64 protein-coding genes (1 of these 64 only partly in view) are annotated in these 53438 nt (G+C 69.9%); 41 read left to right on the top strand and 23 right to left on the bottom strand.

Going from position 1 to position 53438, the window contains the following annotated elements:
• Window positions 1–618 precede the first annotated feature (618 nt).
• A complete protein-coding gene (locus tag DEJ14_RS18525; protein ID WP_146249656.1) occupies window positions 619–1143 on the top strand; it encodes a hypothetical protein in 525 nt (174 codons plus the stop codon).
• 474 nt (window positions 1144–1617) lie between these two features.
• Here DEJ14_RS18525 and DEJ14_RS18520 read toward each other — a convergent pair whose 3' ends face one another.
• The gene (locus tag DEJ14_RS18520; protein ID WP_146249655.1) at window positions 1618–2202 is read right to left on the bottom strand and encodes a hypothetical protein; all 585 of its coding nucleotides are present in this window, start codon (window positions 2200–2202) and stop codon (window positions 1618–1620) included.
• Window positions 2203–2533: 331 nt separating this feature from the next.
• Between DEJ14_RS18520 and DEJ14_RS18515 the strand changes: the two genes are divergently transcribed.
• From DEJ14_RS18515 to DEJ14_RS18500, 4 genes are all read left to right on the top strand, one after another.
• Window positions 2534–2875, top strand: a complete 342-nt coding sequence (locus DEJ14_RS18515) for a lactococcin 972 family bacteriocin (protein WP_214584749.1) — start codon at window positions 2534–2536, stop codon at window positions 2873–2875.
• A 92-nt stretch (window positions 2876–2967) separates the two neighbouring features.
• A complete protein-coding gene (locus tag DEJ14_RS18510; protein ID WP_111083657.1) occupies window positions 2968–4941 on the top strand; it encodes a bacteriocin-associated integral membrane family protein in 1974 nt (657 codons plus the stop codon).
• Between the two features lie 10 nt (window positions 4942–4951).
• Entirely contained in the window at window positions 4952–5638 is a 687-nt protein-coding gene (locus DEJ14_RS18505) for an ATP-binding cassette domain-containing protein (RefSeq protein ID WP_111083656.1), read from the top strand.
• Window positions 5635–6000 (top strand): hypothetical protein, encoded by a 366-nt coding sequence (locus tag DEJ14_RS18500; protein WP_111083655.1) that lies wholly within the window; start codon window positions 5635–5637, stop codon window positions 5998–6000. Before DEJ14_RS18505 ends, DEJ14_RS18500 begins: the two co-directional genes overlap by 4 nt.
• 239 nt (window positions 6001–6239) lie before the next feature.
• Here DEJ14_RS18500 and DEJ14_RS19540 read toward each other — a convergent pair whose 3' ends face one another.
• Window positions 6240–7115 carry an NAD-dependent epimerase/dehydratase family protein gene (locus DEJ14_RS19540; RefSeq protein ID WP_111083654.1) on the bottom strand — a complete coding sequence of 292 codons (876 nt, stop codon included), beginning with the start codon at window positions 7113–7115 and terminating at the stop codon, window positions 6240–6242.
• Between the two features lie 47 nt (window positions 7116–7162).
• On the opposite strand from DEJ14_RS19540, the gene DEJ14_RS18495 reads away from it, so the two are divergent.
• The gene (locus DEJ14_RS18495) at window positions 7163–7876 is read left to right on the top strand and encodes a ScbR family autoregulator-binding transcription factor (protein WP_146249654.1); all 714 of its coding nucleotides are present in this window, start codon (window positions 7163–7165) and stop codon (window positions 7874–7876) included.
• Here the strand turns inward: DEJ14_RS18495 and DEJ14_RS18490 are convergent.
• Window positions 7843–8751: an AvrD family protein gene (locus tag DEJ14_RS18490; RefSeq protein ID WP_111083652.1), complete on the bottom strand. Its 909-nt coding sequence runs from the start codon at window positions 8749–8751 to the stop codon at window positions 7843–7845. The two genes, DEJ14_RS18495 and DEJ14_RS18490, sit on opposite strands and share 34 nt — an antisense overlap.
• Window positions 8752–8919: 168 nt before the next feature.
• Between DEJ14_RS18490 and DEJ14_RS18485 the strand changes: the two genes are divergently transcribed.
• Window positions 8920–9480 carry an MOSC domain-containing protein gene (locus tag DEJ14_RS18485; RefSeq protein WP_111083651.1) on the top strand — a complete coding sequence of 187 codons (561 nt, stop codon included), beginning with the start codon at window positions 8920–8922 and terminating at the stop codon, window positions 9478–9480.
• Window positions 9481–9509: 29 nt separating this feature from the next.
• On the opposite strand, the gene DEJ14_RS18480 is transcribed toward DEJ14_RS18485, so the two are convergent.
• The gene (locus DEJ14_RS18480; RefSeq protein ID WP_111083650.1) at window positions 9510–9968 is read right to left on the bottom strand and encodes a MarR family winged helix-turn-helix transcriptional regulator; all 459 of its coding nucleotides are present in this window, start codon (window positions 9966–9968) and stop codon (window positions 9510–9512) included.
• A gap of 161 nt (window positions 9969–10129) precedes the next feature.
• Between DEJ14_RS18480 and DEJ14_RS18475 the strand changes: the two genes are divergently transcribed.
• The 3 genes from DEJ14_RS18475 (at window position 10130) to DEJ14_RS18465 (ending at window position 12683) form a co-directional block, all read left to right on the top strand.
• A complete protein-coding gene (locus DEJ14_RS18475; RefSeq protein ID WP_284179895.1) occupies window positions 10130–10795 on the top strand; it encodes a COG1361 family protein in 666 nt (221 codons plus the stop codon).
• A gap of 152 nt (window positions 10796–10947) precedes the next feature.
• Window positions 10948–11832 (top strand): S26 family signal peptidase, encoded by an 885-nt coding sequence (locus DEJ14_RS18470; RefSeq protein ID WP_111083649.1) that lies wholly within the window; start codon window positions 10948–10950, stop codon window positions 11830–11832.
• A complete protein-coding gene (locus DEJ14_RS18465) occupies window positions 11829–12683 on the top strand; it encodes a LamG domain-containing protein (protein WP_111083648.1) in 855 nt (284 codons plus the stop codon). The genes DEJ14_RS18470 and DEJ14_RS18465 overlap by 4 nt, the downstream gene beginning before the upstream one ends.
• 100 nt (window positions 12684–12783) lie before the next feature.
• Here DEJ14_RS18465 and DEJ14_RS18460 read toward each other — a convergent pair whose 3' ends face one another.
• On the bottom strand, window positions 12784–13695 hold the full coding sequence (locus DEJ14_RS18460; RefSeq protein ID WP_111083647.1) for a LysR family transcriptional regulator: 912 nt from the start codon (window positions 13693–13695) through the stop codon (window positions 12784–12786).
• A gap of 105 nt (window positions 13696–13800) precedes the next feature.
• On the opposite strand from DEJ14_RS18460, the gene DEJ14_RS18455 reads away from it, so the two are divergent.
• The 3 genes from DEJ14_RS18455 to DEJ14_RS18445 all read left to right on the top strand — a co-directional run bounded on the left by DEJ14_RS18455 (window position 13801) and on the right by DEJ14_RS18445 (window position 16044).
• The gene (locus DEJ14_RS18455) at window positions 13801–14586 is read left to right on the top strand and encodes an inositol monophosphatase family protein (RefSeq protein ID WP_111083646.1); all 786 of its coding nucleotides are present in this window, start codon (window positions 13801–13803) and stop codon (window positions 14584–14586) included.
• Window positions 14587–14642: 56 nt separating this feature from the next.
• Complete coding sequence (locus DEJ14_RS18450) at window positions 14643–15299, top strand: NADPH-dependent F420 reductase (RefSeq protein WP_111083645.1); 657 nt, start codon at window positions 14643–14645, stop codon at window positions 15297–15299.
• Between the two features lie 175 nt (window positions 15300–15474).
• On the top strand, window positions 15475–16044 hold the full coding sequence (locus DEJ14_RS18445; protein ID WP_111083644.1) for a manganese efflux pump MntP: 570 nt from the start codon (window positions 15475–15477) through the stop codon (window positions 16042–16044).
• A gap of 23 nt (window positions 16045–16067) precedes the next feature.
• Here DEJ14_RS18445 and DEJ14_RS18440 read toward each other — a convergent pair whose 3' ends face one another.
• On the bottom strand, window positions 16068–16469 hold the full coding sequence (locus DEJ14_RS18440) for a hypothetical protein (protein ID WP_181437368.1): 402 nt from the start codon (window positions 16467–16469) through the stop codon (window positions 16068–16070).
• Window positions 16470–16487: 18 nt separating this feature from the next.
• Here DEJ14_RS18440 and DEJ14_RS18435 point away from each other — a divergent pair, with 18 nt between their 5' ends.
• The 3 genes from DEJ14_RS18435 to DEJ14_RS18425 all read left to right on the top strand — a co-directional run bounded on the left by DEJ14_RS18435 (window position 16488) and on the right by DEJ14_RS18425 (window position 18257).
• On the top strand, window positions 16488–17210 hold the full coding sequence (locus tag DEJ14_RS18435) for an SDR family NAD(P)-dependent oxidoreductase (RefSeq protein WP_111083642.1): 723 nt from the start codon (window positions 16488–16490) through the stop codon (window positions 17208–17210).
• A gap of 17 nt (window positions 17211–17227) precedes the next feature.
• Complete coding sequence (locus DEJ14_RS18430; RefSeq protein WP_111083641.1) at window positions 17228–17878, top strand: dihydrofolate reductase family protein; 651 nt, start codon at window positions 17228–17230, stop codon at window positions 17876–17878.
• Between the two features lie 103 nt (window positions 17879–17981).
• Window positions 17982–18257 carry a hypothetical protein gene (locus tag DEJ14_RS18425; RefSeq protein WP_111083640.1) on the top strand — a complete coding sequence of 92 codons (276 nt, stop codon included), beginning with the start codon at window positions 17982–17984 and terminating at the stop codon, window positions 18255–18257.
• Here the strand turns inward: DEJ14_RS18425 and DEJ14_RS18420 are convergent, their stop codons facing one another.
• On the bottom strand, window positions 18258–18797 hold the full coding sequence (locus DEJ14_RS18420) for a MarR family winged helix-turn-helix transcriptional regulator (RefSeq protein ID WP_220036371.1): 540 nt from the start codon (window positions 18795–18797) through the stop codon (window positions 18258–18260). It abuts the gene before it with no gap.
• A 59-nt stretch (window positions 18798–18856) separates the two neighbouring features.
• Here DEJ14_RS18420 and DEJ14_RS18415 point away from each other — a divergent pair, with 59 nt between their 5' ends.
• Entirely contained in the window at window positions 18857–20071 is a 1215-nt protein-coding gene (locus tag DEJ14_RS18415; protein WP_111083639.1) for an FAD-dependent monooxygenase, read from the top strand.
• 8 nt (window positions 20072–20079) lie between these two features.
• On the opposite strand, the gene DEJ14_RS18410 is transcribed toward DEJ14_RS18415, so the two are convergent.
• Window positions 20080–20871, bottom strand: a complete 792-nt coding sequence (locus DEJ14_RS18410) for an SDR family NAD(P)-dependent oxidoreductase (RefSeq protein WP_111083638.1) — start codon at window positions 20869–20871, stop codon at window positions 20080–20082.
• Window positions 20872–20978: 107 nt separating this feature from the next.
• Between DEJ14_RS18410 and DEJ14_RS18405 the strand changes: the two genes are divergently transcribed.
• From DEJ14_RS18405 to DEJ14_RS18375, 7 genes are all read left to right on the top strand, one after another.
• Entirely contained in the window at window positions 20979–21479 is a 501-nt protein-coding gene (locus DEJ14_RS18405; protein ID WP_111083637.1) for a MarR family winged helix-turn-helix transcriptional regulator, read from the top strand.
• Between the two features lie 113 nt (window positions 21480–21592).
• A complete protein-coding gene (locus DEJ14_RS18400) occupies window positions 21593–22612 on the top strand; it encodes a LacI family DNA-binding transcriptional regulator (protein ID WP_181437367.1) in 1020 nt (339 codons plus the stop codon).
• 110 nt (window positions 22613–22722) lie between these two features.
• On the top strand, window positions 22723–23985 hold the full coding sequence (locus DEJ14_RS18395) for an ABC transporter substrate-binding protein (protein WP_111083635.1): 1263 nt from the start codon (window positions 22723–22725) through the stop codon (window positions 23983–23985).
• Window positions 23986–23994: 9 nt separating this feature from the next.
• Window positions 23995–24948: a carbohydrate ABC transporter permease gene (locus tag DEJ14_RS18390; protein WP_111083634.1), complete on the top strand. Its 954-nt coding sequence runs from the start codon at window positions 23995–23997 to the stop codon at window positions 24946–24948.
• Complete coding sequence (locus DEJ14_RS18385) at window positions 24945–25817, top strand: carbohydrate ABC transporter permease (protein WP_111083633.1); 873 nt, start codon at window positions 24945–24947, stop codon at window positions 25815–25817. The genes DEJ14_RS18390 and DEJ14_RS18385 overlap by 4 nt, the downstream gene beginning before the upstream one ends.
• 53 nt (window positions 25818–25870) lie before the next feature.
• The gene (locus DEJ14_RS18380; RefSeq protein ID WP_111083632.1) at window positions 25871–27148 is read left to right on the top strand and encodes a family 1 glycosylhydrolase; all 1278 of its coding nucleotides are present in this window, start codon (window positions 25871–25873) and stop codon (window positions 27146–27148) included.
• An 86-nt stretch (window positions 27149–27234) separates the two neighbouring features.
• On the top strand, window positions 27235–28917 hold the full coding sequence (locus tag DEJ14_RS18375) for a CBM35 domain-containing protein (protein WP_111083631.1): 1683 nt from the start codon (window positions 27235–27237) through the stop codon (window positions 28915–28917).
• A gap of 151 nt (window positions 28918–29068) precedes the next feature.
• Here DEJ14_RS18375 and DEJ14_RS18370 read toward each other — a convergent pair whose 3' ends face one another.
• Complete coding sequence (locus DEJ14_RS18370; RefSeq protein WP_111083630.1) at window positions 29069–29464, bottom strand: MerR family transcriptional regulator; 396 nt, start codon at window positions 29462–29464, stop codon at window positions 29069–29071.
• Window positions 29465–29560: 96 nt separating this feature from the next.
• Between DEJ14_RS18370 and DEJ14_RS18365 the strand changes: the two genes are divergently transcribed.
• The 7 genes from DEJ14_RS18365 (at window position 29561) to DEJ14_RS18335 (ending at window position 34741) form a co-directional block, all read left to right on the top strand.
• Window positions 29561–30262 carry an SDR family oxidoreductase gene (locus DEJ14_RS18365; protein WP_111083629.1) on the top strand — a complete coding sequence of 234 codons (702 nt, stop codon included), beginning with the start codon at window positions 29561–29563 and terminating at the stop codon, window positions 30260–30262.
• Window positions 30263–30412: 150 nt separating this feature from the next.
• Window positions 30413–30676: a hypothetical protein gene (locus DEJ14_RS18360; protein ID WP_111083628.1), complete on the top strand. Its 264-nt coding sequence runs from the start codon at window positions 30413–30415 to the stop codon at window positions 30674–30676.
• Between the two features lie 24 nt (window positions 30677–30700).
• Window positions 30701–30871, top strand: coding sequence for a hypothetical protein (locus DEJ14_RS18355; RefSeq protein WP_181437366.1), 171 nt, complete (start codon window positions 30701–30703; stop codon window positions 30869–30871).
• 118 nt (window positions 30872–30989) lie between these two features.
• Complete coding sequence (locus tag DEJ14_RS18350; RefSeq protein ID WP_111083627.1) at window positions 30990–31688, top strand: GAF and ANTAR domain-containing protein; 699 nt, start codon at window positions 30990–30992, stop codon at window positions 31686–31688.
• A gap of 12 nt (window positions 31689–31700) precedes the next feature.
• A complete protein-coding gene (locus tag DEJ14_RS18345; RefSeq protein WP_111083626.1) occupies window positions 31701–32417 on the top strand; it encodes a GAF and ANTAR domain-containing protein in 717 nt (238 codons plus the stop codon).
• Between the two features lie 96 nt (window positions 32418–32513).
• Window positions 32514–33605 (top strand): fatty acid desaturase family protein, encoded by a 1092-nt coding sequence (locus tag DEJ14_RS18340; RefSeq protein WP_111083625.1) that lies wholly within the window; start codon window positions 32514–32516, stop codon window positions 33603–33605.
• 125 nt (window positions 33606–33730) lie between these two features.
• The gene (locus DEJ14_RS18335) at window positions 33731–34741 is read left to right on the top strand and encodes a matrixin family metalloprotease (RefSeq protein ID WP_111083624.1); all 1011 of its coding nucleotides are present in this window, start codon (window positions 33731–33733) and stop codon (window positions 34739–34741) included.
• Window positions 34742–34787: 46 nt separating this feature from the next.
• On the opposite strand, the gene DEJ14_RS18330 is transcribed toward DEJ14_RS18335, so the two are convergent.
• Entirely contained in the window at window positions 34788–35438 is a 651-nt protein-coding gene (locus DEJ14_RS18330) for an SDR family oxidoreductase (protein ID WP_111083623.1), read from the bottom strand.
• A 107-nt stretch (window positions 35439–35545) separates the two neighbouring features.
• On the opposite strand from DEJ14_RS18330, the gene DEJ14_RS18325 reads away from it, so the two are divergent.
• A complete protein-coding gene (locus DEJ14_RS18325; RefSeq protein ID WP_111083622.1) occupies window positions 35546–36034 on the top strand; it encodes a DUF4126 family protein in 489 nt (162 codons plus the stop codon).
• Window positions 36035–36061: 27 nt separating this feature from the next.
• On the opposite strand, the gene DEJ14_RS18320 is transcribed toward DEJ14_RS18325, so the two are convergent.
• Window positions 36062–36607: a TetR/AcrR family transcriptional regulator gene (locus tag DEJ14_RS18320; protein ID WP_111083621.1), complete on the bottom strand. Its 546-nt coding sequence runs from the start codon at window positions 36605–36607 to the stop codon at window positions 36062–36064.
• 90 nt (window positions 36608–36697) lie between these two features.
• On the opposite strand from DEJ14_RS18320, the gene DEJ14_RS18315 reads away from it, so the two are divergent.
• The 4 genes from DEJ14_RS18315 (at window position 36698) to DEJ14_RS18300 (ending at window position 39321) form a co-directional block, all read left to right on the top strand.
• A complete protein-coding gene (locus tag DEJ14_RS18315) occupies window positions 36698–37441 on the top strand; it encodes an SDR family oxidoreductase (protein ID WP_111083620.1) in 744 nt (247 codons plus the stop codon).
• A 113-nt stretch (window positions 37442–37554) separates the two neighbouring features.
• Complete coding sequence (locus DEJ14_RS18310) at window positions 37555–38526, top strand: NAD-dependent epimerase/dehydratase family protein (RefSeq protein ID WP_111083619.1); 972 nt, start codon at window positions 37555–37557, stop codon at window positions 38524–38526.
• A gap of 79 nt (window positions 38527–38605) precedes the next feature.
• Complete coding sequence (locus tag DEJ14_RS18305) at window positions 38606–38989, top strand: hypothetical protein (RefSeq protein WP_111083618.1); 384 nt, start codon at window positions 38606–38608, stop codon at window positions 38987–38989.
• Window positions 38986–39321 (top strand): sigma factor-like helix-turn-helix DNA-binding protein, encoded by a 336-nt coding sequence (locus DEJ14_RS18300; protein WP_260232967.1) that lies wholly within the window; start codon window positions 38986–38988, stop codon window positions 39319–39321. Before DEJ14_RS18305 ends, DEJ14_RS18300 begins: the two co-directional genes overlap by 4 nt.
• 3 nt (window positions 39322–39324) lie before the next feature.
• On the opposite strand, the gene DEJ14_RS18295 is transcribed toward DEJ14_RS18300, so the two are convergent.
• On the bottom strand, window positions 39325–40023 hold the full coding sequence (locus DEJ14_RS18295; protein ID WP_111083617.1) for a carboxymuconolactone decarboxylase family protein: 699 nt from the start codon (window positions 40021–40023) through the stop codon (window positions 39325–39327).
• Between the two features lie 123 nt (window positions 40024–40146).
• Here DEJ14_RS18295 and DEJ14_RS18290 point away from each other — a divergent pair, with 123 nt between their 5' ends.
• On the top strand, window positions 40147–41163 hold the full coding sequence (locus DEJ14_RS18290) for an aldo/keto reductase (RefSeq protein ID WP_111083616.1): 1017 nt from the start codon (window positions 40147–40149) through the stop codon (window positions 41161–41163).
• 131 nt (window positions 41164–41294) lie between these two features.
• On the opposite strand, the gene DEJ14_RS18285 is transcribed toward DEJ14_RS18290, so the two are convergent.
• From DEJ14_RS18285 to DEJ14_RS18270, 4 genes are all read right to left on the bottom strand, one after another.
• Window positions 41295–41498, bottom strand: coding sequence for a hypothetical protein (locus tag DEJ14_RS18285; protein WP_111083615.1), 204 nt, complete (start codon window positions 41496–41498; stop codon window positions 41295–41297).
• On the bottom strand, window positions 41495–42367 hold the full coding sequence (locus tag DEJ14_RS18280; RefSeq protein ID WP_111083614.1) for a helix-turn-helix domain-containing protein: 873 nt from the start codon (window positions 42365–42367) through the stop codon (window positions 41495–41497). The genes DEJ14_RS18285 and DEJ14_RS18280 overlap by 4 nt, the downstream gene beginning before the upstream one ends.
• A gap of 52 nt (window positions 42368–42419) precedes the next feature.
• Window positions 42420–43298 carry a helix-turn-helix transcriptional regulator gene (locus tag DEJ14_RS18275; RefSeq protein ID WP_111083613.1) on the bottom strand — a complete coding sequence of 293 codons (879 nt, stop codon included), beginning with the start codon at window positions 43296–43298 and terminating at the stop codon, window positions 42420–42422.
• A 73-nt stretch (window positions 43299–43371) separates the two neighbouring features.
• Window positions 43372–44541 (bottom strand): PQQ-dependent sugar dehydrogenase, encoded by a 1170-nt coding sequence (locus DEJ14_RS18270; RefSeq protein WP_258373138.1) that lies wholly within the window; start codon window positions 44539–44541, stop codon window positions 43372–43374.
• 109 nt (window positions 44542–44650) lie between these two features.
• On the opposite strand from DEJ14_RS18270, the gene DEJ14_RS18265 reads away from it, so the two are divergent.
• Complete coding sequence (locus DEJ14_RS18265; protein ID WP_111083611.1) at window positions 44651–45049, top strand: (R)-mandelonitrile lyase; 399 nt, start codon at window positions 44651–44653, stop codon at window positions 45047–45049.
• Entirely contained in the window at window positions 45046–45717 is a 672-nt protein-coding gene (locus DEJ14_RS18260) for an SDR family NAD(P)-dependent oxidoreductase (RefSeq protein WP_111083610.1), read from the top strand. Before DEJ14_RS18265 ends, DEJ14_RS18260 begins: the two co-directional genes overlap by 4 nt.
• Window positions 45718–45789: 72 nt before the next feature.
• Here DEJ14_RS18260 and DEJ14_RS18255 read toward each other — a convergent pair whose 3' ends face one another.
• Window positions 45790–46332, bottom strand: a complete 543-nt coding sequence (locus DEJ14_RS18255) for a TetR/AcrR family transcriptional regulator (RefSeq protein WP_111083609.1) — start codon at window positions 46330–46332, stop codon at window positions 45790–45792.
• A 53-nt stretch (window positions 46333–46385) separates the two neighbouring features.
• On the opposite strand from DEJ14_RS18255, the gene DEJ14_RS18250 reads away from it, so the two are divergent.
• Both DEJ14_RS18250 and DEJ14_RS18245 read left to right on the top strand, forming a co-directional pair.
• Complete coding sequence (locus DEJ14_RS18250) at window positions 46386–46709, top strand: DUF952 domain-containing protein (RefSeq protein ID WP_146249653.1); 324 nt, start codon at window positions 46386–46388, stop codon at window positions 46707–46709.
• A gap of 41 nt (window positions 46710–46750) precedes the next feature.
• On the top strand, window positions 46751–47188 hold the full coding sequence (locus DEJ14_RS18245) for a hypothetical protein (RefSeq protein ID WP_111083607.1): 438 nt from the start codon (window positions 46751–46753) through the stop codon (window positions 47186–47188).
• A 46-nt stretch (window positions 47189–47234) separates the two neighbouring features.
• On the opposite strand, the gene DEJ14_RS18240 is transcribed toward DEJ14_RS18245, so the two are convergent.
• The 6 genes from DEJ14_RS18240 to DEJ14_RS18215 form a co-directional block, all read right to left on the bottom strand.
• Window positions 47235–50054 (bottom strand): ABC transporter permease, encoded by a 2820-nt coding sequence (locus DEJ14_RS18240; RefSeq protein WP_111083606.1) that lies wholly within the window; start codon window positions 50052–50054, stop codon window positions 47235–47237.
• Window positions 50051–50779 carry an ABC transporter ATP-binding protein gene (locus tag DEJ14_RS18235; RefSeq protein WP_111083605.1) on the bottom strand — a complete coding sequence of 243 codons (729 nt, stop codon included), beginning with the start codon at window positions 50777–50779 and terminating at the stop codon, window positions 50051–50053. Before DEJ14_RS18235 ends, DEJ14_RS18240 begins: the two co-directional genes overlap by 4 nt.
• Entirely contained in the window at window positions 50776–51360 is a 585-nt protein-coding gene (locus DEJ14_RS18230; RefSeq protein ID WP_258373137.1) for a PadR family transcriptional regulator, read from the bottom strand. Before DEJ14_RS18230 ends, DEJ14_RS18235 begins: the two co-directional genes overlap by 4 nt.
• 147 nt (window positions 51361–51507) lie before the next feature.
• Window positions 51508–52389 (bottom strand): aldo/keto reductase, encoded by an 882-nt coding sequence (locus DEJ14_RS18225; protein WP_111083603.1) that lies wholly within the window; start codon window positions 52387–52389, stop codon window positions 51508–51510.
• A 9-nt stretch (window positions 52390–52398) separates the two neighbouring features.
• Window positions 52399–53031 (bottom strand): YdeI/OmpD-associated family protein, encoded by a 633-nt coding sequence (locus tag DEJ14_RS18220; RefSeq protein ID WP_111083602.1) that lies wholly within the window; start codon window positions 53029–53031, stop codon window positions 52399–52401.
• Between the two features lie 135 nt (window positions 53032–53166).
• A protein-coding gene (locus DEJ14_RS18215; RefSeq protein WP_146249652.1) for an FAD-binding oxidoreductase crosses the window boundary here: on the bottom strand, window positions 53167–53438 show its end. It continues 1267 nt past the right edge of the window; 272 of the gene's 1539 nt are visible here — the last part of the coding sequence; its start codon lies beyond the right edge, outside the window; its stop codon occupies window positions 53167–53169.

Below are 53438 nucleotides of genomic sequence, written 5' to 3'. Positions count from 1 at the left end.
GAGCCGCGCTGATCCTGGCCTCCGCTCTTGACATCAGCGCCTCCACCGGACGCTTCATGAACCCAAGCGGCCAGGCTGCCCGGCAAGCAGCCTGTTGTGACCTCAGCGCGTCCGATGAACGATCGGCTATCGGATGCTGTCATGGCGGGGTAGAGCGGCCGCATGCCTGCCTCGTGGCGCGGGTCATTCAGCGGTACCGGGAGGTCGCGTTCGGCAGCAAGCTGCCCAGAGTGCCGCCGCACCGCGGGGCGCTCCATCCTGCCATGGGCCTCGGCGGCCGCTCGTTGGAACTCTCGCTCGCTGCACACGTGCTGCCCGACCCCGGCGCAGACCCGCGGTCGAGCAGCTCCACGCTCACCGGATGTAGCTTGACTACAGCCGTGATGACCTCCTTCAAGCTGTACAGCGGCTCCTGACCTCCTGCCCTCGGCATCTGCGTCAGGTATCACCCGACTCGCTCGGAGCACCTTGCCGCCGTTGAGCGAGCAAACGCCGGCAGCCGACCAAGCGAAGGGCTGCGGTCGCGTTCGCTGCAAAGCCATCGTCCCGAATGTGGACTCCTGTGAGCGTGCGATGTCCTCCCGCGCTGACCCGCTTCGCCGCGTTTAGTATCAAAGCGTGCAAACCTCACCTGTAGAGTCCATAGTTCAAGATCTCCACACAATTGCGACCAACAGCGACGCTCCGGATTGGGTCACGATAGTCGCAAGTCTCGTTGCGACCATCGTCGGTGCAGCCGCGGCGATCGTGGCGCAGTACCGGATCACTCATCGTTCTGAGCTTCGCGAATACCGTCTGCGACTCGACTTCGAGATCATCAAGTACATCGAGTCTGTCAACTCGGAGCTGGCGCGCTTGAAGGACGACGGCGATCGGACACCTGGTGCGGCCATCGAGATTCCGCAGGTAGACACCCGAGCGCAGGCCCTCTGGCTCATTGCACGCGACGGGGACATCATCGTCTTCCGTGAGCTTGTCAAAACCTTGGATCGGGCCAAGAAGTCCGAGGATCCCGAGCAGCGCCTCATTGACATCCGCACTACGGCAAACATTCTGAGGGCCTGGCGGAACGAAAGCCACGACCGCTCCAAAGCCATCGAACGGCTGCAGGGCGTGAGCCTCCCAAAAAACGTATCGGACTGACGAAGGAGAGATCGACTGGCTCCTGCCGGCCGTGCTCAGCAGCTGATCGCGAGCCGCGCGACTGACGTGCGCTGAGCGATCCGCTAGCGGATCCTCTTCAGAGGTAAGAAGATGGCCACGGTGGTGGCGTGTCGGCGAGGTTCAACGCTCGGCGCAGCGGCAGAACGAGGCAGAAGGCGTTAGCGACAAGTTACGTTGCAATGAGTCGCGACGAGAAGCGTTGCCAAGCGGAACTTGTCGGGGGTTGGTGCGACAACTTAGCTCTCCAACCACACGCTCGTCATTCATCTGGTCCGCTCGTCACTCGATCGGTCCGAAGCCTGTTTGCGGCTTCGTCGAGTCGCCGGGTTCCCTCGCCGGGTCGGAGGAACAAGCGCTCGACGGATGACGGCGCAACGGTGATCGCGCTTCGGCGAGGGGATCACTTCGAGCGCGGTTGGCCCGGCCGGATGGAGAACTGTACCGCTGCGAAAGTTAGGTTTGTGGACCTCCTGCTGACGGCGTTCGCGCCTTCGAGTTGCGGAGGCCAGCGCGGCTGAGCGCCCCCTGCGCATCGATCGACCAGCTCGTACCGGAGGAGTCCGTGAAGGTGACTCCGTTCACTCGGTAGCGTCCGGTGCGAGTGTAGGGGCGCACGTACCGGTCAAACTCTTCCAGCACTGCCGGGTAGTCCCACTTGTTCTCCCCGAGGTGTTTGACGAAGTAGCGTCCTGCCGGCAGTACGACGATGTCCACCTTCGCCGGAGTACTGCCGTGAAGGGTCGCCTCCACCGAAACGTCCCGGATCGGCAAGCCCGAGTCATTCGCAATGACGAAGCCGTACTCCTGCGCCTGATCCGACGTGGCCCGCAACGAACCGGCCCAAGCCGACACTGCGCCTGCTTGCGATCGCGCTTCCAACTCGGCCTGTCGCCGACGGGCCTGCCGATCTTGATACAGCTGCACGGCGCCGAAGCCGACAGCAATCGTCGTGATCCACGTCGGGACGTCTCCCCAGTTATCCAATTGCGCACCTCCGGGACGCGGCCCGTCATCACCTCCTGTGACGACGCAAACCATGGACGTACCCTAACCTGGTTGGGCGACCAACTACGGGACGGCGGGGCTCCCTGAGGTTCTCCCATGCGGATTCATGGACCCACTGATCGGGACAAAGGGATCTTCGTGATGGCGCCGAAGCAGCGGTGAGGCCCGTCTCGACGGCGGCTTGTGGGCCAGCTGTAGTTCCCCGCGAGTCCGGACGGTGGCGCTCCTCGAGTATCACCGCTAAGTTGGGCGAACATCCAAGTTCGAGGGGGCGAGCGATGGAGCACAGCGGTGCCGCTGCTTCCTTCAACTCGGGTCCTACTGGCCCACCGTTCGGGGTGGAACGAGAAGAGAAGGAGCAATCATGAAGCGCACTATTTCGAGCGTTGCGATCGGCGCCGCGTTGTCACTGGCGTTCGTCGTGGCCGGACCGGCCATGACTTCGCAGGCATGGGAGAGCGTCGGCTGGAAGACGCAGTACCCGTCGAGCGGCGGCACGTGGAAGTACGGCTTCGTCGACGTCGCGCTGCGGTCGAACTACACGGTGAGCAAGTGCCACGGCTCGACGGTCGAGAAGACCGTTGACGGCAAGGTCACCAACTCGTCGCGCAGCGTCGACACCGCGTCCGGGAAGACGTCCGTCGCCGCGGTGACCACGACCAACGGTGCCGCTCTCGGTGGGAACTACTACTACCGAGTCTGCTGAGTCGGTCAGGCAGAAGAGTCGCGGTTCCCTCGTACTGGGAGGGAACCGCGACTCGCTCGAAGGATAGTCAGCACCGTCAACAAGGAGTCCCCGTGTACCTGAGGGTCGTGACAGTCGTCGCGGTCACGTTGTTCGTCCTCCAGACGCTGCTTGCCGCCGTCATCGTCGACTTCTTCGATCGCGAGTTCCCGCAGTCGCTCGGCACCCAAGCCCGCTGGAGCTTGGACTACTCGCGGTCGCCCGACTCCAGGAACGGCGCGCTCGAGGAGTTGCAGCGTCTGGATGCGGAGTACCGGCTCGGCCTGGTGAAGGTGGTCCCTGACCTCGGGAAGACCAGCGACCAGGTGTACGTCCCGCTGTCCCGATCGACGACGACGACGTCAGAAGTGACATGGTTCGGCAGCCAGCCAGCATCTTCGCTTGCGCCGACAACTCGCCTGCGGAACTCCCAACCCGACGGCACCTATCTCATCACCTCCCCCGACGCCAACACTCGCGCCGCCGAAGCAGCGCTCGAGCGCTCGAAGATCGAGGTCCGAGCCACTGCCGCCTCCGCGCTCGGAGAGCTGCGCTTCTTCTCCAGCGATCAACGCTTCTTCGCGCCGCTTCTCGCAGGATTGGCGCTCATCACCGCGTTGACCTTGTTCTGGCTGTCCGCGAAGGCGCGGAACCGAGCCTTGCGCGTACTCGGTGGCACACCGGCTCTTCGGATCCAAGCCCGGGACTTGGGACGCTTCTTCGGCGCCCTTCTGGGCGCCGCGATCTTCGTGGATCTTGCAGCTGCTGTCGTGGTGTGGGCCTGGCGTGGTGCTGCCTATGTGACGCCGTTAGTGACGATCCTCGTGGCCGTCGAGGCAGTGACGCTGCTTACAGCGGTGATCGTTGCCGCGGTCATGTCCGGCGCCTCGTGGCCTCGCGTTGAGCTGATCGCTCGACGTCAACCCGCGGTCAAGAGCCTCCGATGGACCGCCGTCGTCGTGCAGGTATGCACCTTCGCGCTACTGATCGGGATGGCTGGCCCGACATGGGCTGCGTACCAGGGCTCTGAGCAGACGGCAAAGCAACTCGCGACTTGGAAGGACCTTGCGGATGAGGTGTCACTGTCCTTCTCGATGAACGACGAGGAACTCGTCAGGGCAACCCAGCAAGTCGGTGAAGTGGTTGCGGATGCTGAGAGGCGGAAGGACCTCGCACTCTCGTACACGCTCGACGCGAAAGCCTTCCAGGCGGATTTCGGCAACTACAGTGCCGTCTCGTTCGTCAACGAGCGTTGGATCAGTCTTGTAAGTCGTCACCTCTCGCGGGCCGCGCTACGAAGCGCCGACTCCGCAGAGCACAGGAAGATGCTGGTGACTGAAGTCGGGCCGACCTTGGATCTTTGGGCTGCTCCGGGTGGGAGCGGAAAGACCATCCTCCGGACGGCGACGCTGCTTCAGCCCGCGGATGGCACGAAGTTCCCGGTCGCAAGTGGCGGGTCAGGCAGCAGTCTCGTCTTCAGTGACCGCGTCCTGCTCGTCGTTGTGCCGTCCGCCACGGAAGCGTTCAACGCCGCGAATCTGACCAGCATGGCGACGACTGCAAACTTGACGTTCGGCGGTGCCGGACCGACGCAGCGCCTGCTGGATAGGGCGGGTCTTGCTGTTTCAAACCTTGAACGTGAGGGTTACAGCGGCAGCATCCGGCCGGTCTACGTTGCTGAAGCGGGCATTCTGCAGGCCCAGTACGCCACCTATGTCGTCTGGCTGCTGGTGCTTTCCATGTTGGGTTTGATCGTTGCCTTCGTGGTGGCGGCTGCGGTTGATGCCCTCATCCTCGCGCTGTTGCACGCCAAGCGGGACTATCCACTGCGACTCAGCGGTAACACCTGGCTCACCATCACTCGGCGACGCGTCCTCGCCGAGGCCGGCGCAGCGGCAGCAGTCAGCGTGATCATCTTGCTTCTCCAGCCTTGGGCCCAGGGCTTCGTCGTCATCCCAACCGCTGTAGCTGGGGTAGGGGCCATCGTGCTGTTGCAGGTCGCAGCAGCACGCTCCGTGTTCAAGCGCGTCACCGCGCGTCAGCTCTAAAGGAGACGCCGTGCTCATCCAGGCGAACGCCGTTGCCATCGACATCAACGGCAAGCCCGTCCTCACCGGAGAAGACGTTACTTGTGCCCCCGGCACCATGACAGCCCTCGTCGGGCCGAGCGGTTCCGGCAAGACAACCCTTCTGCACTGTCTCGGGCTGCTGCTGACCCCAGACTCTGGATCGGTGATGGTCGATGGCACCGAGATGACACACGCCACCTCACGACGGCGCCGGGCGTTCTGGCGCGATCACGCCGCCTTCATCCTGCAGGACTACGGGATCATGGAAGACGAGACCGTCGCTTTCAACGTGACGATGCGAATGACGAAAGTGCCGGCAGGGCGTCGCGCCGCCAGCACCCTCGATGCGGCCCTCGCCATGACCGGTCTTTCTGGAAGGCACACCGAAATAGCGAGCCACTTGTCGGGCGGCGAGAAGCAGCGCCTCGCGATGGCTCGGGCCATCCACAAACGCGCCGACGTGCTGTTCGTCGACGAGCCCACCGCGTCCTTGGACGCCGCGAACCGAGCGCTGATCATCCAGCTGCTCGCCGACTTCGCGGCTGCGGGATCGACCGTCATCGTCTCCACGCACGACGACGACATGATCTCCGCCTGCACGCACCACCACCGAGTGGGCGGCATACCGGCAGGCGCCCTCCGACCGCACACCCTGAAGGAAGCAGAAATACGATGAACCGAGCCGCGAAGTACACCATAGCCGGAGCTGGAACCCTTGCGCTGGCCGCTGCTGCCTTCGGCGCGGCGACCGTGCTTGGCGTGCTGCCCTTCGGAAACAGCGACGAGCACCCGCCATGCGACCAGCTTCCGCAGAAGTCGGAGGTGCAGAGCGCGATCGAGTCGCACGCTGACCTCGTCGACACGCTGCAGCGTCAGGGTGATGACGTCAGTGTTTCGATCGGCACGCCGTGCTCGTCCCCGGCAGCGGCGGCCCTAGTGCAGGTGTCTTACGGAAACTCAGACGAACGCTCGAAGATCGAGACGGTGCTGACCAAGGCGGACGGCTTCGGAGTTCCCGTTTCCGTCGTGCACCGGTAGAGCGGGCTCGTCGGCGCTTGTAGGTATCAGTGCTGCGGCGGTGGCCGCTGCGGCGTCGGTCGTGGGCTCGACCGCAGCGCAGACATGGGCAGCGGTGACGCGATCCTCCGCTGGCGTTGCTGCTGATTCGAGCTGGCTGCTCTTGCCTGTCGCTTGCCCGACATGTCCCAAAGTTGGTCGAAAGACCTAGTATAGACTTGCGGGGTGGCCAGGATCAGGGGTCACGCCCGGGCCGCGAGCTATTCCAACAGCGGTGCAGTGTCTTGCGAAGCACGTGTCGGGAGTCCTGGCTGCGAACCTCTTCCCCAGAAGTCCGACGAGTCCATACAGCTCGCACGCCCCAGCATGCACAAGGCGTTGCGGCTCACCCCCGTGTTTCGAAGGCGGTGGAACGCCTCGTCGATCGACAGGACGCGCTGCGGAAGCGGTTGCCCGCTCGCGTAAAACGCAGAACGCACCAGGTTTGCTACTGACACAGGGTCAGGTTCGGCTGCATGCAGCACACGCGGGAGCGTCGCGCGGTCGAGGAGCGAAGCGGTTCCTGCGGCGAGCCGTCGCGAGGAGATCGCGGCAACCTTCACGTTCGGGCCGCCAAGCCAGGCCGACTCGCGCAGCATGAACTGCGCGAGCGGTGGCACGACCCAGCGGTCGCCGGGCCCGTACACGACGTGCGGGCGTATCACTGTCCCCCCTGCCTCCAGCACTGCATCCTCAGCGGCGGCACGAGCGATGGACAGGGCTGACGTGGGGCGCCGTGACATCTGGCTTGGGTCACCGAAGTGTCCGAAGCTTCGCCCGTACACCCCGGTGGTGCTGATGTAGACGACTCGGAGATCCCGGCGTGCGGACGCTGCAACCAGTCGACGCGTCGCATCCACATTGCCCTGCCAAAGCATGTTCGTGGTGCCCTGAGTAGCCGATGCGGCATGAACGACGAAGTCCTGCTCTGCCAACAGGCCGCTCAGGTCGTCTTGTCGAAGATCCGCTACTACGTGCGAGGGTCTTGCTCCGAGCGCAGTCCGCCCAACGGACGTGACCAGGTGGCCCGCGGCCTCAAGAGCTGACCGGAGTTCCCCGCCCACGAACCCGCTCGCGCCGGTCAGCAGGACTCTCATGCCGCATCACCAGTACCGGAGAATGCGCGGCCGTTACCCTGGTGTCGATGGAGCAGCCGAAGGAAGCACAGATGCCCGACGAGCGGAAACCGCAGCAGGGACGCTCGTTGGCGCGCCGAGCTGCGATCTTGGATGCCTCGGCGGCAATCTTCGACCGCGTCGGTTTCGGCACCGCCAGTCTTTCCCAGATCGCCGCTGAAGCGGGCGTCGGTCAAGGGCTGATCTACTTCTACTTCCGCACAAAGGAAGCGATCGCTCTTGCCATCATCGAAGAGCAGAACGCTCGAACCTTCGCGGTGATGCAGGCGCTGAACGACCCCGAGTCCCCGTTCTCCACTCTGATCCGAGCATCGAAGGGGATCGGGCAGCTGCTTCTCGACGACGGCATCGTCCGAGCGGGCATTCGTCTTTCTCTGGAGCAAGGGGTCTTCGCGGATCCAACCTCCGACTTCTACGATCAGTGGATCCAAGGCGTGATCGACGCGTTCGCGGCTGCCGGCGCTTCTGGTGAGCTGGCGACGACCGTGCCGCCCGAGCGGCTTGGCGCCAGTGTCGTGGCGACCTTCACTGGTGTGCAGCTCGTGTCGAACGTGCGGACTGGCCGGCAGGATCTGATGGCGTCCCTGGACACAATGTGGACGCTTCTCGTCGACGGTGTCGCTTCCAACGAGCACCATGGTCGACTGTTGGCGCTGGTGTCCGATACCTTTGCCGACGCCGGTGCTCCTCACGACCCCGAAGCCAAAGAGGCGGTCACCTGAATGCCGAACACGTCGTCAGCGCGTACCTCAGCGGTACCGATCTGACGTCCACCGACTGACAGTTCGCGTCGGTTCTCCAGCCGGGCGATGACGTGCTGGGTCTGGTCCAAAGCCCATCGGCGACGAACGAAGTGCGCCCGCCGCATCCACATGTTGCCGCTTGCTTCGCGGCGTGCAGTATCGCCGGCGTACAGCGCCACCTGGGCCATCTGCGCAGTGAGCATCATCGCCTCAAGGAACGACATCGGCGATGGAACCGCCGCTGTTCGATCGTACGTGCACTCGACGCAATCGTTTGCGCTGAGCCGCACGGCGATGGCCTGACCCGCTTCCCAATCATCCCTGATCGATTGAGTGTGGTTCGGCAACTCCCAGTCGGACACCACCTTGAGCGACCCGATCGTGTGCTGCAGCCGCAGGTAGTCACTGCCGGCCGGCCGGGATACCTCCGACAGCACTGGTACGTCATCGAGAGCTTCCCACGGGCGCGCACCCGCGCGGACTGTGAGGGAGCGCTCGGCCGAGTACCGGGATACGACAGGAATCTCCAGAGCGAGCGTGTCTCGAAGTCGTCCTGCGATGCGCATCGCGTCGACGGTGCTGAGGTGTGCCGTCCGCGACGACCCTGCTTTCGTCGACCAATCGACCGGGTAGACGAGCCGAGCAGCCGACGAGAAGCTGCTATCTGAGGTCTGCGTCAAGCCGCTCAGCGTGAGCCCCACTCTGCGATGGCCTTCCCCGAGGTATCGGTCGTGAGCTGAACCGAGGAGGGCGTCGAAGCCGTGGTCGGCGTGTGGAGTTGGAGCTGCGGTGTGCGTGAGAAGCGACAACGATCTCTGCCTTTCGAAGAGGCGACCAATTAGTTGGTCGACCACCTGAAAGTAGGCGAGGCTGAAACTGAGTCAAACACCCAGCAATGGGACTTGTGACGCGATGCATCCGCGGCGGCGAACCTGTCCCTGTCCGATGGCGACATCGTCTGGACGTTCTCGCAGCGCGTCACCGAACCTGCGCCTGACCCGGACCTGCGCCAGAATCGCACCATGACCTACAACCGTGACGACCAGCCGCGCGTGATCGCCGTGAGCCGCGACAGCGTCCATCGGTTCAGCAAGCCCGTCGTCGACGAGGTGACCCTGGTCGAGGGCTGGGGCATCGAGGGTGACGCCCACGCCGGGACGACCGTCCAGCACCGCTCCCGCGTGGCACGCGATCCCTCGCAGCCGAACCTGCGGCAGGTCCACCTGCTCCACGCCGAGGTGTTCGACGAGGTCGCCGAGGCCGGGTTCCGCGTCGAGCCCGGCCAGATGGGCGAGAACGTCACGACCCGCGGTGTCGACCTGCTCGGTCTGCCCACCGGCACGCTGCTGCACCTCGGCGACGAGGCGTGCGTCCGGGTGACGGGCCTGCGGAACCCGTGCCAGCAGATCAACGGGTTCGAACCGGGGCTGTTGCGCGAGGTGCTCGGGCGGGACGAGGACGGATCGGTGGTGCGGAAGGGCGGCGTGATGAGCGTCGTCGTGACCGGCGGTGTCGTCCGGACGGGTGACCGCATCCGGGTCGAGCTCCCCGCCGGCGAGCGGCAGGCGCTCCAGCCGGTCTGACGGGCACCCGAGCACGCGAGCTCGGCGCCCTACTCCCCCGCCGCCGCGGCCTGCTGGTACAGACTCGTCGCCAGGTCGTTGAGCACTTCGTGCAGCTCGCCGCCGTGCGCGCCGTCGACCGCCCGGAGCATGGCGGCGTAGCGCTGCCGGTAGTCCGCGACGACGTCGTCGCCGGTCGGCAGCAGCCGCAGCAACGACCCACGCCGGTCGTTCGGGTTCGGTGCGCGCTCGAGGAGTCCGGCGGTGCTCATCCGGTCGATCATGTTCGTCACCGCGCCCGAGGTCAGGCCGAGGTAGCCGGCGACCTCCGTCGGCGTGGAGTAGCCGGTGTCGCTGATGAGCACGAGTGCTCGCAGGGCGTTCTCGTGCACCCCGGCTCGGGCGCTGAGCTGGTTCACCAGGCTCGCGTTCGCGCGCACGACAGCGGTGAACGCGGCCATCAGGTCGGCGGCGTCGTCATCGGGTGCGGCGGGGGTCACGGGGGTCACGGGGGAATCCTTCCATGTCGGGAACCAGGGGGACAGGAGCGTCCCCCGCACTGGGGTAGGTACGCGAGTGGCTAACTTGGTCAAGCAATGACTATCTTAATGATTGAAGCAAATCAGCCCGAATGACTTGCTTCCCCCAACCACTGCGAACCACCGAACCGATGAGGTACACCGTGTCCACCAAGCTCCGCACCTCCGCGCTGAAGCGGATCCGTTTCGCCCCCGTGGCGCTCCTCGCCGGCATCTTCGCCGCCGTGCTCCTCTCCCTCTCGCTCACCGGCACCCTGTCCGGGTTCGCGGCGAGCATCACGAACAGCAGCAACACCGCCGCCAGCGGCACGCTGATCATGCAGGAGCAGAACGCCGGCGCGACCGTCACCTGCCTCAGCACCGACGGCGGTTCGGTCTCGACGAACTCCGCGACCTGCTCGACGATCAACAAGTTCGGCGGCAGCACGACGATGACGCCGGGCAACACGGTGAACACCGCGATCTCGATCAAGAACACCGGCACCGCGGCCGCCAGCACCTTCACGCTGACCCCGGGCACCACCTGCACCCAGTCGGCGAACGGCTCGGCCAACGGCACCGCGACCGACCTCTGCGCCAAGATGAACCTCGTCATCACCTCGGGGTCGACCACGGTCTTCAGCGGCACGCTCGCCAGCTTCAAGGGCGCAGCAGCGTCGGCCTTCACGATGCCCGCAGCTCCGGCCGCCGGCGCCTCGACGCCGTTCAACTTCGCGGTGACCCTCGACTCCTCGGCGGGCAACACCTACCAGGGCCTCGCGGCCTCGGTCCCCATGACCTGGACGTTCACGGCCTGATCCCGCTCCGGGCCGGCTCCCCCCCCAGCCGTCCCGGGACGTCCCGTGACCCCAGACCGGCGACGCTCGACCGACCCCCCTCCGGCCGAGCGTCGCCACCCCCGTTCCACCAAGCGCAGTAGCCGCACACCACCGAGCCGGAGGAGCACGACATGAGCCAGACCGCAGCGATCCCGCTCAGCGGCACGCTCGACCGTCCGGTCCTCCGCGGTCGTGCGGTCACCCGCTCCGAGACCGTCCTCGCCTGGTTGCTCGCCCTGGTCGCCGCGCTGCTGCTCACCGCCGCCGTCCTGTTCCTGTCCGCCGGCGGCCGCTGGTTCGTCGTCGAGACGCCCTCGATGGGTGAAGCAGCCCCGGTCGGCACCCTCGTGCTCGACCTGCCGGTCGACGTCACCACCTTGGCCGTCGGCGACGTCGTCTCGTTCGAGACGTCCGCCAACCCGGACGTCGTCTACACGCACCGCATCGTCGCGATCGACGCCGACGGCGGCCTGCACACCCGCGGCGACGTGAACGGCGCGGTCGACCCGTGGACGCTGTCGCAGGCCGACGTGATCGGTACCCCGGCGCTCCTGGTCCCGCACCTCGGCTGGTTGTTCCGCGCCGCCCCGATCCTGCTCATCGGCACGCTCCTGATCCTGACCCTGACCAGTGCCTTCACGGACCGGGTGACACGCACCTGCCTCCGGATCGCCGGCTCCGCCCTGACGGTCTCGTACGCCGCGTTCGTGCTCAAGCCGTTCGTCAACGTGACGACCATCACGAACACCTCGAGCCCGACGGGCGTCGAGGCCACCGTCATCTCGTCCGGCATCTTCCCGGTGCGCATCGACGCCCACGGCGGCAACACCGTGCACCTGGTCGATGGCGAGGTCGGTCGGGTCGTCATCCACGAGCTCACGAAGAACGGGCACTACCAGCTGACCTCGAACATCGACCTCGACCCGCTCGGGTGGGTGGCGCTGATCGCCGTGTGCCTGGTGCCGCTCGTGGCCTGCCTGGCCGTCGGTCGCGTCGAGGCGGTGCGTCCCTCGTGATCCTCCGTCACCTGCGTGACGGCCGTGTCGTCGCCCTCCTGCTCGTGGTCGCCCTGGCCGTCGTCGTCCTGCTGAACCAGTTCGCCCCGACGCGCTCGGCGTACAGCGCCACCGTCCGGAACGACACGAACACCGCTGCGACCGCGCCGTACTTCACCTGCACGGGAGCCGTCGGAGCGGACACCGCGAACGCCCTGTTCGCGTACCGGCTCACCGAGTCGACGAACGCGAAGACCGCGACTGACTGGTCGGGCCGCGGAGTGAACGGCACCTACCAGGGCGCGATGACGGCGGTCATGCCGGACCCGAACGCCTGCCCGCGCGACACCGGCAGCGCCTACGTGCTGAACGGCTCCACGAGCTACGTCTCCACCTCGCGCTCGTACGCCAACCCGACCACCTTCAGCGAGGAGGTCTGGTTCAAGACGACGGTCGCCGGCGGACAGCTCATCGGCTTCGGCAGCAGCCAGACCGGTGGCTCCGGGCAGCACGACCGCAAGCTCTACCTCAACACGAGCGGACAGCTCGTGTTCGGTACCTACAACGGCACGACCCAGGTCGTCACGTCGCCCAAGGTGTACACCGACGGCACGTGGCACCACGTCGTGACCACGATGTCGCCGACGAACGGCATGCGCCTGTACGTCGACGGCACGCTGGTCGCGTCGAACGCGACGTACAAGACGCCGGAGAGCTACACCGGCTGGTTCCGGATCGGGTACGACACGATCGGCGGTTGGCCGGGTTCACCCGCCAACGCCTACTTCACCGGGTCCATGCGGTACGCGGCCGTCTACGGGACGGAACTGTCCGCCACCCAGGTCGCCGCGCACGCAGCAGCCGGTCGCTGACGCGCCGCGGAGCGGACGGGAGGCCCGTGGCGGGCCCGCCACGGGCCTCCCGTCCGTCTGCTGCTGACGTCCACGACGTGAGCCGGGTCACGGGAGCCGGTCAGGGTTCCAGCGTGCCGACGAGCGCCTGCTCGACGAGGCCGCGCAGCCACCGGTGTCCCTGGTCCGACGTGGAGCGCTGGTGCCAGGTCAGGACGACCGACACCGCCGGCAGGTCGACGGGCGGCGTGAACACCACGGTGTCGTCCGCTCGGACGGCACGTGACGCCACCGACGCCGGGATGTCGACGACCGCGTCCGTCGCGCGCACGATCTCCACGGCAGCGCTCGTGGACGCGACCGACGCGACCACCGATCGCGACCGTCCGGTCGCAGCGAGCAGCTCGTCGATCCGGTCGCCGAACCGGCCACGGCGGGAGACGACGACGTGCGGCACCGCTGCCCACGCGGCCAGGTCGACGTCGTCGGTGCCCGAGGCCAGGAGCGGGTGCCCGCGGCGTGCCAGCCCGACCAGGGGGTCCGTCGCGACGTGGCGGTGGTCGATCTCGGCGGTCGCGGGCTCGGCGGAACCGATCTCCAGGTCCACGACGCCCCGCCGCAGGTCCGTGGTGTCGTCGTCCGGTTCGCCGAGGAACCGCAGGCCGACGCCCGGTGCGGCCCGGTGCGTGTGCTCGACGAGCCACGGCGCGAGCACGGAGACCAGGGCGTCGTGCGCGCGGATCGTGAAGGTCCGGTGCAGGGCGCCGGCATCGAAGGTCGTCTCGGGTGTCAGGACCTGACGGCTCCGCAGCACGAGCGACCGGACCTCCTCGCGGATCGCGAGGGCGCGTGGCGTCGGACGCATCACTCGGCCGCTGCGCACCAGGACCTCGTCTCCGACGGCGATCCGGATGCGTCCGAGCGCGCGGCTCATGGCGGGTGCGGACAGGTGCAGCCGATCGGCGGCTCCGGTCACGCTCTCCTCTTCGAGCAGGGCGTCGAGCGCGGTGAGCAGGTTCAGGTCCAGTTGCACGAGACGCAATCTACCGGTGCGCGGAATGTACTGGTGTGCAATGGTCGGTGTTCGTAGCGTTGCTCCCGGATCGACGGACCGCGTCGGCTGAGACAGGAGACGACCATGGACGACCACCAGCTGCTCACCGGCGTGACGGAGGCGGTGACTGCGGCCGCGCAGGTGCTCCTCGAGCGGTTCTCGACCGCGAACCGGGTCGACGATGCGCGGTCGCTGCTCGCCGCGATCGACGCGAACGACGCGGCCTCGACGGCGGTGCTCCGACCGGCGCTCGAACGGCTCCGGCCCGACGCGCAGTGGGACGACGACGAAGAGGGCACCGGCACGCTCGGCCCGGGCGAGTGGTGGGTGACCGACGCCGCCGAGGGCAACGTCAACCTGGTCCACGGATCCGCGAACTGGGGCGTGACGGCGACGCTCGTGCGCGACGACGTCCCGGTCCTGACCGCCGTCGTCCTGCCGGCACTCGGCCAGGTGTTCACGGCCGTCCGGGGGGCCGGTGCGCGGCTGAACGGGACCCCGATCAGCGCCTCACGGAAGACGGAGCTCGGAGCCGCCCTGGTCGGTACCGGTCAGGCGAAGCCGGGCGAGGCACCGGCGGTCCGTCGCCGGATGAGCGACTCGATCGACCGGATGCTCGACGCAGCACTGCTCGTGTCGGCCTCGGTCCCCGCGACGGTGCAGCTCGTGCAGGTCGCCACCGGGCACGTCGACGGCTTCTGGCAGTTCGGGCAGGTGCGGTCCGGCCTGGCTGCCGGGGCGCTCCTGGTGCACGAAGCGGGCGGCGCCGTCATCGACACGACCGGTGCTCCCTGGACGCTGGCGAGCGAGGACTGCATCGCGGCGGCGGCGGACCTCGCCCGCCCGATCGCAGCAGTGCTCGCCCGCTGAGCCGCTGACCCCAACTCCTTGACCCTCCCGTCGCACCTGACCACGAAGGACACCCCATGACCACGACCACCACGACCACCACCATCGCCGTCCTCGGATCCGGACGTGTCGGGAGCACGCTCGCGCGCGGCCTCGTCGCCGCCGGCCACCCCGTCACCATCGGCGTCCGCGACCCCGATTCCGTCCGGCCGCACTGGGCCGACACCGGGGTCGAGGTCGCCGACGTCGCGACCGCCATCCGGACCGCCGCGGTCGTGGTCAACGCCACACCGGGCGACACGACCCTGGAGCGGATGACCGCACTGCGGGCCGGACTCGCCGGACGGATCCTGCTCGACGTCTCGAACGCGACCACGCGGACCGCCGACGGGTTGCCGGGTGGACTCGCCTACCTCGACGGCAGCCTCGGCGAGCGGCTGCAGGCCGCCCTGCCGGAGACCCGGGTGGTGAAGAGCCTCAACACGATGCTGTTCTCGGTCATGACCGCGCCGGCGGCACTCGCCACCCCGCCGACCGCCTTCGTGTCCGGGGACGACGCCGCGGCGAAGGCCACGGTGGGCGGACTGCTCCGCAGCCTGGGCTGGAAGGACGGGTGGGTCGTGGACCTCGGCCCGATCGCCACCGCGTCCGGCCCGGAGTCGATGGCCCTGATGGTGCCGAGCCTGCTCGGCGCGATCGGTTTCGCGCCCTTCGCCCTGTCCGTCGCTCGCTGAGGACCGGACGCGCGACCGGCGGCGACCACGGGGGTCCGGGGCGGGCACACCAACCCCCGGATTCGGCACGACGAATACCGCTGATCAGGCCTTTTCGTCCTCGGAACCATGCCAGGATCGTCAGGTCCTGAGACGTCGGCGTCTCCGTCCGACCGTCTCGAAAGGCGCCGCCCCCATGTCGTTCTGGGCCCTCTTCCTCATCGCGCTCGGTGTCTCCGCAGACGCCTTCGCCGTCGCCCTCGGCAAGGGCCTGCACATGAAGCGCTTCGACGTGCGGCACGCCCTCGTCATCGCGCTGACGTTCGGTGCGTTCCAGGCGCTCATGCCCCTGCTGGGCTGGCTGCTCGGGTCGGCGTTCGCCCGCTCCATCGCGGACTTCGACCACTGGATCGCGTTCGGGCTGCTCGCGCTGATCGGCGGCAAGATGCTGTGGGAGGCGTTCTCGAAGCACGAGGACACCGAGCAGGACACCGACCGCCTGCCGATCCGTGAGCTCCTGGTCCTGGCGATCGCGACGAGCATCGACGCCCTGGCCGTCGGCGTCACGTTGGCGTTCCTGCCGGTGTCGATCGGCGGCGCGGTGCTGCTCATCGGTGTGACGACGGCGGTGCTGTCCTTCGTCGGCGTGGTGGTGGGCCGCCGCGTCGGAGCCCGGTTCGGCAAGCCCGCCGAGATCGCCGGCGGTGTGGTGCTCATCCTGATCGGCGTGAACATCGTGCTGGAACACACGGGCGTCATCGGCTGAGGTCGCGGAACGGGCGCCGTCCGTCAGATGTCGAGGACGCCGTCCACCGCTTCGTCGCGCAGCGCGATGTGTCCGCTGCCGATGTCCTCGTCGAGGTACACCGTCACGTACGTCCAGTCCTCGACGTGGCCGGCCTCGTCGAACACCCGGTAGCGCCGACGGAGCCGCAGGTACGGCACGTCGCTGTGCTCGAACGACACGACCACCTCGGTCGCGGGCCACTCCCCCTCGACGACGACCTCGACGTTCCGGTAGGCGCTCGCCGCACGGCGGGGCTCCGGGTGCTCGCGGGTCCACAGGATCCCCGGCTCGGCCAGCGACTCCGTGTGGCGGGGCCGAGAACGGACGGGAGGCGCGGGGCGGGCCTGCCCCGCGCCTCCCGTCCGCCCTGCTGCTGGTCCACGGGCCGCACACGCCTCCGCCACCCGGCGCATGATGGCCACATGTCCCGCATCCTCGTCACCGGCTCGACCGACGGCCTCGGGCGGGCGACCGCCGACACCCTGCTCCGCGACGGGCACGACGTCGTCGTGCACGCCCGGAGCACGGCACGTGCGGACGCGGTCGCCGACCTGCTCGACCGCGGTGCCACCCTCGTCGTCGCCGACCTGTCCGACCGCGACGCCGTGATCGCCGCCGCGCGCGACCTCGACGCCGGCGACCCGATCGACGCGGTCGTGCACAACGCCGGCGTGATCTCCGGCCGTGCGCTGATCCCGGTCAACGTCGTCGCGCCGTACCTGTTCACCGCGCTGCTCCACGCGCCGACCCGGCACGTCTACCTGAGCAGTGGGATGCACCGCGGCGGCCGCCCCCGACTGGACGGCGTCGACTGGGACGGCACCGCGGAGACGAACACCTACTCGGACACCAAGCTCTTCGTGACCGCGCTCGCCGCCGAGGTCGCCGAGCGCCGGCCCGGCGTTCTGAGCAACGCCGTCGATCCGGGCCGGGTGCCGACCAAGATGGGCGGCGCGGGGGCGTCGGACGACCTCGAGCTCGGGCACCGCACGCAGGAGGCCCTCGTGACGGACCCAGATGCAACCCTCAGCGGCGGTTACTGGTTCCACGGAGAGCGGCAGGAGCCGCACCAGGCGGTCGCTGACCCGCAGTTCCGCCGCCAGCTCGTCGACGCCCTGGCGGCGGCGACCGGCATCACCCTCTGAAGCAGGACAGGAGCACCATGTCGACGGTCAGGGTCCACAACTTCGCGATCTCGCTCGACGGGTACGGTGCCGGAGCGGACCAGTCGGTCGACCGTCCGTTCGGGCACGCCGAGGGTCGCCTGATGGACTGGTTCGCGGCCACCGCGACCTTCCGCGCGATGCAGGGCGCGTCCGGCGGGACCACCGATGTCGACGACGAGTTCGCTCGCGCCTGGGGACCGGAGATCGGTGTCGAGATCATGGGGCGGAACAAGTTCGGACCCCAGCGCGGGCCGTGGCCCGACGACGGCTGGACCGGCTGGTGGGGCGACGAACCGCCGTTCCACACGCCCGTGTTCGTGCTCACGCACCACCCGCGCGAGCCCCTCGAGATGGCGGGCGGGACGACCTTCCACTTCGTCGACGCCACCCCGGCGGAAGCGCTCGAGCTCGCCCGCCAGGTCGCACCGGGCCGGGACGTCCGCATCGGCGGTGGGGTCGAGACCGTCCGCGAGTTCCTGCTGGCCGACCTGGTCGACCACCTGCACGTGGTCGAGGTGCCGATCGTGCTCGGCCGGGGCGAGCGGCTCTGGGACGGACTCGAGGGGATCGAGGAGCGCTTCGCCGTCGAGACGGTCGCGTCGCCGTCGGGGGTCGTGCACCGCACGTTCACGCGGGCGGCGCGCTGATCGCACGGGCCGGCGGACGAACCTGAGCCGTCGTGTCGGCCGGAGACTACCGTCGACCGCAGGTGACCCGAGCCCCCGGCTGCCGGCACGATCTCTTCGTCCGATGCCGACCGGGAACGCCATGTCCTCCTCGCAGACCGATCTCCCACACCAGTACGACCCGACGAGCTGGACCGCGCTCGAAGTCGGCCGGTGGGAAGCCCGCTCCGGCCGGTCCCACATCGGGACCGTCGTCTTCACGAACCGGTACGAGGTCCGTGGATGGTCGGGCGAGGTCTTCGGCGACCACACGAGCCTGGAGAGCGCGAAGGCACAGGTCGAGGCGATGGCACGGTGGAGCCTCGGTGAGCGACCGTGGTCACCCGACGGAGTCGACTGATCAGTCCATCGCGTCGTCGTAGATCCCGATCAGGCGGTCGAGGAACGTCTGCACCGTGGCGCGTTCGCTGTCGTCCATGCCGGCGACGACGTCCTCGATGCCCTCGATCAACGGGAGCACCAGGTCGTACGCACGGTCGGAGGACCGCTCGGCTGCGGTGACCACGAGCTTCCGGCCGTCGCTGGGGTGCCGCTCGCGCGTGACGTGGCCGGCGGACTCGAGTCGGTTGAGCACGAGGGTCATCGCTGCGGTGGAGATCTCCAGTCGCCGCGCGAGCTCGGTCGGGGTGGACTGGCCGTGGCTGATGAGGTGGTCCATCGCCTCGAGCCCGGCCGCGTCGACGTCGAGCGCTCTGGCGAGGTGTCGCTCGAACCGCTGCTGCCGCACGCCGACCTGCTGCACCCGTGCGCGGATGTCGTCGTCGGGCAGCGGCCGTCCGTCCCGACGGGCTGCTTCGCGGTCGCGTCGGTCGTCGCGGTCGCTCCGGACGTCGCGGTCTCGTCGTCCGTCGGTGGGCGCTGTCGGTTCGTCGTGCGGCACGAGGTCGATGGTAGCCGTGTAGATTGCCAATACCGTTGGTAATCAAGATTCGAGGCAACATGTCGACCGACCGCAAGCGCGTCCTCATCTCCGGTGCGAGCATCGCCGGGCCCGCCCTGGCCTACTGGCTGCACCGCTACGGCTACCAGACGACGATCATCGAGCGCGCCCCGGAACTCCGGACCGGCGGCCAGAACGTCGACGTGCGGGGCGCCGGGCGCGAGGTCTCGCGGCGGATGGGCATCGAGGACGACATCCGTGCCGCCACGACGGGTGAGGTCGGCACGCGGTTCATCGGCCGCTCCGGTTCGGTCATCGCGGAGTTCCCGGCGGGCACCACGGATTCGGGCGGCGCCACCGCGGAGCTCGAGATCCTGCGCGGTGACCTGGCGCAACTGCTCGTCAGCCAGACCACCGACACCACCGAGTACCGCTTCGGCGACCGCATCACCGGCATCGCGGACGACGACGACGGCGTGACCGTGCAGTTCGAGCACGCCCCTGACGAGCGGTTCGACCTGGTGGTCGCGGCGGACGGCATCGGGTCGAGCACCCGGCGGCTGGTCTTCGGCGACGAGCCCGAGATCCGGTCCCTCGGCCTCGAGACGTCCTACGCGACGATCCCCCGCACCGACGCCGACGACGACTGGTGGCGCTGGTACAACGCGCCAGGTGGGCGGTCGGTGACGCTCCGGCCGGACCCGCACGGCACGATCCGCGCGACGCTGTCGTTCGTGACCGACCGGACGCGGGAGCGCGCCGGCTCCGAACGACGGACGATCGAGGAACAGCGCCGACGCCTGCGCACCGTGTTCGCGGACGCCGGGTGGGAGGCGGGTCGTGTGCTCGAGGGCATCGACACCGCCGACGACCTGTACTCCGAGTCGATCGGGCAGGTCCGTGCGCCGCGGTGGTCCGAGGGTCGGGTCGCGCTCGTGGGCGACGCCGCCTACTGCGCCTCGCCGGTCAGCGGCATGGGCACGAGTCTGTCGCTCACCGGGGCGTACGTGTTGGCCGGTGAACTCGCCGCCCACGTCGACCACCGCGACGCCTTCCGTGGCTACGAGCGCATCATGCGGCCGTACGTCGCGCAGGCGCAGCAGCTGCCGCCAGGGGTCCCGCGGGTCGCGAACCCGAAGAGCCGGCTCGGGATCGCTGCGTTCGGTGCCGCGGCCCGGGTCGCCTCGACGCCGTTCATCGGTCGGCTCGGCGATCGGTTCTTCACGCCGCCGGCGGACGCGATCGACCTGCCCGACTACGCGCACCTGGGCTGACGTGCCACCTACAGGAGCCCGGTCAGGACGCCGCCGTCCGCCCGGATCGCGGCGCCGTTCGTCGCGGAGGACAGCGGGCTCGCGAGGTAGGTGACGAGCGCCGCGATCTCGGCCGGGTCGATGAAGCGCTCGAGCAGGCTGGTCCGGTTCTGACCGATGATCGCGGCCCGCATCGCCTCGACCGGAAGAGCCTGCGCCTCGGCGATCGCCTCGACCGTCGTCGCGACACCGTCGGAGTACGTGGGACCGCCGAGGACGGTGTTGATCGTGACCGAGGTCCCACGTGTCTGCTTCGCGAGTCCGTTCGCGAGCGCGATCACCGCGGCCTTGGTCACGCCGTAGTGCACCATGTCCGCGGGGACGTTCACGCCGGACTCGCTGCCGATGAACACGATGCGACCCCACCCGCGTTCGAGCATCCCGCCGAGCAGGTGCCGCGACAGGCGGACCCCGCTCATCACGTTGACCTCGAAGTACCGGGACCAGTCCTCGTCGGCGATCGACTCGAAGGCGGCCAGGCCGAAGAGTCCGACGTTGTTGACGAGGACGTCGACGTCGTCGAGGGACTCGAGCAGTCGGGTGACGTCGCCCGGGTCTCCGAAGTCGGCCGCGATCCCGGACACCGTGGCTCCCGGCTGGTCGCGCCGCAGGCGATCGACGGCTGCCTCGACCCTGGCGTCCTCCCGGCCGTTGACGATCACGCGCATGCCCTCGGCCGCGAGTGCAGAGGCGATCGCGTACCCGATGCCCTGCGTCGATCCGCTGATGAACGCCGTCCTGGCTCGGAGCTGCAGGTCCATGGGTCCTCCTTCGTCGTCCCGCGTCGCTCGACCCGGTGACTTGCCTGAGCAAGTCACCATACGGCCGTTTACTTGCTCAGGCAAGTCACCGGTCGTACGATGCCGTGATGGCACCGCCCGACGAACCACACGGCCTGCGCGGCGAACGACTCGAGATCTGGGCAGCCGTGGCGACGATGCTCGAACGGCTCCCGGCCGCCCTGGACGCCCAACTCCAACGAGACAGTGGCCTCACGCACTTCGAACTCGGCGTCCTCACCGCCCTCGACGCCGCGCCGGACAGGACCCTGCGGATGAGCACGCTCGCCGGGTACGCGAGCTCGACGCTCTCGCGACTGTCCCGCGCGGTGACTCGGCTCGAGGCGAAGGGGTGGGTGCGCCGTGTGGTCGACCCGACGGACGGTCGCTTCACCCTCGCGGTCTTGACGGATGACGGGCACGGCAAGGTCCTCGAGTCGACGCCCGCGCACCACGCCCTGGTCGAGCGCCTGGTGTTCGACACGCTCACCGAGACGCAGACGCTGCAGCTCGGGGTCATCGCGCGGAGCGTCGGCGACGCAGTGGACGCAGCTCCGGCGTGGACGCCGCCCAGGGCCCGCCAGCCGTGACCGGACTGACAGGTCCGGGCCGCACCACGCTGGTGCGGTAGGTTCCTGCCCAACGCATTCCGGACGCGAGAGAGGGGGCGCGGATGGCGCAGGGACACCGCTCTCCCCCCACGATGAGCGACGTCGCAGCCGTCGCCGGCGTCTCGAAGAAGACCGTCTCGAACGTCCTGTCGGGCTACGAACACGTCTCCGCCCGCACCCACGACCGGGTGATGGCGGCGGTGGACGAACTCGGGTACGAGCTCAACGTCTCGGCCCGGAACTTCCGCGCCGGCCGGTCGAAGGTCATCGGCCTGGCGGTGCCGGAACTGCGGCAGGCGTACTTCGCCGAGCTCGCCGACGCCGTGATCCGCGCCGCCGGTGCCGTCGGGTACACGGTGCTCATCGAGCAGACCGCGAGCGGCGTGCGCGAGGCGGACGCGATCACCCGGATGCGCGAACACTCGATCGACGGCATCATCTACAGCCCGCTGACGGTGCGGTCGAGCGATGCTCCTGCGCTCGAGGTGAAGTTCCCCCTCGTGGTGCTCGGCGAGCCGATCCCGGACAGCCCGGTCACGTTCATCACGATGTCCAACGCAGACGCCCTGCACGACGCGACGGCGCACCTGCTCGACGCGGGCCGTCGATCGATCGCGTTCATCGGGTCAGAACCGTCGGGGCCGGTACGGACGGCGCAGGAACGCCTGCGCGGATACCGCGAGGCGCTCGCCGAACACGGCGTCGCGTTCCGGCAGGAGCGGGTCGTGCCGACGGCGCTCTGGCACCGCGCCGAGGGTGCGGCGGCGGCGCGGGCACTGCTCGACTCCGGCGTCGAGGTCGACGGGATCGTCTGCTGCAACGACGCCCTGGCGCTCGGGGCGATGAGTGCGTTGCAGCTCGCCGGTCGGACCGTGCCGGACGACGTCGCGGTCGTCGGCTTCGACGACATCGAGGAGTCGGCGTACGCGACGCCCGCGCTGACCACGGTGTCGGCCGACCTGGACCGGGTCGCGGCGACGGCGGTCGGGGTGCTCGTCGAGCAGCTCGAGCAGGACGCGGCCGTCGGCCCGGGTGTGCTGCGCTCGCCGCATGCACTGGTCGTGCGGGCGTCGTCGGCGCCCGTCGCCGTGGAACGCACGGTCTCCGTCTGAGGTCTTGACCTGCCCGACGAGCACGGACTACTGTCCAGATTTACACCGGTGTAAATCCGGCATGGACGAGGTCCCGCACACCGATGTGCGGGACGGATGGCAGGTTTTCGATGAAGAAGCACATCGCGGTCGTCGCGCTCGCAACAGCGGCGGCGATCTCCCTGGCCGGGTGCGCCGGCTCCCCCGGATCGTCCGCGAACGCCCACGTCGACCTGACGTTCTGGCACGGGTACACCGAGGCCGACGGCAAGGTCCTGGACGGCATCGTCAAGGACTTCAACGAGTCGCAGGACAAGGTCACGATCACGACCCAGACGAAGACGTGGGCGGTCATCGACGACACGATGCTCCCCGCGCTGACGGCGAAGAAGGGCCCGGACATCGTCGCGATGACCTCGGACCGACTGCCCGTCTACGCCGAGAAGAAGGCGCTCGTCGACCTGAGCGACTTCTACGACGACGACACCAGCAACACCGGGGAGCTCAAGGAGCAGGCCGTCGCGATGGAGCAGGTCGACGGCAAGGAGTACGGCGTCCCGAGCGGCTTCGTGCCCCTGTCCGTGATCTACAACAAGAAGCTCTTCGCCGAGGCCGGCATCGACGCGTTCCCGACGACGTGGGACGAGTGGGTCGCCGACGCGAAGAAGCTGACGAAGGACGAGAACGGCGACGGCACCCCGGAGCAGTACGGGCTCGTGCTGCCGGACCACCAGACGGTCGGCAACGGCATCTGGCCGAGCCTGTTCGCCGGCAACGGCGGCTCGATCACGAACGACGCCGGGACCAAGTCGACCATCGACTCCGCTGCGAACGTCGAGACGCTCGAGTACTGGGCGAAGGCGATCCGGCAGGACAAGATCTCGCCGACCGGTGTCGACGGCATCGCGGCCGACAAGCTCTTCACCGCCGGCAAGACCGCCATGGAGATCGGCGGCCCCTGGATGGCCGGCGTCGCGAAGGCGTCCGACATCGACTACGGGATCGCCGCGATCCCGGCCGGGCCGAAGGCGCAGGTGGCCTCCGCCATCGGCATCTCGCTCGGCGTGACCGCACAGACCGACGACCCGAAGCAGGCCGCTGCCGAGGACTTCCTGCGGTACTTCAACGAGAAGAACGTCGCGACCAAGTGGGCGCTCGGGTCGGGTTGGCCGTCCCTGCGCACCGACGTGACCGCCGCCGACGTCGACGCGAACCCCACCGTCGCGGCGCTGACCGGTCTGCCCGGCACGACGATCCCGCTCCTGCCGGGGGTCGTGAACAGCGGTGACGTGCTCACCGCCCTCGACACCGCGACGCAGAAGTCGATCGCGGGCGGCGACCCGGAGTCGCTCCTCGGCACCGCCGACACCGACGTGCAGTCAGCCCTGGAGTAGAGGACCACGATGACCACGCAGCAACTCGGCCGACGCCGTCGGTACCGTCCCCCGGGACAGCTCGGCGGCCGGACGCCCCTGAACGGGACCTTCCGCCGCCGTGCGACCGTCGTCGGCTTCCTCGCACCCGCGATCGTCATCCTCGGGGCGTTCGTCCTCTGGCCGATGCTCTCGGCGCTGCGGCTGTCCTTCACGGATGCCAGCGGGTTCGGTGACCCGAGCTGGGTCGGCTTCGCGAACTACGTCCGGGTCTTCACCGACCCGGACGTGGTCCGGTCGATCGGCAACACCGCGCTGTACTCGGTGCTGTTCACGCCGGTCGCGATCGCCGTGGCGCTGGTGCTGGCCCTGGCGCTCAACCACCCGGCGCTGCCGTTCCGCGGGTTCTTCCGCTCGGCGCTGTTCCTGCCGTTCATCGTGTCCCTGGCGGTCGCCGCGTTCGCGTGGTCGTACCTGCTCGACCCGCAGATCGGCCTGCTGAACCACTGGCTCCAGGTGGGCGGCATCCGGCTCGGCAACGTCCTGCAGGACCCGACGCTCGCCATGCCGACCGTGGTGCTCGTCGCGGTCTGGAAGAACTTCGGCTTCTACATGGTCATCTTCCTGGCCGGGCTGCAGGAGATCCCGACCAGCCTGTACGAGGCGGCGCAGCTGGACGGCGCGAACGGCCGCCAGCGGTTCGCGAACGTGACGTTCCCGATGCTCAGCAACACCATGGCGTTCGTCGTCATCGTCGCGCTCATCGCCGCACTGCAGGCGTTCGACCAGATCTACGTCCTGACCGGCGGCGGGCCGTACCGGTCCACCGAGACGATCGTCATGCAGATCTACCAGTCCGGGTTCAAGGACCTCGACCTCGGCTTCGCGTCCGCACTGGCCTACGTGCTGCTCATCGCGACCCTGCTGCTGAGCCTCGTGCAGTTCCTGTTCTTCGGCAAGCGCGGAGAGGACACCGCATCATGACCGCACTCCCCCGTCCGGCCACCGCGGTCCGGCGCAGGACCGTGGCCCGGCGCCCACCGTCGATGCGCTGGCTCGGCTTCGCCGCGGTGCTCATCGTCACCCTCGCGGTGCTGCTCCCCGTGCTCGTGATCGTGTTCACGGCGTTCAAGCCGGCGAGCGAGGTGAACGCCTACCCGCCGACGCTGTTCCCGCACACGTGGACGCTCGACAACTTCCGGGCGATCTTCACACAGCTGCCGTTCGGCCGGCTCATCCTGAACAGCTTCGCCTTCGCCGGCGGGGTGACGGTGTTCGCGTTGGCGTTCGACGCGCTCGCCGCCTACGCGCTGGCCCGGCTCGACTTCCGGGGAAGCAAGGTCCTGCTCATCGTGATCATCGCCAGCCTGATGATCCCGTTCCAGGCCACCCTGATCCCGATCTACCAGCTCGTGTCCGACCTCGGGTGGGTGAACACCTTCGCCGGCCTCATCGCACCACGGGCGGCGGACGCCTTCGGGATCTTCTTCCTCCGGCAGTTCTTCGTGTCGCTCCCCCGCGACCTCGACAACGCGGCGCGGATCGACGGGGCGTCCGAGTGGCGGATCTTCCGGAGCATCATCCTGCCGAACGCCGTACCGGCACTGCTCACCCTCGGCATCTTCACCTTCGTCAACAACTGGAACGACCTGCTCTGGCCGCTGGTGTTCACCACCGACCAGGACATGGGGACCATCACCTCGGGGCTGACCCTGCTGACCGGACCCGGCGGCATCATCCCGCAGGGCGTGATGATGGCCGGCGCCCTGATCGCCGTGCTGCCCCTCGCCGTCATGTTCCTGCTCGTGCAACGCCGCTTCATCGAGAGCGTCGCCAGGACCGGGCTCAAGTGACGACGACCCCGCGCGGTCCCCTCGGGGGCGCGCCCACCACGAAACGAGACACCATGCACTGGTCCGACGACGGGCGGCTGCACTTCGCCCTGGGCATCGAGGACACGTTCGTCCCGCAGGCCCGCCCGGGCGAGCGCCCCATCGACGAGTACGAACTCACCGACCACTACCGGCAGTACGCCGCCGACCTCGGCCTCGCGGTCGACGTCGGCGCCGAGCTGCTCCGCTGGGGCGTGCCCTGGTACCGGGTCGCTCCGGAGCCCGGTGTGTGGGACTGGTCGTGGGTCGACGGTGTCATGCAGCGGTTCCGTGAGACCGGCCTGCGGCCCGTCGTCGACCTGCTCCACTACGGCACACCGCTCTGGCTCGACGGTCAGTTCGCGAACCCCGACTACCCGGCGCACGTCACGGAGTACGCCGCCCGGTTCGCCGCCCGGTACGGCGACGTCGCGACCGACTACACGCCCGTCAACGAGCCCGTGATCCACGCCCTGTTCTCGGGTGAGTACGGCTACTGGCCGCCGTACCTGACCGGCGCCGAGGGCTCTGCCCGCATCGCCTCGGCCCTGGCGAAGGGGTTCGTCTCCACCCAGCAGGCGATCGCCCGCGAGCTCGGCGACGCAGCGACCTTCGTGCACGTCGACGCCGGTATCCGGTACGTCGGCGACGTCGATGCCCCCGAGCACCGGGACACCGTGGCGCGGCTCCGCGCCCAGACGTTCCTGGTCGAGGACCTCGTGACCGGCGGGGTCGACGACCACCATCCGCTCGTCGGACGGCTGCGCTCCGGCGGGGTCACCGACGCGGACCTCGACTGGTTCCGCCAGCACGCGGTGCGGCCGGACGTCATGGGCGTCAACTACTACCCGCTGCACTCCACCGAGGTCTTCGAAGCCGGCGTCCACCACGGCGGCGGCTTCGCCGACCCGCGTCCGTACCGGGACACGGGGGCCGAGGGGCTCCGCGACGTGCTGACGACGTACGCCGAGCGGTACGGCGCCCCGGTCATGCTCACCGAGACGTGCGTCACCGGGTCCGTCGACGAACGCATCGGCTGGCTCGACGACTCCGTGGCCGCCGTGCACGAGCTCCGTGCCGAGGGCGTCCCGGTGGTCGGGTACACCTGGTGGCCGCTGTTCGACATGTACGAGTGGACCTGGCGGCACACGGACGCACCCCGCCAGGAGCACCTGCTCACGATGGGCCTCTTCGACCTCGTCGAAGACGGCGACGGCGGGCTCGACCGCCGTCGCAACCCGGTCGCCGACGCCTTCGCCGCGCATGCGCGGCAGGAACGGGCCGTGGCAGCGGCCCTGTCGGCGACCCAGTGACGGTCTGGAGGCGCGAGTCGGGTCGGTCCCGCGCCTCCAGTCCGTCTCCGCGCACCACCACTGCACCACCAACCGAACGGAGCACCATGTCCCTCCGCCTCGGCGCCGCTCCGGCGCCTCGTCGACGCCGAACGCTCGCGCTCGTCGTCACCGCTGCCGCTGCTGCGGCGGCCCTCGTCGCCGGTGTCACCGGCCCCGCTCCCGCCCAGGCGGTCACGACCGGCAACGGAGCCCTCGTGTACTCGCCCGCCGCGGGCACCGCCTTCAACCCCGAGGGCGGACGTGCTGCCGGCACGACCTACGCCAAGAACATCGTCCTGAAGAACAGCGGATCGGCGAACGGCCAGCAGTTCGTCACCTTCGACCAGCTCGTGCTCGAGAACGGCGTGCAGGTCTACCCGATCTACCGCAGCACCGACAACGGCACCTCGTGGAGCCGCGTCGCCACCGTGAAGCCGAGCACCCAGTTCCCGACGCTCACCCGCACCGCGCAGCCCTCGCTGTACGAGACTCCGATCCAGCTCGGCACCATGCCCGCCGGCACCCTGCTGCTGAGCGGCATGATCATGCCGACCGACCGGTCGAGCAGCCGTCTGGTCATGTACAAGAGCCTCGACCACGGTCTCACCTGGTCGTTCGTGAGCACCGTCGACACCGGCGGGCCCGCCACGTACGACCCGAGTCCGACGTCCACCACCTCGACGGTCTGGGAGCCGTCCGTCGCGGTCGACGCCGACGGCGGCCTCGTGACGTACTTCTCCGACGAGCGGCAGAAGGCAAAGGGCGTCCTGCAGGCCGTCAGCTACCGACGGTCGACGGACGGCGGTCTCACCTGGGGCGGCCTGGTGAACGTCTCGGCGCCGACGAACAAGAGTGACCGGCCCGGCATGATCACGGTCACCCGGATCCCGAACGGCAACTACGTGGCGACGTTCGAGGTCGTCAACCGACCGAGCCAGACGAACAACACGGCGCCGGTGTACTTCAAGACCTCGCCCGACGGGCTGACCTGGAGCCCGGAGACGAGCATCGGGACGAAGATCGCACTGCCCGACGGCCGCGGGGTCGGTTCCTCGCCCGAAGTCCGCTGGGTCCCGACGACGGGCGACGCGAACGGCATGATCGTGGTGTCGTCGAAGTGGTCGCTCGACAGCGCCGGCAACATCGACGGCGGGCAGAACTTCGTCGTCAACCGCAACCAGGGCTCCGGCTCGTGGGAGCAGCTGCCCTACGCCGTCACGTACGACGCCCGCGACGCCGAAGGCGGCACGTTCAGCGGCTTCGCCCAGGGCTTCGACTCGAGCGCGGACGGCAAGACGCTCTACCAGGCGACGAACGTCGAGAACCTGACGACGACCTACAACGACGTGCGGGTCGGGTCGATCCCGATCAACGCGCTGCGGTACGAGGCCGAGTCGGCGGTGCGGAGCGACACGAGCACGGTCACCCAGGCCGACGCCGTCGGCGGTGCGAAGGTCGGCAACATCAACAACGCGACCAGCTCCGTGCAGTTCACGGTGCAGGCGGCGACCGCGGGGACGTACACCGTCAACGTCCGGTACGACAACGGCACCGGGGCGGCGAGCACGCACGCGCTCGCCGTCAACGGAGCGTCGGCCGGGACGGTCAGCTACGCGCCGACCGTCAACTGGGGGCGCTTCGGGTGGGCGCAGAAGACCGTCACCCTGAAGGCCGGCGCGAACACGCTGACCTTCACGAAGGGCACGGGCTTCGCGGAGCTGGACCAGATCCAGGTGTTCCAGCCCTGACGCCGAAGCTGCGGCCCTGGTCGTGAGCAGATGAGGGACGGGCGCACCCGCTCGGCGGCGACGCGAAGCGTCGCGCGGGTGCGCCGACCGAGCCTGCGAGGGAGGACGTGGCGGACCCGCCACGGGCCTCCCGTCCGTCCCGCACCAGGTCTCAGGCCGCGACCGCTCCGTCTGCCGGCTCGCGCAGCGCCGGGCAGTGCTCGGCAGTCGGGTGCTCGCTGATGGCGATGACCTCGTCGAGCCGGCCACGCGCGGCCTCGAGCTCCGCCATCTGCGCCGTGATCCGGTCGCGCTCGGCGACGAGCAGCGCGAACGACTCTGGTGTCGCATGGCCGCTGTCCACGCACGGCAACAGCTGCACGATGGTGCGGCTCGGCAGACCGGCGGCGAACAGCTGCTGCACGAGCTGGACGCGTTCGACCGCCGGGGCGTCGTAGACGCGCTGCCCGCTGGTGGTCCGCGACGCGGTGAGCAGCCCCTGCTTTTCGTAGTACCGCAGCGAGCGCACGCTGGCGCCCGTCTCCGCGGCGAGGTCGCCGATCCGCATGCGGTCTCCGATCCGGGGCTTGCCCCTGACATCCATGTGAGGTCTTAGCGTAACCGAGCCGCGGCGGGAGACACCTGCGCGGCAGGAGGAGACACCATGGACATCGCTGGATCGGTCGCACTCGTCACCGGCTCGAACCGGGGCATCGGACGCCGCTTCGCCCTGCAGCTGCTGGAGCGCGGCGCCACCAAGGTCTACGCGACCGCCCGCCGACCCGAGCTCGTGGACATCGAGGGCGTCGTGGCGCTGCCGCTCGACATCACCGACCAGGCGTCGGTCGAGGCGGCGGCCGCAGCCGCCGGCGACGTCACCCTGCTCGTGAACAACGCGGGCATCTCGACGACGGGCTCGCTGCTCACCGACGACCTGATCGATGCACGCCGCGAGATGGACACGCACTACTGGGGGAACCTCGCGATGATCCGGGCGTTCGCACCGGTGATCGAGCGGAACGGCGGCGGCGGCATCGTGAACGTGCTGTCCGCACTGTCCTGGTTCGTCTACCCGGGATCCGGCGCGTACGCGGCGGCGAAGGCCGCCGAGTGGAACCTGACGAACGCGGTGCGGCTGGAGCTCGCCGGCAAGGGGATCAGCGTGCAGGGGCTGCACCTCGGGGCGGCGGACACGGACATGATGGACGGCTACGAGGGGCCGAAGGTCGACCCGGCCGACGTGGCGCGGGCCGCGCTGGACGGCGTCGAGCGGGGCGCGGCCGAGGTCGTCGTCGACGAGTGGAGCAGTGCGGTGAAGGCGTCGCTGTCGCAGGACCCGTCGGCGTTCTACGCGCAGTTCGCCTGAGCGGGGTGGCGCCGGGGCGTGGTGGAGCCCCGGCGCCGGGTCGTGGCTGGGAGTGCTCACATCCGCGGGTCCCACACTGACGCCACGGTGTCGCCGTACCGAGTCCGAGATCCTCTCGAGCTCCCGCGGGGAGCCGCCCAGGGAGTCATCATGACGGACCAGTCCGAGGCGGCCTCGACGCCGCTCGCGCTCACGAGTGTGGTGGCCTCCGGCCTGCCCACCGAGCTCGGCAAACCCACGGCGGCGAAGTACTACGACGTCCCGGCGGTGTTCAACCGCCGACCCGACGCAGCCGAGATGGCCGGCCTGCGCGGTGCCGATGGACACGCGCAGCTCGTGACGGCCGGCTACCCCGACGTCACGCTCGACGTGCAGGACCGTCGTCTCGTCATCGGCAACACGAACCTCGGATAGCTCGAACGCGGTCTCGCCACGGTGGTGGCGACGATCGTCGACGTCGTGAGCCGGGCGTCGTTGTTCGACAAGGAGCAGGTCCGTGACGCAGCGCGCATCGAGTTCGACGACCGCACGGCCCGGGCGCGCGAGGTCACGCGGGCGGCGGAGCGGATCCACTTCGTGCCGGAGCCGTCGCGCGTCAGCGCGGGCTGACCGTGTCCGCGCGGGTCGACGTGCCCGGCGGGCGACGCCCGCGGGGCACTGCGCTAGCGTTGCAGCACGCGGGGACCGGATCAGCCCCGCGTTCACGGACCCGGATGGTTTCCTCGCGATGAACGACTTCACGACGGCAGTCTCCGCACTGCAGGCCGCACCCGACGGCACCGACATGTGCCCGCCGTTCCTGACGACGCTGCCCGTGACCGGGGTCGGCATCTCCACCCTCGGCAACCCACTCGGGTCGGCGACGGTGTGCGCGAGCGACGCGCGCGCCGCGCGGATCGACGAGATCCAGTTCGACCTCGGCGAGGGCCCGTGTTGGCAGGCGTTGACGACCCGCCGCCCGGTCCTGGAGCCCGACCTGTCCGGCACGACGAACACCGACTGGCCGCTCGCGCTCGAGGAGCTCCTGCGCGCCGGGGTCGGGGCGGTGTTCTCGTTCCCGATGCGCATCGGGACGATCCCCGTCGGCGCCGTCGACCTGTCCGTGGACAGCGAGCGCACCCTGACCGTGGGGCAGATCCGCGGCGCCGTGGAGCTCACCGAGGTCGCAGCCCGTCGGGTGCTCCGTGGTGCTCTGCTCGCCGCGGCCGCCGACGGCCGTGCCGACATGGGCACCAGCCGCTACTCCCGACGAGAGGTGCACCAGGCGACCGGCATGGTCGCAGCACAGCTCGGGGTGGACGTCACCGACGCCCTCCTCGTGCTGCAGGCGCACGCCTTCGCCACCGAACGCACCGTCCGCGACGTCTCGAACGACGTCATCGCTCGCCGCATCGACCTCGCCCGGCCGTACGGTTCCGAGAACTGAGGAGCACGCACCATGGCACCGACCCGCGAGCGCCGGCTCATCGACACCTTCGTCACGCTGACCGACACCCTCGTCGACGAGTACGACGTCGTCGACCTCCTGCAGAACCTGGTCGACAGCGTCGTCGACATCTTCGACGCCTCGGCGGCTGGCATCCTGCTGGCCAACCAGCACCAGGAACTCGAGGTCGTGGCGTCGACCAGTGAGCGGTCCAGCTTCGTCGGACTCCTGCAGCTCGACGCCGGCGAAGGACCGTGCGTGGAGTGCTTCGCGACCGGGCGTCCGGTGTCCGTGAGCGACCAGGCGGAGATGCAACGCCGGTGGCCGACGTTCGCCGCCGCGTCCGCCGAGTCGGGGTACGCGTCGGTGCACGCGATCCCGATGCGGTTGCGGGACACCACGCTCGGGTCGCTCAACCTGTTCCGCGAGACCGAGGGGGCGCTGAACCGCGACGACGCCCTGGCAGCACAGGCCCTGACCGACGTCGCGACCATCAGCATCCTGCAGCAGCGGACCCTGCAACACGCGGCGCTGACGCAGGCGCAGTTGCAGCGAGCCCTCGACAGCCGGGTCGTGATCGAGCAGGCCAAGGGCTTCGTGGCGTACACGCACTCGGTGAACACCGAGGCGGCGTTCGAACTGCTGCGGCAGTACGCGCGGTCGAACCAGGAGCGCCTCGCCGACGTCGCCCGAGCCATCGTCGAACGCCGCCTGGTCCTCCCCGCCTGATCCCGTGTGTCCCCGGTCCGGGCTGGCGTACGATCACGAGCAAGTCGTAGCCCCGGACCCCGGTTGCAGCCGCAGCACTGGATCCAGGAGGAAACCATGGGCGACGAACTGGTCGTACCGACGGGCTATCGGAAGACCGAACGACGGTCGGCTCGGACCGACACCACCTCGACGTACACCGCGCTGCTCGCGCAGGTCCGTACCGCCGGGCTGCTCGGTCGGCGCACAGGCTGGTACTGGGGCCTCATCGCCGTGCTCGCCGTGCTGCTCGGCATCACGGGCGGGGCGTTCGCCGTGCTCGGCGGCTCCTGGTACCAGCTGATCGTGGCCGGCGTGCTGGGCGCACTGTTCACGCAGTTCGCCTTCCTGTCCCACGAGGCCGCACACCGTCAGGTCTTCGCGTCGCACCACTGGAACGACCGAGCGGCCCGCTACGCCGGCACGTTCCTGACCGGGATCAGCTACGCGTGGTGGATGAACAAGCACACCCGGCACCACGCCAACCCGAACACGGTCGGCAAGGACCCCGACATCTCGTTCGACGCGATCTCGTTCCGGCCCGAGGACGCCGCCAGCCGGACCGGCTTCCTGCGCGTGCTCGTCCGGGTGCAGGGCTACGCGTTCTTCCCGATGCTCCTGGTCGAGGGTGTGAACCTGCACTGGCAGTCGATCCGCACGTACACCAGCCGCGGCCCGGTGAAGCGGCGGTGGGCCGAGGGATCGGTCTTCGTCGGGCGGTTCGTGCTCTACCTGGGCGTCGTGTTCTGGTTCCTGCCGGTCGGCATGGCCTTCGCGTTCCTCGGCGTGCAGCTCGCCGTGTTCGGGTTCCTCATGGGCATCGCGTTCGCACCGAACCACAAGGGCATGCCCGTCATCGAACCCGGCCGCCGCGTGGACTTCTTCTCACGCCAGGTCCTGACCTCGCGCGACATCGGTGGCGGTGCCTGGGTCGAGTACTTCATGGGCGGCCTGAACCACCAGGTCGAGCACCACCTGTTCCCGAGCATGGCCCGACCGAACCTGCGGGCCGCCCGGGACATGGTCCGGAAGTACTGCGCGGACCAGGGCGTGCCGTACACCGAGACCACCCTGGTGCACTCCTACGTCATCGTGGTCCGCTACCTCAACGAGGTCGGTCTGGCGGCGCGCGACCCGTTCGCGTGTCCGATGGTCGAACGGCTGCGCTGACCCACCGCGACGGCGGAGCCCGGCCTGTCCTGTTGGCGCAGCCCTGGACCTGACGGGTACCCATCGGCGAGCATGGACCCGATCAGGGACGGCGGGCACAGGGGCTCGCCGCGGGAAGGGCAACCATGCGTCCTGTCAGGAACACGCTCACCACCGGGGCGGTCATCGCACTCGTCGTCGGCCTCACCGCCACGGCGGCACCCGCGCAGGCGGCGGCGCCGAGCGCGTCGGCGGCCGGCAGCCGTTGCGCCGCGGGGACGCTCTCGGTGCAGACGCTCCGGACGGGGTGCACGGTGGCGTCCGGCACGGTCGTGTTGCCGGACGGCCGCACGTTCGCCGTGCCGGCCCCCGGTGAGAGCGTGATGGCGAGCAGCTCCGCGGCGCCGGGTGCTCCCGAGCTGGCGGAGGTCGTCATCGCGAACACCGGTACCGGGGGTGTCGCGGTCCGCATCGACGAGGCGTGGAGCGGTTCGGCACCGGCGGTGCACCGCGAACAGGCGAGGAGCGCAGCAGCCAGTGCCGCGGCCAGCCAGGCGGCTGCCGCGCCGGCCGCCACGACCGCGGCCACCACCAAGTGCACCAGCACGGCCAACGCACGGAACGGGTACCGCTGGTCGAGCACGGTGCAGTGGTACTACAACGAGTCCGGCCAGAAGTCGTCGTACGCCAAGGACGCCCTGCGCAAGGCGGCGAACGCGTGGACGGGCACGATCTCGTCGTGCGACCGCACCGTGACCTCGTCCGCGCGGAACTCCTACGTGCGCCTGGCGACCCAGGCACCCGGGCTCACCGACAAGGGCGCGTGCTCGAAGAGCAACGGCTACAGCGTCGTCGGGTGGGGCAAGCTGCCCTCCGGGACCCTCGGCGTGACGTGCGTCTGGTACGACGGCAACGGCATCGCCAAGGAGTCCGACCAGCGGTACGCCACCAGCTACAAGTGGAGCTCGACGACCACCTGCTCGGGCGCACGGTTCGACACCCAGGCCGTCGCCACCCACGAGTGGGGCCACCTGTACGGACTCGGCCACGTGAAGACCGGAACCGGTCAGGTCATGGAGCCGTCCGGCGGGTACTGCGACACCGGTTCACGCACGCTCGGGCTCGGCGACATGACCGGCATCGCAGCGATCTACTGAAGCGCGGCCGCGGGCCGCGCCCCGTCGTCAGACCGTGTCGGCGTCGTCAGACCGCGTCGGCGCGCAGGAAGTCCGCGATCGGGGTCGATCCCGAGTTGAACCGGATGGTGTTGCCCGCCGTGCCGGGGGTCTCGAGCACGTCGGCGATCACGTGTGCGACGTCGCCGCGCGGCACGTCGCTCGACGAGCCCGCCCAGTCGACCGAACCGGTGGCGTCGTCGTCCGTCAGGGTGCTCGGCGCCACGATGGTCCACTGCAGACCAGAGTCGCGCACCACGGCGTCGGCGATCGCCTTCGACTGCGCGTAGGCGAAGAAGTCGTTGTCCTGCGGTACCCCGTGGTCGAGCTGCGACCCGGACCACGACACCATGACGTAGCGGTCGACGCCGGCCTGCTTCGCGCCCTGCACCGACAGGATCGCGGCGTCGCGGTCGATCGCCCACGTGCGGTCGGCGGACCCGCCGCCGGCACCGGCCGACCAGACCACGGCGTCGTGCCCGTGGACGAGCTCCGCGAAGTCGGTCAGGGACTGCTGCTGGATGTCCGCGACACGGGGTTCGCCGCCGTGGGCACGGATCTCGTCGGACTGGCCCGCGTCGCGGATGACCGAGGTGACCGAGTGGCCGCGGTCGCTGAGGATGCGGGTGGTGAGGAGTGCGACCTTGCCGTGGCCGCCGAAGACGATGACGTTGCTCATGGGGCGGACGCTACTCGGGCCGGCTCAGTACCCGCAGTCCGTGAGGACCCTCGGAGCGCTCGCGGCCCGCGTGCGTACGGTCGGACCTGATCACGACTGGAGACACGATGAGCAAGCAGCACGAGCAGCACACCCTGGTCCGCACCCTGGTGCTCGGCATCCTGAGCGGCGGCCGCAGTGCCACCCCACTCGCGGTGCTGGCACTGAACCACGACCGGTCCTCGTTGAAGGGGTCGTGGCAGGACTGGAAGGTCTTCAGCACCCCGCTCGGCCGCGGACTCCTCGTCGCCTCGGCCGTCGGTGAACTCATCGGCGACAAGCTGCCGATGACCCCGAACCGCATCTCCCCCGCCGGCCTGATCGGCCGCATCGGGTCCGGTGCGCTCGTCGGCGCAGCACTCGGCACGACCGGCAAGCGCGACCTGCGCATCGAGGGCGCGATCCTCGGCGGCGTCGGCGCGATCGTCGGGTCGTTCGTCGGGTGGGGTGCCCGCAAGCTCGTCGGCGCCACCACCCGCCTGCCTGACCCGGTCGTGGCGCTCGCCGAGGACGCCGCGACCATCGCCGGCTCCGTGAAGGTCATCACCGCCGACTGATCAGCGCGAGGCGGCGGGCGGCACGCCTCACCGCGCGGCGAGCACTCCGGCGGTCGCGAGCCGGACACGTTCCCGGGCCCGCTCTTCGTCGTCCCCGAACCGGTCGACCCCCCACGACACCGTCGTCAGCAGTTCGAACACCGCAGCGGCCTCCACCGTGGACGCGGTTCCCGCCGCCCGAGCACGATCGAGCAGCTCCGCGGTGCGCGCGGTGAGTCGTGCGCACAGCGTCCGGATCGGGGAATCCTCGTCCTCGATCGCGTCGGCGATGCACGAGGGCAGGTTCTGCCACACGCGCAGCTGCCACGTCAGTCGGAACATCCACTCGCGCAGCGCCGAGTCGGCGTCGAGGGCATCCAGTCCCGCCGAGTCTTCGATGATCGCGCGGACGCTGTCGTCCATCACGGCCGCGAGCAGGTCGTCGCGGGTGGGGAAGTTCCGGTAGAACGTCGCGTTCCCGACTCCCGCGCGAGTGGCGATGCCGTCGATGGGCGCGAGTATGCCGTCGGCGTCGAACACCTCGCGCGCTGCGGCGAGGATCGCGTCCCGGTTCCGCTGGGCATCGGCACGCATCTGCACTCCTGGCTTGACGTAAGTGGGGACTATCCCCACATAATGATCCGGGGACATTCCCCGTTTCGTCAGCCTACTGCAGGAGTGATCATGTCCAACCAGCTCGAGAACCGCACCGTCCTCGTCACCGGCGCCAACGGGGGCCTCGGAACCGAGTTCGTCCGGCAGGCGCTCGACGGTGGTGCGCGCCGGGTCTACGCGGCGGCTCGCTCGCCGCGCGCGTGGGAGGACGACCGCGTCCAGCCGCTCGTGCTCGACCTCACCGACCCGTCGTCGATCGAGGCCGCAGCCGCGGCGGCGCCGGACGTCGACCTGCTGGTGAACAACGCGGGCATCGCGCCTGCGGCGGACGCCTCCATCGCCGCACCCTCGGACGAGTCCCTCGAGCGGGTCTTCGAGACGAACACCTTCGGCACCATCCGGATGTCGGCCGCGTTCGCACCGATCCTGGCGGCGAACGGCGGTGGTGCGGTTCTCAACGTCTTGTCGCTCGCCGCGTGGACCCCGATCCCCACCGTGTACGCCGCGTCGAAGGCGGCTGCCTGGTCCGCGACCAACGGGCTCCGAGTGGAGCTCGCACCGCGGGGCACCACGGTCACGGGACTCATCGTGGGCATGGTCGACACGGCGATGGGGGCTCGGTTCAACGTCCCGAAGTCCCGCCCGGAGGACGTGGTCACCCAGGCCTACGAGGGTACCGTCGCCGGTGTGTTCGAGGTCCTCGCCGACGACGACTCACGTTTCGTGAAGAGCCTGATGTCGGAGCCCGCGGAAGCACTCGCAGCCGCGACCGAGGCCGCGATGCGCGCCGTCGTCGCGGAGCCCTCCGCGTAGCGGGCGGAGGCGCGGCGTCTCACGCGCTTCGTGAGCAGGAACGGTCGGGTCGCCCATCGGCACCCGACCGTTCCTGCTCACGATCCGAAGCGGCTCGGCCTACCGTGTGCCGCATGCGCATCGTCGTCATCGGAGCCACCGGCCACATCGGCACGTTCCTCGTCCCCCGCCTCGTCCGCGGCGGTCACGAGGTCGTCGCCATCAGTCGCGGTACCAGTACCCCCTACGCCGACTCCCCCGAGTGGCAGCAGGTCGAACGCGTCACCGCGGACCGCGAGCAGGAGGACCGCGACGGCACGTTCGGAACGCGGATCGTCGCCCTCGGCGCCGACGCCGTCGTCGACCTCGTCGGCTTCACCGAGTCGTCCGCCGCCGCCCTCGTCGAAGCGCTCCGCGGCACGGGCACGCACCTCGTGCACTGCGGCTCGATCTGGCGCGCGGGTGCATCCCGTGTGCTGCCGATCACCGAGGATGACTTCACGCCGCCCTTCGGCGACTACGGCGTGCAGAAGGACGCGATTGCCCGGATGGCCAAGGAAGAAACCGCGTCAGGGGGTTTGGCGACGACAACGCTGCACCCGGGTCACATCAGCGGTCCGGGCTGGATGCCGATCGGTCCGCTCGGAAACCTCGACCCGTCGGTGCTGACGAGGTTGTCCGCCGGCGAGGCGATCGAGGTCCCCGGTCTCGGCGCCGAGACCATGGCCCACGTGCACGCGGACGACGTCGCGCAGGCCTTCCAGCTCGCTGTCGAACACCGCGAGGCGGCGGTCGGCGAGGACTTCTTCATCACGGCCCAGACGGCGCTCACCGCACGTGGGTACGCCCACCTGGCAGCGTCGTGGTTCGGCCAGGAGGCCCGGCTCGAGCCCGTCAGCTGGGACCGGTTCCGCGAGACCACCACTCCAGAGCACGCTGGCGCCAGCTGGGAGCACCTGTCACGCAGCCAGGTGTTCAGTGTCGAGAAGGCCCGCCGCCTGCTCGGTTACGCGCCCGGGTTCACCGCCGAACAGACGGTGCTCGACGCCGTCCGCTGGCAGGTCGACCACGACGAGCTCGAGGTCGCCGGCCCCCTCGTCGTCTGAGGAGCGCACCCTCACCACGTCGTTGCCCTTGCGCTCAATATTAGTTGCAGCTATTATCAGTCGCAGGTAATGTCGCCGCATGCAGATCGACTGGCCGCGAGAGTTCAACGACCAGCTCGATCGTCTTGAGACCGACAGGACCGAGCGTGGGCGAAAACGTCTGCAGTTGCTGACGTTCATGCTCAAGCGATTGCGGGACCTGGACTCCGCTCCGGTTCAGGACACCGCGATGATCAAGCGTGTACGGCAGTCGAAGCAGCATCCGATCTGGCGGGTGTCACACCCCTACGTCGCGGGAGTGGCGCTCCGCTTGATCTGTTGGTTCCCGCCGGACGAGGACCGAGTCGTGGTGGCACTGTTCTCCGGCGACAAAGCGTCAATGGGTGACGTGTTCTACGACACGGTCGGCGTCCGAGCTGATCGCCTGATCAACCGATGGCGGAACGAGACCGAGGAAGCATGATGGGCAAGGAAGACTTCGTACGCGGGAACGACCGCCTCGAACAGATGATGCAGCGGCCGGGCGTCGCAGACGCGGTGGCCGCACTCGAGGTCGAAGCGGACGAACTCGACCGCATCCACGCGATGAGCCTCGCGATGGTCCGCGAAGCCGGCAAGCGCACCCAAGCCGAGATCGCGCACGAGCTCGGCATCAGTCAGGGCGCGGTGTCCCAGATGGAGCGGCGAGAAGACATGCTGCTCTCCACGCTCCGCAGCTACATCACCGCGACCGGTGCCGAGAACCCACGCATCATCGTGACCGTCAACGGTCACGACGTCGAGCTCGCGATCTGAGCGTCAGTCGGCCGTCGCACCCTCGTTCACGGCGGCGAGCCCGTTGAGCGTCCGCGGGTAGCCGATCACGGGCACCAGGACGGTGAGCACGTCGAGCAGCTGCTGCCGGGTGTTCCCGACGTGCAGGTTGCCCGCGACGTGTCCCGTGACCTGCGCGTCGGCACCGCCGAGCGCGACGAGGACCGCGAAGGTCAGCAGCTCACGCGTCGGCAGGTCGAGCCCGTCCCGTCCGACGGTGTCACCGAAGCAGTTGCCGGACAGGAACCGCTGGAAGTGCACGGTGTCGTCGGCCGCGTTGTCGTACATCGCGTCGACACGTCCGGCGCCGACGACGGCGCTCTGGACCGCTCGGCCCCGTTCGAGTCGGTCGTCGGGGGTGGTCGTCGACTGACCCGGGAGCGGCAACTCGACACCGCGCGCGGTCAGCACGTCGTTGGTGATCGTGAGGAAGTCCGAGGCGCGCCCGGACCCGACGTAGGCGACGGCCTGGTACCCGATCTCCTTCGCCTCGACGGGCGTCAGCGAGCCGTCGAGCGCGGTGCCGAGCAGCTGTCGGAAGGCGGTCTGCGCGCCGGCGGCGATCATCGCGCCGAGCTGCACGACCGCGCGGTCGTGGCTGCTGAGCGACGCGTGCTGCAGTGTCTCGTCCACGAAGTCGGCGTGGTACTTCGCGAACTCGGGGTCGGTCTCGGCGAACGTCATGTCCCCGACGCTACGACGGCCCCGCCGACCGAGGGAGGTACGGTCCTCCCCCCTTTCACCGTGGATGACCGGCCTAGCGTGGCAGCCGTGCCCGGCGAGACCCGCGGGCACGGAGAGGAAACCATGGAGTACCGCCAGCTCGGACGCACCGGCGTCGAGGTGAGCCCGCTCGCTCTGGGCACCATGATGTTCGGCCCGTGGGCGAACGCCGACGTCGACGACTCGATCCGGATCATCCACCGCGCCCTCGACGCGGGCATCAACTTCGTCGACACCGCCGACGCCTACTCGGACGGCGTCTCCGAGGAGATCGTCGGCAAGGCCATCAAGGACCGCCGTGACGACGTCGTGCTCGCCACCAAGTTCTTCATGCCGATGGGTGAGGGCCCGAACCGCTCCGGGGGCTCGCGCCGCTGGATCATGCAGGAGGTCGAGAACTCCCTGCGCCGCCTCGGCACCGACCACATCGACCTGTACCAGGTGCACCGTCCGTCCCCGACGACGGACGTCGAGGAGACCCTGGGCGCCCTGACCGACCTGGTCCGCCAGGGCAAGGTCCGGAACATCGGATCCTCGTCGTACTCGGGCGCCGAGATCGTCGAGGCCCAGTGGACCTCGGAGCGCCGTGGCCTGGAGCGCTTCCGCACCGAGCAGCCGCCGTACTCGATCCTGGTGCGCGGCATCGAGGAGGACGTCCTGCCGACCACGCAGCGCTACGGCATGGGCACCCTCGTCTACAGCCCGCTCGCCGGCGGCTGGCTCAGCGGTCGCTGGCGCAAGGACGCTCCCGGGACCCCGACGGCGAAGCACCGCCCCGCGGCCCGGTTCGACATGTCGACGCCCGCGAACCAGCGGAAGCTCGACATCGTCGAGGAACTCGCACTCCTGGCCGAGTCGCAGGACATGTCCCTCATCGAGATGTCACTGGCGTGGGTGATCCGGCACCCCGGCGTCACGAGCGCGATCATCGGCCCGCGCACCATGGAGCAGCTCGAGTCGCAGCTCCCCGCCGCCGACCGCGTGCTCAACGACGAGGTCCTGGACCGCATCGACGAGCTCGTCGCACCGGGCGTCACGATCAACCCCGACGACAACAGCTACGGGCAGCACACCCTGGTGCCCGCCGCACGTCGCCGGTGAACGCGGCCGACTGACGGACGGGAGGCCCGTGGCGGCATCGCCACGTCCCTCCCGTCACGGCCGGCGCGCCGCTGGCGCGTCACGCCGGAACCGGCGGGTGGGGCCCACCTCCCGTCCGCACGGTTGTTGCGTCAGCGACGTCGGAACAGCTCGCCGAGGTGCCACGGGCCGGGCGCGAGCCGCACGGCGGCCTCGGCACGCACGCGCTCCTCGAGCGCACGGTCGCGGGTCAGGTCGTGGATCTCCCGCTCAGCGCGCCAGCGGAACCGCAACCGGCCCAGGAACCCGAGCGGCGCGGCGGATGCGGTCGTCGGGACGGACTCGGTCTCGCTCATGCGTCCTCCGGTTCCGGGACGGCTACGGCCGTCGTGGCGACGAGGTTCGCGAGCAGCTGCAGGCGTTCCTCGGACGGTGAGCCCGGCTCGGTGCCGTAGGCGATGAGCGTCAGACCGGTGTCGGTCGCGAGCTCCATCGTCTCGTACGTCAGGTCGAGGTCGCCGACCTCGGGGTGGTGCACCCGCTTCTCGCCGTTCAGGTGCCGCATGACCCCGTGCGCGGCCCAGCGCTGCCGGAACTCCTCGCTGCGGGTCGAGAGTTCGCCGATCAGGTCGGTCAGCCCCTTGTCGTACGGCGACCGGGCGGCCTCGGCGCGGAGCACGGCCACCATGTCGCTCGCGACGACGTCCCAGTCGCGCCAGAACTCCTGACCGCGTGGGTCGAGGAACGCGAAGCGGGCGGTGTTCGGGGTGCCGGCGGGGTCGAGGAAGAGCGGGGAGTAGAGCGCACGTGCCAGGGCGTTTCCGGCCAGGAAGTCGGAGCGGCCGTTGCGGACCCACGCGGGCATGGTCATGCCGTCGAGCATGCGCTGCACGTTCGGTCGGACCTTGGACGTCGGGGGCTTCCGCCGCGTGGTCGCCGAGGCGTTCTGCACGCGAGCCAGGTCGAACAGGTGCGCGTGCTCGGCGTCGTCGAGGCGCAACGCACGCGACAGCGCTTCGAGCACGCTCTCCGAGACGCCGGTGAGGTTCCCGCGCTCGAGGCGGATGTAGTAGTCGACGCTCATGCCGGCGATGAGCGCGAGCTCCTCACGGCGGAGACCCTTGACCCGTCGGGCGCCACCGAAGTCGGGCAGCCCGACCTGCTGCGGCGTGACGCGCTCGCGGCGGGTGCGGAGGAAGTCGCGCACTTCGCTTCTGGTGTCCATGCGTCCACGGTAGGACGGTGCCGGGTGGGGAAGAAGGGGTTGCTGGTACCCGTCAGGCGGATTCGCGCGCGCGTTCCGCGATCTGCTCCGTCGCCGCCCACGAGGCGAGCAGGCGGAGCGCGTCGGCGGTCGGGCTGCCCGGGGTCGCCGGGTAGATCGTGAGCGCGAGCCCGGGGTCCTCGGCGAGTTCGAGCGTCTGGAAGTGCAGCTCGAGCGGACCGACGACTGCGTGCCGGAAGGACTTCACGCCGGCGTAGTGGCGGCGGACGTCGTGCGCGGCCCAGAGCGCGCGGAAGTCGTCGCTCCGCATCGACAGCTCGCCGATGAGGGCTGCGAGGTCGCGGTCGTTCGGTGTACGCCCGGCCTCGCGCCGCAGGATCGCGACGTTCGTGTGCGCCGCCCGCTGCCAGTCCTGGTAGAAGTTCCGGGCCTGCGGGTCGAGGAAGATGAAGCGCGAGAAGTTCATCGGCCGGGCCGGTGCCGCCACCAGGTCGGAGTGCATCGCGTAGCCGAGCGCGTTGGCGGCGACGATGTCCTGCCGGTTGTTGATGATCATCGCCGGGGCGTCGGTGATGACGTCGAGCAGGTACTGCAGCTCCGGGCGGACGGCGGCCACCGGCACGACCTTGCCCGCGCGCCGCGGTGTCGCGTTCTGGTGCCGGGACAGGTCGCGCAGGTGCTCGAGCTCGGCGGCGTCGAGCTGCAGTGCGCCGGCGACGGCCTCGAGCACGCTGTCCGAGACGCCCTGCAGGTTCCCCCGCTCGAGCCGCGTGTAGTAGTCGATGCTGACGCCTGCCAGCCGTGCGACCTCTTCGCGCCGGAGCCCGGCCACCCGACGGCGGGTGCCGAACGTCTCGACCCCGGCCTGCTCGGGGGTGATGCGGGCGCGACGGCTGGACAGGAAGTCGCGGGCTTCGTCGCGGTGGTTCATGCCGTCACGGTAACCGGCTGGGCAGCGTGCGAGCGAGGGGCTGCCGGAACCCCTGTCGGGCGAGGTCGCTGGCTCAGCCCGCCGCCCGCGTGAGCGGGACCGAGACGATGCGATCGTCCCCCGCTGCGGGGTCACCTCGGCCGTCGGTGTTGTTCGTGACGAACCAGAGGGTGCCCGACGGCCCCTCGAGCACGGTCCGGATCCGGCCGAAGTCGCCCGGGAAGTACTCGGTCGAGGTCCCCGGGTCGTCCGCCGGGATCGCCCGGAGCACCTCGCCGCGCAGGTTGGCCACGAACACGGTGTCGTCGACGACCGTCAGGCCGCTCGGGGACGCCTCGTCCGTCGACCACTGCTGCACCGGGTCGACGAAGCCCTGGTCCTCGCCGCCCTCGCCCTCGACCTCGGGCCAGCCGTAGTTCTCGCCCGCCTCGATCACGTTCAGCTCGTCGAAGGTGTTCTCGCCGAACTCCGAAGCGAACATCGTGCCGTCCGACGACCACCCCAGACCCTGCACGTTGCGGTGCCCGAGGCTCCAGACGGGTGACCCGTCGAACGGGTTGTCGTCCGGCACGTCGCCGTCCGGGGTGAGCCGCAGGATCTTGCCCGCGAGCGAGTCCTCGTCCTGCGCGTCACTGCTCGTGCCGGCGTCCCCGACGCTGGCGTAGAGCATGTCGTCGGGGCCGAACGCGATGCGGCCGCCGTCGTGGAACGTGTTCGACGGGAGCCCGTCGATGATCGTCGTGGCGTCGCCGAGCGCCCAGGACCCGGTGCTGCCCGTCAGCTCGAACCGCTGGATCCGGTTGCCGTCGTTGGCCGTCGAGTACACGAACAGGTCGTCGTCGTGCAGGGCCAGCCCGAGCAGCCCGCCCTCGCCGCCGTGGCTGACGCCGTCGACGGAGCCCACCTCGCGCGTCGTGCCGTCGTCCTGCAGCTCGAGGACCTTCGCGGAGTCGCGTTCGCTGATCAGGGCGTCGCCGTCGTCGCCGGTGCGGACGACCGACCACGGTGCCTCGAGCCCGGTGACCACGTCGCTGGTGTCGCCGTCGAGCGCGACCTGCCCGGTGGGCAGGTCGGCCGGGGCGGTGGCCCGGGCGCTCGCCGACGAGCCGCGGTCGTCGTCCGGTGCGGCATCGGCGCAGCCGCCCAGAGCGAAGATGGCCACCGCGGCGATGCCCGCTGTGGACCAGGCGCGGCGGGCGCGGGTGGGGCTCGGGTGCGGGTTCGGGTGTTCGCTGCTGTCCACGGTGGTCCTCCCGGATCGTGCGTCGATCACACACGCCGTGTTCGGGAAACGGCTGAGGGGTACGACCGGCACCTCCCTCCGGTGCGCACATCGGCCTACCGTCGGGGCCATGGAGATCCAACCGAAGCAGCCGACCGTCAAGAACCCGGCCGAGCAGTTCACCGGAGACGTCTACCTGGACGCCATCGCCAGCCCGAAGGAGGACGGCCAGTCGATGACCGTCGCCAAGGTCCGGTTCCTGCCCGGTGCGCGGACTGCGTGGCACTCGCACGCCAAGGGGCAGACCCTGCACGTCACCGAGGGCATCGCGCGGATGGGGACCCGTGACGGCGGCGTCGTCGAGGTCCAGACCGGGCAGACCGTCTACACGCCTGCGGGTGAGGAGCACTGGCACGGTGCGACCCCGACGGACTCCATGGAGCACCTCGCGATGCTCGACCTCGCCGACGACCCGGCGACCACCACCACCTGGCTCGAGCACGTCACCGACGAGGAGTACTCCGCATGACCACCATCGCCATCATCGGGGCCGGCAAGGGCCTCGGTCTCGCCGTCGCCGAACGCTTCGGCCGCGAGGGCTTCTCGATCGCCCTCGTCTCCCGCAACCAGGACCGCCTGGACGGCCTCGCCGCCTCGCTGCGCGAGCAGGGCATCACGGCCGCCGGGTTCGCCGCGAACGTCCGTGACGGCGATTCGCTCCGCAGCGCCCTCGAGCGTGCGACCGAGCAGCTCGGCCCCATCGAGGTGCTGCAGTACAGCCCGCTCCCCGCCAAGGAGTACATGCGCCCGGTGCTCGAGACCACCGCGGACGACCTGGTCGGCCCGATCGAGTTCTCGGTCTACGGCTCGGTCAACGCGGTCCGCCAGGTGCTGCCCGGCATGCGCGCGATCGGCCACGGCACGATCCTGTTCGTGAACGGCGGCAGTGCGGTGCGTCCCGGCGCGCGGGTCACCGGCACCTCGGTCGCCTTCGCGGCCGAGAGCGCCTACGCCCAGCTCCTGCACGACGCCGTGCGCGACGAGCAGGTCCACGTCGGTCAGCTCATCATCCCGTTCGGCATCGACGACGGGCAGCCGGAGCACTCCGGCGAGTCCATCGCGGATCGTCTGTGGGCGATCCACTCGGAGCGCGGCGAGTTTCGCACCTACGCGGAGGCGCTGCCCGACCCCGCCTGAGCGCGGTCGTCACCATGTGGCGGACGGGAGGCCCGTGGCGACGCCGCCACGGGCCTCCCGTCCGCCCTGGGGTCACGTCGAGAGCACCGCGACGGCACGCGCGGCGCGTGCGGCGACCGCGGCCGCCGTCGGGGCCGGAGCCAGGCCGAGCAGGCGCTCGCGGTGGAGCTCCCCGAGCAGCAGGGTGAAGAGCTCGACGGCGGTCTCCGGAGTCGCTCCGGCGCGGACCAGGGCCTGCTGCGCGGCGAGCGGTCCGGCCTCGTGGAACTCGCGCGCGAGCTCGGGTGACCGCGTCGACTCCGCGATCACGAGGCGGTGCAGCGCCACTGCACGGTCCGAGAGCAACGCGCTGCCGATCGCCGTGGCCGTGGACACGAGGTCCGCGGTGGGCTGGTCGGCGTACGGGTGCTGCCGGCGGACGACCGCCCGGAGGATCGCGGGCTTGTCGCCGAACGCCGTGTAGAGCGTGCGCTTCGTCACCCCGGCCTCGGCGGCGACGCGGTCGAGCGCGACGCCCGCGAACCCGTGCTCCAGGAACAGGTCGGTCGCGACGTCGAGGATCCGCTCGTCACGGGCGATCCGCTCGTCGGCGGTCGGACGTCCACGCTTGTTCACGGACCCACCCTAGCCGTAATGATACGCTCCCGTTTCATTACCGAGGAGGGTCCATGACCGATGTGGTCTGTCACGTGGCGATCGCCGACGACTGGGAGATGAGCCGCGGGTTCGGCGAGTACGAGGTCTCCACCCGTGGGGTGCCGCTCGAGCCGGGCGGGTGGGTCCGCGCCACCACGCCCGACCGGGTGTCCGAGGTCGTCGCCGAGCGGTACGGCGACCTCGCGTTGCCCCTGCTCCGGATCGACCTGAGCGTCGCAGGGCTCGCGGCTGCGGGGGTGCCGGTCGAATGGGTCGACGGGGTCCCGCGGGTGCGGGGTCCGATCCCGATGGACGACGAGGTCGTGCTGGCCGAGGTGCTCATCGCCCGGCGGTGAGCGACACGTGAGCACGACGACCGCGCCCTAGGCTGGAAGCGATGTCCAGCGTCCTCCTCACCGTGCACGTCGTGGCGGCGCTGCTCACCCTCGGGCCCGTCGCGGTCGCCGGGAGCATGTTCCCGAAGCCGGCCCGCGCGCTCGTCGCCGATCCGGGCGACCAGGGGGCCCGAGCAGTCGCCAGGGTCCTGCACCGGATCTGCCACGTGTACTCGATCGTCTCGCTCGCCGTCCCGACCTTCGGCACGGCCCTGGCGTTCGAGGTCGGGGCGCTCGACGAGGCCTGGCTGCTCGTCTCGATCGGCCTGACCGCGGTGGCTGCGGGGATCCTCGCGCTCGGGGTCCTGCCGGAGCAGCGCGAGGTCCTGCGCGGGAACGGGACCGAGCGCTCGCCGCGGAAGCTCGCCGCCCTGGTCGGCGTGTTCAACCTGGTGTGGGTCGTCGTCGCCGTGCTCATGGTGGTGCAGCCCGGCGCCTGACCGGGGCTGCACCGGGGCGGCGCCACGTGCAGCGCCGCCCCACACCTCAGTGCGCCCGGCGCACCGCCACCCGGCGTCGGCCGTGCGCGGTGAGCCATGCCCCTGCCGTCACCAGGAGCGGCAACCCGATCCCGAGCAGGGCCAGCATCGACCAGTCCGGCACGAACGGCATGTGGTTCGATCCGACCGCTGGTTCCGTGAACCGCAGGGTGAGTGCCCGCATCGGCAGCAGCCCCAGCAGGGTGCCGATCACCGCGCCCACCGAGGCCAGGATCGCTGCCTGCCAGGTCGACACCCGACGCCGCAGCCGTGGTGCAGCACCGATCGCGTCGAGCACCTCGTCGTCGCGGCGCCCGTCGGACCGCGCGAGCCCGATGGCCACCGCCGTCGCACCGATCGTCACCGCCGCAGCGAGCGCGAGCACGATCGCCCGGATCAGCGCGCCGTTGTCCACCGGGCCGGCCTCGTAGGCGAACTGCGGGCCGTCCCACCGAGCGCGGTCCGCGCCGCCGAAGCTCTGCCAGGCGGAACTCAGCTCGTCCCACTGCTCGGGCGCGATGGCCCCGGGCAGCGTGGTGACGAGCATGCCGTCGACGGCGCGCACCCCGTAGTGCGCCGCGGTCGCCTTCGTCATGAAGACCCCGACCTGGATCCGCGGCGACTGCACGTCGAGCACGGCCGGGATCGACACGCTGGCGTCCGGCTTCGTCGTCGTCGTGATCGTCGGGCTCTCCCACGTGCGGTCGTGGAACGTGTCGATGCGGACCGCACCGTCGTGGGCGTACTCCGGCCACAGTGACACCGCCTTGCCGCCCTCGAGCGCATCCCGCACGGCAGCAGACGGTCGGTGTCCGGTGAGCACCGCGTAGTCGTCGACGGTGCCGGTCCAGATGTGCGGGACGGTCGCGTCAGCGGTGTCGAGGTAGTACGAGCACGACGTGGAGTCGTAGCCGTCGCAGTCGAAGTCCGTCCACCGGTGCGGCATCGTCACGGACGACGGGGTGTCGCCCGCCCATCCCTCGGCCACGCCGAGCACCCGGATCCGGTCGTGGTCGAGCACCCGCGCGACGACCTTCGCCGCGTGCGCCGTCAACGCCGCGTCGTGCCCGCTGGCGGCACCGTCCTCGCTGGACAGCTGCACCTCGGACGTCGCGACCCCGACCGCCGTCGTGTACTCGTACCCGCGGACGTACTGCGCGTGGCTCGACGCACTCCACGTGATCACGACCGACGCGACGAACACGACGCTCATCACACTGGCGAGCACCGGCACCGTTCGGACCGGGTTGCGCCGGGCATCGCGGGCGGCCAACCGAGCCGACAGCCCCAGGCGTGCGGACATCCGGGACACCAGGGCGAGGAGCCACGGCGAGCAGATCGCGATGCCGAGCTGCATCAGGCACGGTCCGAGCGCGACCCCGGCACCGACCACCCAGGCCCAGTGGTCGTCCTGCACACGGCGGTCGTTGAGCATGAGCACCCCGACGCCGCAGGCCAGCGTCATCACGGCGCCGGCGATGATGAGCACCGGCCCCCAGATGCGTCGCCGACGACGAGCAGGACGGTCGACGGGCGCGGGTCGGAGTGAGCCCCGCAGCGCCGCGAGCACGTTGATGCGGGTGGCGGCCCGGGCGGCGACGAGTGCGGAGACCAGCCCGGCCAGGACGCCGGCGGCCGCGACCACGAGCAGCAGGAGCGGGGGCACGTGCAGGCCCGGGAACGACACGACGTCGCCGTTGTCGATCAGGCGGAACACCGCGACGCCGATCCCGGTGCCCACCGCGACGCCGAGGACGGCGCCGATGGACCCGAGCACGAGGCCGGACCCGGCGACGATCGTCCGGACGAACCGTTTGTCCCCGCCGACGCTCGTGACGATCGCGTACGAACGGGTGTCCGCCCGGGTGCCGACCAGGAACGCGGCCCCGGCGAGCAGCGCGACCTCGAACATCGCGAAGACCCCGAGCAGTGCCATCGCGCCGAGGTACCAGCCGAGTGACGAGCTCATCTGGCCGCCGGGCAGGCGGGCATCCGGCGGATCGAGCACGACCGGGCGGGACTGCACGACGATGCCGTGCGCGTTGAGCTGCCGGATCTCCGACCAGGTCGGCGCGTCCGACGGCAGGTAGACGGTGACGTCGGTCAGACCCGCGTCGTCAGTGGTGTCGGTCGTCGACAGGGTCGTCCCCCACGGCAGGAACACGCCCTGCTCGCTGGGCGCCGAGCCGAGGTCGCGCACCGTCCCGGTGATCGTGAACCGCTTCGTGACGGGATCGGTGATGTCGACAGTGTCACCGATGTGGGCGTCGAGCCGGTCGAGCGTCGCCGGCGTGACCATGAGTTGGTTGCGCGCGGTCGGCACCGACCCGTCGAGGACGCGCCAGTGGCCCTCGAGCGACGGGTCCCAGACGCTGCCCTCCACCGCGGCCAGGCCGACAGGTCCCCTGGGGCCCTGCACCACGACGGGCGTGCCGCCGACCGGGATCGACAGCGCACCGTCCGGCACGTGGGCGAGCACGTTCGCGAACGGCGGGTCCTCGTCGGCCTTCGTGACCGGGCTGTTCCGCTTCGCGTCGGTGAACTGCCACTGCACCGGGTCCTGCCGTATGCCGGGCAGGTCCGGGCCGGAGACCCGCATCTGCGCCGCTGCCTTGCCGAGGTCGTAGTCCAGCGACTCCGCGGTGGTGGGCTGCGTCGACTGCACGACGACCGCCACCGCGGCGAACCCGGCGGTGGGGATGCCGATGAGCGCGATGATCAGCGCCGCCCGACCGGCCTTCGCGAAGGCCAGCCGACGCCCCAGACGGAGCGCCGGTCGGAGTGCGAACGGCGTCCGGCCGGTACCGGGACGCCGACGCCGGCTCACGACGCGGTCCGGTCCGACAGGGCGAGCTCGACGCCCGAGTACACGGTCTCGTCGACCACGCGACCGTCGCGCAGGAAGACGATCCGGTCCGCCCAGGCAGCGTGCCGGGCGTCGTGGGTGACGAGCAGTGCGCCGGCTCCGGCATCGACGTGACGCCGGAGCATGCGGAGCACGACCTCGCCGGTCTGCGAGTCGAGGGCGCCGGTCGGTTCGTCCGCCAGCACGAGCCGACGTTCGCCGACCACGCCCCGGGCGATCGCGACGCGCTGCTGCTGGCCGCCCGACAGGTCGTCCGGGTAGGCGTCGGCGCGGTGTGCGAGTTCGACGTTGTCGAGTGCCAGTTCCGCGGCGCGGCGGGCCTGCGAGGCCTTCCAGCCGTCGAGCTCGAGCGGCAGCGCCACGTTCTCGACCGCGGTGAGCGAGGGGATCAGGTTGAAGTCCTGGAACACGAACCCGATGAGGCGACGGCGGAGGGCCGCGAGTTCCTTGGCGGGCCGGTCGGACACGAACTCGCCGTCGATCAGCACTTCGCCGCTCGTCGGCGGCAGCAGGGTGCCGGCGCAGGCGAGCAGCGTCGACTTGCCGGAGCCCGAGGTCCCCATGACGGCGACCATCTCGCCGCGCTGGACGGCCAGGTCGATGCCGGCCAGGGCCGTGACGGCCTTCGCGCCGGAGCCGTAGTGCACGCTGACGGCGTCGAGCTGCAGGAGCGGTGCGGCGCTCACCGTGCGCTCCGCGCGACGTCGGCAGCGGTCGGGGACGAGGAGCCGGCGTCAGCCGCCGGGTGCTCGTCCGGCCGGTACCGCGCCACGGTCGACTCCACGTGGTCGAGCCAGCGCACCTCGGCCTCGGCCTGGAACACCATCGACTCGAGCACGAGCGACCACGCCAGGTCCGTCGCGGGATCGGCCGTGCGCTTGAGCCGCGTCAGGTCCTGCAGGTTGCGGATCGCGGCCCCGCGCTGCACCTGCACGAGCTTGGCGACGTCGACGCCGGGCACGGTGACCGCGAGGGCGAACTTGATCGCGAGTTCGTCACGACCACGCTTGGCGGGCACCGGCTCGCTGAACCAGCGCGCCACTTCCCCGCGACCCGCGTCGGTCACCGTGTAGACGACGTGGCCGTCGTCGTCGGTGTCGCCGCGGGCCACGAGGCCGTCGCGTTCCAGGCGGTCGAGTGTCGTGTAGACCTGGCCGATGTTCAACGGCCAGCTCCCGCCGGTGCGGTGCTCGAACTCCCCCCTGAGCTGGTACCCGTACCCGGGTCCCCCCACCAGCAGCGCGAGTACGCCCATCCGTACGCTCATGACACTTCCCCCGTCTCTCGTCCACCATGGACATACCGAGTATGCCCATACCGCGTATGCATCCGCAACCAGGAAACGGACTGGAGGCCCGTGGCGGTGTCGCCACGGGCCTCCCGTCCGCCGTTCGGTCGCGTCCGCGACCCCGGGTCAGGAACCCAGCTTCGACAGCTCCTCGAACTCCTCGTCGGTGAGCTCGATGGTCGCGCCCTGCAGGTTGTCCTCCAGGTGCGAGACGCTCGACGTGCCGGGGATCGGCAGGACGACGGGCGAGCGCTTGAGCAGCCAGGCGAGTGCGAGCTGTGCCGGCGACGCGCCCTTCCGGTCGGCGATCTCGGTGAGCGGTGAGTCCTCGCCGGTCAGCCCGCCGGTCGCGAGCGGGAACCACGGGATGAACGCGATGCCCTGCTCGGTCGACCAGTCGAGGAGCTCCTCGGCGTCGCGCTTCTGCAGGTTGTACAGGTTCTGGACGGAGACGATCGTCGCGATCTCCTGGGCCGCCTTGACGTCGTCGACCGACACCTCGGACAGGCCGATGTGCCGGATCTTGCCCTCGTCCTGCAGCTTCTTCAGCTCGCCGACCTGGTCCTCGAGCGGGACCTTCGGGTCGATGCGGTGCAGCTGGAACAGGTCGATTCGCTCGAGGCCCAGACGGCGGAGGCTCATCTCGGCCTCCTGGCGCAGGTACTCCGGACGGCCGACCGGCGGCCACTCGTTCGGGCCGGTCCGGGTGAGTCCGGCCTTCGTCGCGATGACGACGTCGTCGCCGTAGGGGTGGAGCGCCTCGTGCAGGAGATCCTCGGCGACGTAGGGGCCGTACGAGTCGGCGGTGTCGAAGAAGTCCACGCCGAGCTCGACGGCGCGCTGCAGCACGCGGACGGCCTCGTCGTGGTCCTTCGGGGGTCCCCAGACGCCGGGGCCGGTGAGCTGCATGGTGCCGTAGCCGAGGCGGTGGACCTCGAGGTCGCCCCCGATGCGGAAGGTGCCGGAGGCGGCGGCCGGACGGTTCGTGGTGTCGGTGCCAGTGGTCATGTCCCCGGTCTACGCCGGAGGCGTTGCCGGTCCCTGAGTCGGTGTCCCCCGGCGCTCCGACCGGTCCGGACGCGGGTACGGCGTCTCGCCGCGCGCCAACCCGGCGACGAGCTTCGTCAGCCGGTTCGTCCGCGAGGTCGCACTCGGCGCGGTCGTGATCCGGTGCAGCACGGCGTACCGGTTCGTGCCGTCGAGCTCGGCGAACAGGGCGGCTGCCGCGGGTGACGCGTCGAGCGCTGCCTGCAGGTCCTCGGGGACGGTGACGGTCGCCGGCCCGGCGTACGCGCGGTCCCACCGGCCATCGCCCTTCGCCCGGTCGATCTCGGCCTGTCCTCGCGCGCGCATCCGGCCGTCGGCGATGAGCGTCGCGACGAGCCCGAGGTTGCGCTGCGACCAGAGTGAGGCCTTCCGCCGGGGGGTGAACCGCTGGCGGTAGGTCGTGTCGTCCCGCCCACGCCGCTGCCCGTCGATCCACCCGGAGCACAGCGCTTCGTCGAGGGCGGTGTCGTAGGTCAGGGTCGTCGGATCGGTGACGCCCTTCTTCGCGAGCACGAGCCACACCCCGTCGGCGTCGCCCTCGTGCGCGTCGAGCCAGGCGCGCCAGGCAGCGGCGTCCGGCAGCACCAGGTCGACGATGTCCATGCGGTCATCGTAGGTCGCGGCCGGCCGGCCGGCCTGGTCCGAGACTCGGCGTGGGCGACAGTCCTCGCGGTGCGCGCCACGAGGACTGTCGCTCACACCGAGACTCGCGTACGTCGGGCCGAGACTCGTGCGGCGTCAGACCCAGTTCGGCTGGTCGAGCACGCCCGTCGGATCGGCCTGCTCGGCGATGCGGTGCAGGCGCGAGGTGTTGTCCCCGAAGTACGCCGACGGGTCCGTGATGGCCGCGTCGCAGTAGTTCGCGTACGCCGCGTCGCCCCACGCCGGCCGCATGGCCTTCCGGAACCCCCGCACGTACGCGTCGAAGGGGGCCGGGTCCGCGCCGTCGGCGAAGACCGCCGTGTACTGCACGGTCATGAGCGCGGACCGCCACGGGAACGCCGAGTCGG

The sequence above is a fragment of the Curtobacterium sp. MCJR17_020 genome (assembly GCF_003234365.2).
GTDB lineage: Bacteria > Actinomycetota > Actinomycetes > Actinomycetales > Microbacteriaceae > Curtobacterium.
Note: the sequence above shows the minus strand (reverse complement) of the source record. Positions and strands in the feature narration are given on the sequence as shown.

Excerpts from the sequence above, each read along its gene's own strand:
- DEJ14_RS18320 (WP_111083621.1), bottom strand. The coding sequence starts at position 36,607 with ATGCGTGCCGATGCCCAGCGGAACCGGGACGCGATCCTCGCCGCAGCG.
- DEJ14_RS18260 (WP_111083610.1), top strand. The coding sequence starts at position 45,046 with ATGACCACCATCGCCATCATCGGGGCCGGCAAGGGCCTCGGTCTCGCC.
- DEJ14_RS18300 (WP_260232967.1), top strand. The coding sequence starts at position 38,986 with ATGATGGGCAAGGAAGACTTCGTACGCGGGAACGACCGCCTCGAACAG.
- DEJ14_RS18370 (WP_111083630.1), bottom strand. The coding sequence starts at position 29,464 with ATGCGGATCGGCGACCTCGCCGCGGAGACGGGCGCCAGCGTGCGCTCG.
- DEJ14_RS18290 (WP_111083616.1), top strand. The coding sequence starts at position 40,147 with ATGGAGTACCGCCAGCTCGGACGCACCGGCGTCGAGGTGAGCCCGCTC.
- DEJ14_RS18500 (WP_111083655.1), top strand. The coding sequence starts at position 5,635 with ATGAACCGAGCCGCGAAGTACACCATAGCCGGAGCTGGAACCCTTGCG.
- DEJ14_RS18475 (WP_284179895.1), top strand. The coding sequence starts at position 10,130 with ATGAGGTACACCGTGTCCACCAAGCTCCGCACCTCCGCGCTGAAGCGG.
- DEJ14_RS18375 (WP_111083631.1), top strand. The coding sequence starts at position 27,235 with ATGTCCCTCCGCCTCGGCGCCGCTCCGGCGCCTCGTCGACGCCGAACG.
- DEJ14_RS18285 (WP_111083615.1), bottom strand. The coding sequence starts at position 41,498 with ATGAGCGAGACCGAGTCCGTCCCGACGACCGCATCCGCCGCGCCGCTC.
- DEJ14_RS18220 (WP_111083602.1), bottom strand. The coding sequence starts at position 53,031 with ATGGACATCGTCGACCTGGTGCTGCCGGACGCCGCTGCCTGGCGCGCC.
- DEJ14_RS18430 (WP_111083641.1), top strand. The coding sequence starts at position 17,228 with ATGTCGACGGTCAGGGTCCACAACTTCGCGATCTCGCTCGACGGGTAC.
- DEJ14_RS18230 (WP_258373137.1), bottom strand. The coding sequence starts at position 51,360 with ATGAGCGTACGGATGGGCGTACTCGCGCTGCTGGTGGGGGGACCCGGG.
- DEJ14_RS18365 (WP_111083629.1), top strand. The coding sequence starts at position 29,561 with ATGGACATCGCTGGATCGGTCGCACTCGTCACCGGCTCGAACCGGGGC.
- DEJ14_RS18400 (WP_181437367.1), top strand. The coding sequence starts at position 21,593 with ATGAGCGACGTCGCAGCCGTCGCCGGCGTCTCGAAGAAGACCGTCTCG.
- DEJ14_RS18445 (WP_111083644.1), top strand. The coding sequence starts at position 15,475 with ATGTCGTTCTGGGCCCTCTTCCTCATCGCGCTCGGTGTCTCCGCAGAC.
- DEJ14_RS18495 (WP_146249654.1), top strand. The coding sequence starts at position 7,163 with ATGGAGCAGCCGAAGGAAGCACAGATGCCCGACGAGCGGAAACCGCAG.
- DEJ14_RS18520 (WP_146249655.1), bottom strand. The coding sequence starts at position 2,202 with ATGGTTTGCGTCGTCACAGGAGGTGATGACGGGCCGCGTCCCGGAGGT.
- DEJ14_RS18330 (WP_111083623.1), bottom strand. The coding sequence starts at position 35,438 with ATGAGCAACGTCATCGTCTTCGGCGGCCACGGCAAGGTCGCACTCCTC.
- DEJ14_RS18345 (WP_111083626.1), top strand. The coding sequence starts at position 31,701 with ATGGCACCGACCCGCGAGCGCCGGCTCATCGACACCTTCGTCACGCTG.
- DEJ14_RS18310 (WP_111083619.1), top strand. The coding sequence starts at position 37,555 with ATGCGCATCGTCGTCATCGGAGCCACCGGCCACATCGGCACGTTCCTC.
- DEJ14_RS18295 (WP_111083617.1), bottom strand. The coding sequence starts at position 40,023 with ATGACGTTCGCCGAGACCGACCCCGAGTTCGCGAAGTACCACGCCGAC.
- DEJ14_RS18395 (WP_111083635.1), top strand. The coding sequence starts at position 22,723 with ATGAAGAAGCACATCGCGGTCGTCGCGCTCGCAACAGCGGCGGCGATC.
- DEJ14_RS18515 (WP_214584749.1), top strand. The coding sequence starts at position 2,534 with ATGAAGCGCACTATTTCGAGCGTTGCGATCGGCGCCGCGTTGTCACTG.
- DEJ14_RS18470 (WP_111083649.1), top strand. The coding sequence starts at position 10,948 with ATGAGCCAGACCGCAGCGATCCCGCTCAGCGGCACGCTCGACCGTCCG.
- DEJ14_RS18280 (WP_111083614.1), bottom strand. The coding sequence starts at position 42,367 with ATGGACACCAGAAGCGAAGTGCGCGACTTCCTCCGCACCCGCCGCGAG.
- DEJ14_RS18250 (WP_146249653.1), top strand. The coding sequence starts at position 46,386 with ATGACCGATGTGGTCTGTCACGTGGCGATCGCCGACGACTGGGAGATG.
- DEJ14_RS18415 (WP_111083639.1), top strand. The coding sequence starts at position 18,857 with ATGTCGACCGACCGCAAGCGCGTCCTCATCTCCGGTGCGAGCATCGCC.
- DEJ14_RS18265 (WP_111083611.1), top strand. The coding sequence starts at position 44,651 with ATGGAGATCCAACCGAAGCAGCCGACCGTCAAGAACCCGGCCGAGCAG.
- DEJ14_RS18325 (WP_111083622.1), top strand. The coding sequence starts at position 35,546 with ATGAGCAAGCAGCACGAGCAGCACACCCTGGTCCGCACCCTGGTGCTC.
- DEJ14_RS18305 (WP_111083618.1), top strand. The coding sequence starts at position 38,606 with ATGCAGATCGACTGGCCGCGAGAGTTCAACGACCAGCTCGATCGTCTT.
- DEJ14_RS18335 (WP_111083624.1), top strand. The coding sequence starts at position 33,731 with ATGCGTCCTGTCAGGAACACGCTCACCACCGGGGCGGTCATCGCACTC.
- DEJ14_RS18450 (WP_111083645.1), top strand. The coding sequence starts at position 14,643 with ATGACCACGACCACCACGACCACCACCATCGCCGTCCTCGGATCCGGA.
- DEJ14_RS18410 (WP_111083638.1), bottom strand. The coding sequence starts at position 20,871 with ATGGACCTGCAGCTCCGAGCCAGGACGGCGTTCATCAGCGGATCGACG.
- DEJ14_RS18390 (WP_111083634.1), top strand. The coding sequence starts at position 23,995 with ATGACCACGCAGCAACTCGGCCGACGCCGTCGGTACCGTCCCCCGGGA.
- DEJ14_RS18425 (WP_111083640.1), top strand. The coding sequence starts at position 17,982 with ATGCCGACCGGGAACGCCATGTCCTCCTCGCAGACCGATCTCCCACAC.
- DEJ14_RS18275 (WP_111083613.1), bottom strand. The coding sequence starts at position 43,298 with ATGAACCACCGCGACGAAGCCCGCGACTTCCTGTCCAGCCGTCGCGCC.
- DEJ14_RS18340 (WP_111083625.1), top strand. The coding sequence starts at position 32,514 with ATGGGCGACGAACTGGTCGTACCGACGGGCTATCGGAAGACCGAACGA.
- DEJ14_RS18245 (WP_111083607.1), top strand. The coding sequence starts at position 46,751 with ATGTCCAGCGTCCTCCTCACCGTGCACGTCGTGGCGGCGCTGCTCACC.
- DEJ14_RS18360 (WP_111083628.1), top strand. The coding sequence starts at position 30,413 with ATGACGGACCAGTCCGAGGCGGCCTCGACGCCGCTCGCGCTCACGAGT.
- DEJ14_RS18385 (WP_111083633.1), top strand. The coding sequence starts at position 24,945 with ATGACCGCACTCCCCCGTCCGGCCACCGCGGTCCGGCGCAGGACCGTG.
- DEJ14_RS18485 (WP_111083651.1), top strand. The coding sequence starts at position 8,920 with ATGACCTACAACCGTGACGACCAGCCGCGCGTGATCGCCGTGAGCCGC.
- DEJ14_RS18380 (WP_111083632.1), top strand. The coding sequence starts at position 25,871 with ATGCACTGGTCCGACGACGGGCGGCTGCACTTCGCCCTGGGCATCGAG.
- DEJ14_RS18315 (WP_111083620.1), top strand. The coding sequence starts at position 36,698 with ATGTCCAACCAGCTCGAGAACCGCACCGTCCTCGTCACCGGCGCCAAC.
- DEJ14_RS18435 (WP_111083642.1), top strand. The coding sequence starts at position 16,488 with ATGTCCCGCATCCTCGTCACCGGCTCGACCGACGGCCTCGGGCGGGCG.
- DEJ14_RS18350 (WP_111083627.1), top strand. The coding sequence starts at position 30,990 with ATGAACGACTTCACGACGGCAGTCTCCGCACTGCAGGCCGCACCCGAC.
- DEJ14_RS18405 (WP_111083637.1), top strand. The coding sequence starts at position 20,979 with ATGGCACCGCCCGACGAACCACACGGCCTGCGCGGCGAACGACTCGAG.
- DEJ14_RS18225 (WP_111083603.1), bottom strand. The coding sequence starts at position 52,389 with ATGACCACTGGCACCGACACCACGAACCGTCCGGCCGCCGCCTCCGGC.
- DEJ14_RS19540 (WP_111083654.1), bottom strand. The coding sequence starts at position 7,115 with ATGAGAGTCCTGCTGACCGGCGCGAGCGGGTTCGTGGGCGGGGAACTC.
- DEJ14_RS18455 (WP_111083646.1), top strand. The coding sequence starts at position 13,801 with ATGGACGACCACCAGCTGCTCACCGGCGTGACGGAGGCGGTGACTGCG.